This window comes from Pseudomonas sp. (assembly GCF_049653025.1).
GTDB lineage: Bacteria > Pseudomonadota > Gammaproteobacteria > Pseudomonadales > Pseudomonadaceae > Aquipseudomonas.
Genome location: NZ_JBASFM010000001.1, coordinates 1 through 57,017 on the forward strand (window position 1 = coordinate 1; position 57,017 = coordinate 57,017).

Here is a 57,017-nt window from a genome sequence, read left to right on the forward strand (position 1 = left end):
TGGTGGGTAGTTGCGGCCGAAATCCAGGGTGCCGGTATCGGTCGGGTAGATAACGTGCTGACCCCGGTTGCGGGCCGCGAACTCCCACTGTGCCTCTGAGGGCAGATCGACTGGCGCACCACTGAGCTCACCCAGCCATAGGCAGTAATCCTTGGCCTCCTGCCAATACCTAGTCGGGGCGGGTTTGTCCGGTGCGAAATACTCCTGCATTTGCTCGCTGTCGCGGTACTCGGCACTGGAGAGCGGCTTACCGTGAATAACTTGGAACAGGTCGAAATCGCCCTGACGGGTCTGGTAGCGCGATAGATGGAAGTTGCTCAGGCGCACGGGGTGCACCCCACTGTCTTCCATGTTCTCGGTAATAACGCAGAGCTGGTCGAGTGGCACACCGCACGGCCATTCACATAATTCGGTCAGCGCGCGATCGCACGGCCAACCGAAATCGCCCATGTCAAACTCGCCGCCCTCGATAAACACCATATCATCCAGCGAGCGCACCACGGTGCGCAGCACTGTGTCGTGCTGTTCGGCGGACAGATTGGGGTGGCGCTGGGTGATTGCCGCTGCGATCGCCTTGACCTTGGCAGGTGCTAGCTTGCTACTGCTGGGAAACGGTTCGGATTGGGCTTGGCAGCCCGTTAACGCCAATAAGAGAACAGCAAGTGGCACACGGAAAAGCATTGGACGATCCTTGTCTAAGCAACAGGAGCGCGAACTTAGCAGGCGAGGCGGCAAAACCCAATGGCGGCGAATTGCTGGCAGTCGTCCGCTCAGTACTGGCATCGCAGAATGCGGTGCCAGGTCTCATTTAACCGCTGCCAGCGGGCTGTGCAGGGCTGCGTGTGTTTTCAGCAGGCAACAACTCCGGTCGTTCTCGCTGCAGTTTGCTCTGCAGCATTTCCAGTTGCTCCAGCGCCGCGCGGGCTTCGTCGATTTCGTTGGCGTTGCGTTCGCCGGATTGGGCGGCTTGTTCGATGCGCTCGCGGATGGCGGGGATCTGCTGCACGCCGCTGGCGTAGGCCATGATCAGGTCGCGGCTGTGCTGGTCTTCGAAGGCTTTGTACTGGGCGGGGTCGGCGAGCTGGGCGGCGGAGGCGGGTTGGCGCGGCTTGAGTTGGCCCAGTGGCGGGCGGCGCGGGTCGCCTTGCTCGGCCATCAGCTGGATCAGCATCTGCGCTTCCTGGACATTCAGTGTCGGCGATTCAGGCTCATCCGCAGGTAACGGCTTGGCGACTGTAGGTGTTGCAGATGGCGGCACAACCGCTGCGGTTGCGGTGGCTGCAGGCACCTTGATCGGCGACCGACTGGGTTGCGCTACTGGTGCCACGGTCGTTGGCGTGGCAGCGGCCTGGCTACCCCACCACACACCGACCAGCCCCGCCGCACCTGCGCCGAGCAGTGCGCCGGCAAGCCAGCGCTTCATAGCCCTTCCACCTTGGCATCGGCCAGCAGAGCGTCGACGCGGGCCTGGAGCTCACGGGCCAGTTGCTCTTTGGCCACGGCCTGGTTGACCTCGTAACGCACGCTGGGGTCGCTAAGCGGCAGTTGCTTGTCTTCGCGCTGGCGCACCTGAACGATCTCGAAGGCACCGTCGATCAGCATCGGTTGCGACAGGCTACCGGCCTTCTGCAGCAGGGCGGTCTTGCGCAGGAAATCCAGCTGCGCATCCTGCGGGCGGATCAGGCCAAGATCGCCGGCCGGAGTACGGGTCTTGTCGTCGGCGAGGGAGTAACGCCGCACGGCATCATCGAAGTTCAGACCCTTTTGCAGTTCCGCATACACCCGGTCGGCGCGGGCCTGATCGGCCAGGCGAATATGCGCGGCCTGCACCTGGGCGACGTTCAGGTACTGCTTCAGATTTCGTTGGTAATAGGCATCTGCATCCGCATCGCTGACCTGCCGCGCGCGTTGGCGCAGGCTGTCGGTTTCGTGGTGGAAGTCGTTGTGCAGGCCGATCTGGTGCAGGTATTGGTGACGGATCAGTTTGTCGCGCACCAGTTGGCGCAGCCCGGCCTGCTCGCGGGCGTCGAAGCCCTTCTGCCCCAGCTGATACCAGAGGTAGTCGCGCAGCGCCTGCTGGCGCACTTGCTCGGCCATATACACCAGGTTGCCCTGTTGCAGCTCGACTTGCCCCTGCACGTTATCGCCCTGGTACAGCGTCAGCAGGTTCAGGCGCTGTTCGGCTTGGCCGGGGAACTGCCAGTGGATCAGCTGCACCTGGGCCGCCTCGGCCTGTTGCTCGGCGCTCAGCTGCAGGCTGTCGAGCACCACGCCCTGGGTGGGCGGTGCCAGCACCTGGCGCAGACGCTCGGCACTCAGCGGTTGCGGCTGACGCAGAAAGGGTCGCACGTCGCGGTCGAATTGCTTGCCGTAGACCTGTTCGATCAGGTTGGCCGCCTCGCGCTCGACTAGCGCATCGAGGTCGCGGCGGTATTTGTCGTTCAGCTCGTCTTCCACCTCGCGGGCCAGCAGGTGATTTTCCGCCAGCCCCGTGCGCAGCAGGCGCAAGTCAGTATTGAATTTGACCTGGGTCATGGCCTGTTCCAGCAGGCCGATGCTCTTACCGGGCAGGCGTTCGTTGTTTATTCGCAGGTCCTGGCTGCCCAGGGCCGACAGGCAAAAGCCCGTCAGCCCCAGCACCAGCCAACCGCGCTGGAGAGTCCCGCGCACCTTACAGGCCACCCTGGCCGTGGAAGGTGTTGGCACCCTTGGTCAGCACGCTGACGGTGAGGGCGATGGACTCCGGAATCAGCTCCTTGGCCACACGCAGGCGGGTGGCGTAGCTGGTGTCATACAGCGGTTCGGGGCGTTGATAGGCGACCTGGGCGGTCTGGGTCAGCAGATCACGGATCGGCTTCTGCGCGTCGTAGCTGCCAACTCGACTGGCCACAGCCGCCATGTTGTTCAGGCCTTCGCTGAAGTAGTGATCGTCCACCCAGCCTTCCCAGCCGGAATGGCCATTGCCCGAGGTGACCCAGGCGTGGTGCGGCTGCGCCACATCGCCGGTGGTGTGCAGCGAGTAGCCGATGGTTTGCAGCGAGGGTGCGGTCTTGAACTGGTCGAACCAGTACTTGGCCAGGTTATCGATGGGCTGGAAGGCCGCAGTCTGGAAGTCGCCGTAGTGCGCCTGCCAGTTGGAGCTGCTGCCCTGGCGGTAGTGCGCCTCGGTGCTGTCGAAGTCGCTCTTCTTCAGCTCGCGGTTGTACAGGTAGACCATGGCGTACCAGTCGACATCGCCGCTCCAGCTGCCATCGACCTTGCGGTAGCGGTAGTCGTAGCCGCCGTGGTCGTTACCGTGGTCGTCGCCCTGGCGGGCCATGTTGATGAAGTGCCAGTAGGAGGTGTAATTCACCAGCGAGGCCGCTGCGCCATACACCGGCGCGTGCTCGTAGCCGACCCACCAGCCGCCCAGGCGGGTGTCCTGGAAGTCGTCGACGTCATAGGCGGCCTGGCCGAGGATCTCGCCGGCGCGCGCTTCGCTGCCGGCTGCGCCGACGTAGAACTGGTAGGCACGTTTCATCTCGGGGGTGGCATGCGCCGAGTTGAGGAAGGCCAGGGCATCCTTGACGATATTCTTGTGCGTAGGTTGCGACCAGGCGCTGGCTTGACCGGCGGCAAAAGCCAGGCCTAGACCAACTGCCAGAGTGGTGAGGTTTTTCATGAGGAGGGCGCTCTTTTGTTGTTGGAGTTGCGCAGTATTAGCGGGCATTGATGGCAAAACTGTTGCAATGCCGCACGCCAACTTAAAGCAGAGTCGTTTAAGCCGCTCAACCCAACCAAGGTTTGGTGGTATAGACCAATTTCGCGGGGTTCGGGCTTTCCCGCGGTCTATTCCGCGCCGTTGTCATCCTCATGCAAGGCCCCGGTTTCGCCACTTTCCAGCACCACATAGGCGCTGGAGCAGAACAGCGAGTTAAGCCGTTTCATATCGCCGATCAGCTCCAGGTGCAGGGCGCTGGTCTCGATGCTCTGCACCACCTGATGATGCAGGCGGCCGACATGGGCGTGCGCCAGACGCCGTTCCTGGGCGCGGAAGCGACGTTTCTCACGCAGCAACTGGCGCGCACTTTCCTTGTCGCCGGAGAGAAACACCGACAGGCCCAGGCGCAGGTTGGCCAGTAGCTGGCCGTGCAGCGCAGTGAGTTCCTCCAGGCCGCTGTCGGAGAAGGAATGGCGTTGCGCGGTCTTCTGATCCTGCACCTTGCCAAGCATGCGTTCGACGATGTCGCCGGCCTGCTCCAGGTTCACCGCCAGCTCGATGATCTCCGCCCAGCGCCGGCTGTCGTGTTCGCTCAGCACCTCGCGCGGCACCTGAGCCAGATAGAGTTTGACCGCGCTATAGAGCGCATCGACATCGTCGTCGAGGCGGCGCAGCTCCTTGCTCAGGGCCGGCTGGTTGCCGCGCAGCACTTCTAGCAGGTGGCTGAGCATGGTTTCCACTAGGTCGCCGATGCGCAGGGTTTCGCGCACTGCATTGGCCAGCGCCAGGCTCGGTGTGGCCAATGCGGTGGGGTCGAGATGACGCGGGCGGGCCACGCCGTTTTCCTCGGCACGGTCAGCCAGCAACCAGTTGCAGAAGCGCGCCATCAGCCCGACCGTGGGCAGCATCAGCAGGCAGCGCAGGCTGTTGTAAAGCAGGTGAAAGCCGATCACCAGTTCTTCGGGCCGCCAGTTCAGGCTGTCCAGCCAGCGCACCAGCGGGTCGAGCAGCGGCATCACCAGCAGCAGGCCGATCAGCTTGTACAGCAGGCTGCCTAGGGCCACGCGACGGCCGGCTGGGCTTTGCAGGCTGCTGTTGAGAAAGGCCAGCACGCCGCTGCCGATATTCGCGCCAATCACCAGGCCGATGGCCACCGGCAGGCTGATCAGCCCGGCCCCGGTCAGCGTCGCCGTGAGCAGCACGGCGGCCAGGCTGGAATAGGAAATCAGCGCGAACAGTGCGCCGACCAGCGCGTCCAGCAGCAGGTCGCCGGTCAGCGAGGCGAACAGCACCTGGATGCCGCGGGTCTGGGTGATTGGCGTGGCGGCGGCGACGATCAGCTCCAGCGCCAGCAGCATCAGGCCCAAACCGATGCCGACGCGGCCGAGCTGGCCGGCGCGGGTCTGTTTGCGCGAGAGAAAGAAGATCACCCCGAGGAAGATCAGCAGCGGGCTCAGCCAGCTCAGGTCGAAAGTCAGCACCCGTGCCATCAGCGCGGTGCCAACGTCCGCACCAAGCATGATCGCCAGTGCTGGGGTCAGCGCCATCAGGCCCTGGGCGACGAACGAGGTAACCAGCAGCGCAGTGGCATTGCTGCTCTGCACCAGCGCGGTAACGCCGATGCCGGCAGCAAACGCCAGCGGTCGCTTGCTGACGTTGTGGCTAAGCACCTTGCGCAGGTGCGAACCGTAGACGCGCAGAATGCCGCTGCGCACGATATGGGTGCCCCAGATCAGCAAGGCGACGGCAGACAGAAGATTGAGCAGGGTGAGCATGCGGCTGCTCCCTGGCGCGCCAGCCCGGTTGCAGCATGACGCGTGGTTTTTACTTGTTATAAAGACGAATGCCCTGTGTTTAGCTTTAGCTGGGGTTGGCGCTCCGCGCCAGCGCGCGACACAGACTGTCGCGCAATCCCGCCAGGCTGCGTGAGCTGATAACCTTGCCCGCTACTGAACGGATGCGATCCCACCAATGCTTACGCTTTATCACGCCCCTGACCTGGAAACCCTTGGCGAGCTGGCCACCACGCTGCTCGCCCAGCCGCTGCGCGAGCCCTTTGCGCCGGCGCTGGTGGTGGTGCCGAGTCAGGGTATGGGGCGCTGGCTGACGTTGGAGCTGGCGCGCAAGCAGGGCATCGCCATGCAACTGGAGGTGCAGCTGCCGGCGAAGTTTGTCTGGGACCTGTCGCGCCTGTGTCTGGGCCAGCTGCCGGAGCAATCAGCCTTTAGCCCCAGCAGCCTGAGCTGGCGCTTGTATGACTGGCTGTGCGAGCCGGCCAATCTGGCCGAGGCACCGCGCCTGGCGCATTACCTCGACGGCGGCGATGAGCGGCGGAGGTTGTCGCTTGCTGTCAAGATCGCCGACGTATTCGACCAATACCTGCTGTATCGCGACGACTGGCTGGCCGCCTGGGAGCGCAACGAGCTGCTCGATCTCGGCCCGGACGAGGCCTGGCAAGCGCTGCTCTGGCGTGAACTGACCAAGGACGGCCACCCGCACCGCGCACGCCTGCTCGAAGACCTGCTGCGCCGTCTGTATGACGCCACGCCTATCGCTGGGCTGCCCGAGCGCCTGCTGGTGTTTGGCATCAGCAGCCTGCCGCCGCACCATATGCGCGTGCTGGAGGGCCTGGCGCGGCACACCGAAGTGATCATTTTTGCGCTCAACCCGTGCCGCGAGGCCTGGGGCGAGATTCGCGATATCCGTGAGCTGGCCAAGCAACCCGAACTCAGTCCGGACGATTGGTACCTGGATGTTGGCCACCCGCTGCTGGCCAGTCTCGGCAAGCAGGGCCGCGACTTTTTCGACAGCCTGTTCAGCCTGGCCTCGGTCGAAGGCGGCCAGGAAATCGGCCTGTATTCCGAGGATGACGACCTGCACGACGCCAGCCTGTTGCAGGCGCTGCAGAACGACATCCTGCGCCTGCGCACCCGTCAGCCGCAGGAGCGTTTGCCGCTGCGCGAGGACGACCGTTCGCTGGAGCTGCATATCGCCCACTCGCCGCTGCGTGAGGTGGAAATCCTGCATGACCAGCTGCTCGCGCGCTTTGCCGCCGAACCTGGGCTGACCCCGGACCAGGTGGTGGTGCTGACCCCGGATATCGAGCGTTACGCGCCCTATATCGAGGCGGTGTTTGCCCCCCGTGAAGGCGTTCCGCGAATTCCCTTTAGCCTGGCCGACCGCAGCCTGCGCGCGGAAATCCCGTTGATCGAGGCCTTCCTCAACCTGCTGGCGCTGCCGGAAAGCCGCTTTGCCGCCGAGGAAATCCTCGCCTGGCTGGAGCAGCCGGCCATCGCCTGCCGCGCCGGTATCGAAGGCGAAGACCTGCCGCTGCTGCGCGACTGGCTGCGTGACGCCGGGGTGCGCTGGGGCCGCGATGGCGCGCACCGCGAGCAACTGGGCCTGCCGGCGGATGCCGCGTTTACCTGGCGGCAAGGGCTGGATCGTCTGCTGCTGGGTTTCGCCGCACCGCCGCAGTTGGCCGGTCTGGGCGCGCCGCTACTGGGCGACAGCTGGCCGCTGGATGCCCTGGAAGGCGGCCGGGCGCAGCTGCTTGGCCGCCTAGCCGCGTTTGTCGAGCGCCTGGCTGTGCTGGCGCAACAGCTGCAACGCGCGCGCAGCCTCAGCGAGTGGGCCGAGAGCCTGCAGCAACTGATCGACAGCCTGTTCGATGAGCGCGAGGCCGGCGACACCCTGTTGCTGCTGTCCAAGGCCTGCGCCGCGCTCAAGGAACAGGGCGATGCGTCCGGGGTCGAGCGGCCGATCGAGCTGGCGCTGATTCGCCAGCAGCTGACTGCGGCGCTGGAGCAAGGCAGCGCCGCCTCGGGTTTTCTCACCGGCGCGGTGACCTTCTGCACCATGGTGCCGATGCGCAGCCTGCCGTTTCGCCTGGTCTGCCTGCTGGGGTTGGACGACGGCGCGCTGCCACGCCGTACCCCGGCTGCCGGCTTCGACCTGATCAGCCAGAAACCTCGACGTGGTGATCGTGCGCGACGCCTGGACGACCGCTACCTGCTGCTGGAAACCCTGCTCTCGGCGCGCAGTGGCCTGTACCTCAGCTACGTCGGCCGCGACCCGCGCAGCAACGCCGAACTACCGCCCTCGGTGCTGGTCAGCGAGCTGCTGGATGTGGTCGATCTCACCGCCGCCTGTGCTGCGGATGGCGAGAAAGCCAGCGCGCGGATTACCCAACAGCATCCGCTGCAACCCTTCGCCCCTGGCAACTTTGCCGGCGGCCAGCAGGCCGGTTTCGCCGCGCCCTGGTTCCGCGCCGCCCAGCGCCTGAGCCAGGCCGCCGAGTCGCCCGCGCCCTTTGCCAGCATGCTGGCTGAGCCGGATCAGGACTGGCTGACCCTGGAGCCCAGCCAGCTGATCCACTGCTTCAAACACCCGGCGCGCTACCTGCTGGAGCAGCGTCTCGGCCTGCGCCTGGCCGAGGGCGAGGAAGCCCTGGCCGGCGACGAGCCCTTTAGCGTCGAATGGACCAGCCAGCACGGCCTGCGCCAGTTGGCCCTGCAGGCCATCGAGCGCGGCTGGAGCGAGCGCCAGGAGCGCGCAGTGGCCGCTGCTTCCGGCTGGCTACCGGTGGGTGAGCTGGGCCAGGCGCACTGGGGGCAGATTCGCGGGCCGATCCGTGCCTTTGCCCCGACCCTGTTCGACGAGCGCCCGGATGACCCACCGCAGCCGCTGCTGGTGGATATCGAGCTGGCTGGCGTGCGCATTCACGGCTGGTTGGACGGGGTCAGCGCCAGCGGCCTGTTCGACTACCGTCTGCGTGACCTGGGAGCCTGGGAACTGGCGCCGTTCTGGCTGCGCCACCTGTTGCTCAACTGTGCCGCCACGCCCGGCATCAGTCGCGACAGCCGTTTGCTCTCGCCGAAAAGCGAATGGCGGTTGGGGCCGCTGGCGGGCGCCCTGCAGCTGCTCGAACCCTGGCTGCATGCCTACAAAAGCGCGCTGTGCGAGCCGCTGCCGGTATTGTCCAAATGCAGCTATGGCTTTGCCAAGAAATGGCGCAAGTCCGGGCGCAAGGAGCCGATTGATGCCGCGCGCAGCGAGGCGCGGGTCATGTGGCACGGCAACGACTACATGACCGGCGAAGGCCAGGACCCCTGGAACGCCTTGGCCTTCCGCGACCGCGAACCGCTGGACGAGCGCTTCGAAAGGCTGGCCGAGCAACTCTATGGCCCGGCCCTGGATGCCCTGCAAGACAATCAAGAGGACGAGGCATGAGCAGCGCCAGCCTGGATTTGTTGCAGGACAGCTTCACCGGCCGCTCGCTGATCGAAGCCAGCGCCGGCACCGGCAAGACCTGGACCCTGACCGCGCTGTACGCCCGCCTGCTGCTGGAAAAGCAGCTCAGTGTCAGCCAGATCCTGGTGGTGACCTTTACCACCGCGGCCACCGCCGAGCTGCGCGAGCGTATCCGCAAACGTCTGGCCGAGCTGTTGGCGGTGTACGAGCAAGGGCCGGGCGCGGACGAGCTGCTCAATCGCCTGCACGCCCAGTACCCGGACGCGGCCAGCCATAGGCGTCTGCTCCTGGCGGTGCACGGTTTCGACGAGGCGGCGATCTTCACTATCCACGGCTTCTGCCAGCGCGCCTTGCAGGATGCCGCGTTCGAGGCCGGTGGCGACTTCGACAACGAGCTGACCCACGACGACCGCGAGATTCTCGACGCCCTGCTCGCCGACCTCTGGCGGCATGAGTTAGCGGCTGCCGAGCCGGAGTGGGCGGCGTTTCTGGTGCAGCACAAGCTGACTCCACAGGGCCTGCGCCAGCGTCTGCGCAATTACCTGGGCAAACCCTATCTGCGTATCGAGCCGCAGCCGGGTACCAGCAGCGAGATGAGCGGCCTGCGCGCTGCCTGGCAGGAGGCGCAGCGCCTCTGGCAGAGAGAAAGTGCCGGCTGGCTGGCGCAGCTCAAGGCCTTCGAGGGTTTCAAGAGCAATATGTGCAACCCGGCCAAGCTGGGCGTCTGGCAGGCCGAGCTGGATGGCTATTTCAGCGATGCCGCGGCGCTGTTCAGCAAGACCGAGGCGCACCGCCGGCTGTCCCGCGAGGGGCTGTTGAAGGCCAGCAAGAAGGATCAAGCCGCCCCGGCCAACCCGCTGGCCGCCGCTCTGCAGGAGTTGTGTGACGCTCTGGACGCGGCACAGCCCGAGGCCGAGCAGCGCCTGATCGACCTGCAGGTGCGCCTGATCGGCCAGCTCAATCAGCAGTTGCCGCAACGCAAGGCGGCGCAGCGTCTGCTGGCCTTCGATGACCTGCTCAACAAGCTGCAGCAGGCACTCTATGGCGAGGGCGGCGAGCATCTGGCCGGCACCCTGCGTGCGCAGTACCCGGTGGCGCTGATCGACGAATTCCAGGACACCGATCCGGTGCAGTACCAGGTGTTTCACCGGATCTACGAGAGCCAGGGTGATCTGTGCTTTGTCGGCGATCCCAAGCAGGCCATCTATGCCTTCAGGGGCGCGGACCTGGCCACCTACCTCAAGGCCCGCGACGAAGCCGCGCGCCAATACAGCCTGGCCACCAACCACCGCTCGACGCCCGAACTGATCGCCGCGCTGAACCAGCTGTTCAAGCGGCCCATGCCGTTTGCCGAGAAAGGCCTGGACTATCCGCAGGTCGGTGCCAGTCAGCGCGCGCGGCCACAGCTGGTGCTGCCAAGCGTCGAGGCTGAGACGGACGCACCGCTGGCACTGGTCTGGCTGGATGACGAGCATCTCGGCAAGGGCGAAGCCGGGGCATTGGTGGCGCGCGATACGGCGCGGCGTATTGCCGCCGTGCTGGCTGCCAGCAGTCGGGGCGAAGCCTATTTCGAGCAGGCCGGTGAACGCACGCCGCTGAAAGGTGGCGATATCGCGGTGCTGGTCGCCAGCCACCGGCAGGCCAGCGAAGTGGCCGCAGAGCTGGCCGCCCGTGGTGTGCCCAGCGTGCGCCGCGGCAAGGAAAACGTCTGGCACAGCGAAGAGGCCAGCGAGCTGGCCGCCGTGCTGGCCGCCTATGCCGAGCCGGGCCGCGAGGGTGCGCTGCGCTATGCCCTGGCCAGCCGTTTGCTCGGGCGCAGCGCGGCGGACCTGGCGGCCTGTCAGGACAACGCCCAGGCCTGGGACGATGAGCGCGAAGCGGCCGAGCGCTACCACCAGCTGTGGCAGCAGCAAGGCTTTATGCGCGCCTTCCGCGCCTGGCTGGATGAGCAGAAAGTCGCCCAGCGTTTGCTGGCGCTGGTGGATGGCGAACGCCGCCTGACCAACCTGCTGCACCTGGCCGAACTGCTGCAAACCGAGAGCCTGCAACGTCCGGGGCTGGAGCAGTTGCTCAGCTGGTTCAACGCCCAGCGCAGCGCCGAAAGCCACGGTGAAGAGGCCCTGCTGCGCCTGGAAAGCGATGCCGAGCGGGTGCAGATCGTCACCATCCACACCTCCAAGGGCCTGGAATACCCGTTGGTGTTCTGCCCCTATCTGTGGGACGGCGCGTTGTTGCGCCAGAGTGAGGACATCACCTGCCACGCCGAGGACGGCACGCCGCTGCTCGATCTCGGCAGCGAGCAGTTCGACACACACCGCGAGCGCGCCCGGCATGAGCGCTTTGCCGAACGTCTGCGCCTGACCTACGTGGCCCTGACCCGCGCCCGTGACCGTCTGTGGCTGCACTGGGGCCCGGTGGACTGCAAGGCGAAGAAGGACGGCAGCTTGAGCGAGAGCGGCCTGCACAGCAGCGCCCTGGCCTGGCTGCTGCACGGCCGTGAGTTACCGGGCGACGATGCCCTGGCTGAACTCGCCGGCCATCTGCAAGGCCTCAGCCCCCATAGCCTGCGCGCTGAAATCGAACAGTTGGTTGGTCTTAGTCAGGGCCATATGGCCGTCCAGCCGCTGCGCGCGATAGAGGCCAGCGCGGCCGGCGAACAGCGCGCCCCGGCACCGCAGCAACTCGCCACCCTGCAACGCAGCCTGCACAGCGCCTGGCGCATCGGCAGCTTCTCCGGCCTGGCTGCCGGTATGCATATGGAGGTGCCGGATCGCGACGGCCTGGTCATGCCCGCTGCCAGCGAACCGGGCAGTGGCTTCTTCGCCTTCCCTCGTGGCGCCCGCGCGGGTACCTGCCTGCATGCGATTCTCGAAGACTGGGCGCGCGGCAAGGCAGCGCTGAATGAGCTGATCGAGCCAGGGCTGAGTGGTCACGGCATTAGCAGCGACTGGAGTACGGTGGCGCTGAGCCAGTTGCAGCAGGTCATCGACACCGATCTGGATGGCCAGGGCCTGACGTTGGCCGGCCTTAACCCGGCGCGGCGTTTGCCGGAACTGGGCTTTACCTTTCCACTGGCCGGACTGGATGTGCAGCGCCTGCGCGCGATCCTTAGCGACCCGATCCATGGCCTCGCCGCGCCGATGCGCGAAGCGGCGGCGCGCCTGGAATTCGACAGCCTTAAGGGCTTTCTCAAGGGCTTTATCGACCTGACCTTCGAGCACGACGGGCGCTGGTATATCGCCGACTACAAATCCAACTGGCTCGGCCCGGACGCCAGCTACTACGGTGGCGAACGCCTGCTGCAGGCCTTGGCCGCCGAGCATTACTACCTGCAATACCTGATCTACCTGGTGGCGCTGCGGCGCTTCCTCCGTCAGCGCCTCGCCGACTTCAGCAACGAGCAGCTCGGCGGTGCCTACTACCTGTTTCTACGCGGCATGCCGCAGGCCGGGGTGTATTTCTCGCGCCCGGCCGATAGCTTGCTGGATGCCTTGGATAGCCTGTTCGAGAAGGGCGTTTGATGATGCTTAACGATCTCCCGCTCGGCCCGCTGGAGCGCGCCCTGGTCGACAGCCTGCAGCGCCTTGAGGCGAATGCCGACCCGCTGGTGCTGGCCTCGGCGGCGCTGCTGTGCATGGCCCTGGACAAGGGCGATGTGTGCCTGCCGCTGGCGCGCCTGAGCGGACAGCGGCCCTGGCCCGAGCAGGATTTTCGCCTGCCGCCTTTGGGCGAATGGCAGGCCCAGCTCGAAGCTTCGGCGCTGGTCGGCGCGGACGGTGACTTTACCCCGCTGATTCTTCAGCACGGCCGCCTCTATCTGGCGCGCTACCAGGCTTACGAGCGCCAGCTGGCCGAGCAGTTATTGCTGCGTGCTGCCGATCTGCCCGTGGTTGATGAGACGCAACTGAGCGAGAGCTTGAGTCGGCTGTTTTCCTTCAATCAGCAGCAACCGGACTGGCAGCGCCTGGCCGCGGCGCAAGCGGTGCGGCGCAAGTTGGCGGTGATCTCCGGCGGCCCCGGCACGGGCAAGACCACCACCGTGGTGCGCCTGCTTGCCGCGCTGCTGGAGCAACCGGGTGGCGAGCGTCTGGCTATCGGCCTGGCCGCGCCCACCGGTAAAGCGGCGGCGCGGATGGCCGAGGCGATTCGTCATGCCAAGGCCAATCTGCCGGTCAGTGAGGCGGTCAAGGCGGCGCTGCCGGACGAGGCGCGCACCCTGCATCGTCTGCTTGGCAGTCGTGGCGACAGCCCACAGGTGCGGCATCACGCGGCCAACCCGCTGGCGCTGGACGTGCTGGTGGTGGACGAAGCCTCGATGGTCGACCTGGCGCTGATGGCCAAACTGGTCGATGCCCTGCCGGCCAGCGCGCGGCTGATCCTGCTCGGCGACAAGGACCAGCTGTGCGCCGTGGAAGCCGGCGCGGTGTTCGCCGAACTCTGCGAAGGTCGCGGCTTTGACGCTCAGGCCGCGGCGGACCTGCAGCGCATCACCGGCCAGCAGGTTGCCGTCGACACGCCGAGCTCCGCCCTCGGCGATGCGGTGGTGCTGCTGACCCATAGCCACCGCTTTGCCGGCGACAGCGGCATCGGCGAACTGGCGCGGCGGATCAATGGCGGCGATGTCGCCGGCACCCTCAATCTGCTCAAGGAAGACCGCAGCGACCTGGCCTGGAATTCCGCGCCGACCCCGGCCGATCTGCTGGAACGGTTGGATCGCGGTTACGCGCCCTTTATCGCCGCCGCAAGAAGTGGCGACGCGGCCGCGACCTTTGCCGCGTTCAACGCCTTCCGCGCCCTCACCGCTCAGCGCGAAGGTGCCTGGGGCGTGGCTGGGATCAACGAAGCGCTGGAAGCGCGGATCAAGCGCCGCAGCCAGGTCGCGAGCCGCGAGCGCTGGTACGTCGGCCGGCCGATCATGGTGCGGCAGAACGACTACGCCCTAGGCCTGTTTAACGGCGATATCGGCATCTGCCTGCACAGCGAACATGGTTTACGGGTGTTCTTCGAGGGTGAGGAAGGCTTCCGCCCCTTCGCCCCAGCGCGTTTACCTAGCCACGACAGCGCCTTCGCCATGACCGTGCACAAGAGCCAGGGTTCGGAGTTTTCCGAGGTGTTGCTGGCCTTACCGGAAAGCCCGAGCCCACTGCTGAGCCGCAGCCTGTTCTACACCGGCATCACCCGGGCCAAACACAAGGTGGAAATCTGGGGCCTGCTCGCGCGCCTGGGTGAAGCCGTCGCGACCCGCGCCGAACGCGCGGCGGGCTTGGCTGAGCGGCTGGCCAGTGTCCCTGATCCTGTACAGGCGCGGGCTCCACAAGCCAGCACTGGACAGCTGGGGTTATTTGATTAGTTATGCACCCAGTGCCGCCTACACTGGGAACCAGGATGACTGCTGCTCTGCGTCGCGCCGACCGGCGCTAAGGTCAAGAGTTGATGCCCGTGCGAACACTCACCTGCCTGCTGCTGAGCTTGGTGCTATGCACCAGCGCTCTGGCGGAGCCTTTGCGCTTGGTCACCGGCGACGATTACGCGCCCTTTACCGGCAAGGCGCTGCCCGCCGGCGGGATGCTGACGCAGGTGGTGCGGGCGGCCCTTGAGGCGGGTGGAGTCAGCAGCACGCTGGATTGGCAGCCGTGGAACCGGGGCTACCTGAAGACCCTGCGCGGCGATTACGATGCGACCTTCCCCTATGTCCGCAGCGCGCAACGCGAGTTGGAATACCTCTATTCCGAGCCGTTGTTTACCCCGCAGCAGCATATTTTCAGCCGCGCGGGCGAGGTGATTGAGGTCACCGATATCGCCAGTATGCTCGGCAAGCGCCTGTGTTTTCCCCTCGGCTGGCAGCCGCCGGTGGTGCTCCAGCAGTTGCTTGATCAGGGTCAGCTGACGCGCCACTCGCCGCTTGGGCTAAAGGAATGCGCGCAGCTGTTGCTGCTGGCGCGCGATGATTTCTTTATTTCCGATCGCCGCCTGGGTGAAGCCGCCTTGCAGTCGACCGGTGCACCGGCGAGCGCCTTTCGCCGCTCCAGCGATACCTTGAGCAGCAGCGCCCTGCACCTGATCGTGCCGCGTCAGCATCCGCGCGCGGCGGCGTTGATCGCGCAGTTCAATCAGGGCCTGGCTGCGCTGCAGGCCAGCGGCGAATACCAGCGTCTGATCGAGGGTTATCTGCAAGAGGGCGAGAGCGCCGCGCCCTGAGCTGGCGCACCTGCTGCTGCCACCTTGCCAGCTTGTGTATTCCGTCGGTTTTGATGGCCTGCCATCCCTGGCGGCCACCCTGCGGGCCGTCGCTGCGCGACGTTAAAAATAGCTCTCGGCTATTTTTTCAGCTTGGGGTTGGGGAAGAACTGCACCGCCTGCACCTTGGCGTCGCTGGCCTTGGGCTTCAGCGCGCTGACGTTGACCCGGGTGGGAATCTCCTTGGGCACCGAGTTGCCGCGTTCATCCAGGGTGTCGGCGTAGCCGCAGGCCACGCATTCGCGGTGCGGCACGTTGTCGACGTTCCACATCTGGATCTTGTCCATTTCGCTGCACGCCGGGCAGACCGCCCCGGCGATAAAGCGTTTTGCCGTGGTCTCGGTCATGCTGCCTCCGCGCTCAAACCCAGGTGGCGCAGCAGGGCGTCGATGCTTGGCTCGCGGCCGCGGAAGTCGACGAACAGCACCATCGGTGCCTGCGAACCGCCACGGGCGAGGATCGCCTCGCGGAAGGCGCGGCCGGTGTCGGCGTTGAACACGCCGTCTTCCTCGAACTTGGAGAAGGCATCGGCGCTGAGCACTTCCGCCCACTTGTAGCTGTAGTAACCCGCCGCGTAACCGCCGGCGAAGATATGCGCGAAGCTGTTGGGGAAGCGGTTGTAGGCTGGCGGGCGCATCACCGAAACTTCGGCGCGGATGCCTTCCAGCACCTCCAGCACGCTGCGGCCGTCGCCGTGGGTGGCATGCAACTCGAAGTCAAACAGGCTGAATTCAATCTGCCGCACCATCATCAGCCCGGACTGGAAGTTCTTCGCCGCCAGCATCTTGTCCAGCAGGTCCTGCGGCAGCGCCTCGCCACTCTCGTAGTGGGCGGAGATCAGCGCCAGGCCGTCCGGCTCCCAGCACCAGTTCTCCATAAACTGGCTCGGCAACTCGACCGCATCCCAGGCCACGCCGTTGATCCCGGACGCGCCGGCATGCTCGACGCGGGTCAGCAGGTGGTGCAGGCCGTGGCCGAATTCGTGGAACAGGGTGGTGACTTCATCGTGGGTCAGCAGCGCTGGCTTGCCGAGGGAGGCCGGGGTGAAGTTGCACACCAGGTTGGCCACCGGGCTGATCAGCGCTCCGTTAGCGTCGCGGCGCTTGTCGCGCGCGCCGTCCATCCAGGCCCCGCCGCGCTTGTTGGGGCGGGCGTAGAGGTCGAAGAAGAAGCGCCCGACGTGCGCGCCGTTCTCCTTGATTTCGAACAGCCGTACGTCTGGGTGCCAGCTGTCGAAACCGGACAACTCCTTGATCTGGATGCCGTAGAGCTTCTCGACGATGGCGAACAGGCCAGTCAGCACCTTGTCGATGGGGAAGTAGGCGCGGAGGATTTCCTGGGAAATGCTGTAGCGCTGCTCGCGCAGCTTCTCGCTGTAGTAGCCGACGTCCCAGCTCTGTAGATCGTCGCAGCCCTGTTCGGCGGCGAAGGCTTTCAGCTCGCTGAGGTCCTGGGCGGCGAACGGCTTGCCGCGCACGGCCAGGTCGCGCAGGAAGGTCAGCACCTGCTCAGTGGACTCGGCCATCTTGCTGGCCAGGCTCAGCTCGCTGTAGCTGGCGAAGCCGAGCAGGCCGGCCAGTTCCTTGCGCAGGTCGAGGATCTCGTTCATCACCGGGCCGTTGTCGTGCTGCCCGGCATTCGGCCCCTGGTCGGAGGCGCGGGTGCAGTAGGCGGCGTACAGCTCTTCGCGCAGGGAGCGGTCGTTGGCGTAGGTCATCACCGCGAAGTAGCTGGGGAATTCCAGGCTGATCAGCCAGCCATCCAGGCCTTTGGCCTCGGCGGCTTGCTTCATCTGCGCCTTGGCGGAGTCGGTCAGGCCATCCAGCGCCGTTTCGTCGCTGATGTGCTTAGTCCAGGCCTGGGTCGCGTCGAGCAGCTGGTTGGAGAATTTGCTGGTCAGCTCGGACAGCTTCATCTGGATCTCGCCGTAGCGCTGCTGTTGCGCCTCCGGCAGGTCGATACCAGACAGGCGGAAGTCACGCAGGGCGTGTTCGAGGATGGTCTGCTGCGCCACCTCGAAGCCGCTGGCCTCGGGGCTGCTGGCCAGCGCCTCGTAGGCCTCGAACAGCGGCTTGTTCTGGCCCAGCTCGGTCCAGTATTCGGACAGCTTGGGCAGGCAGGCCTCGTAGGCGCTGCGCAGTTCGGCGTTGTTGCACACCGCATTCAGGTGGCTGACCGGGCTCCAGGCCTGACCGAGGCGCGCGCCCAGCTCGTCGAGGGCCAGCACCAGGCCGTTCCAGCTCGGCTTGCCCGGTTGCGCCAGCAGTGCTGCGACGGCGGCGCGGCTGTCGGCGAGAATCTGGCTGATGGCCGGCTCTACATGCTCGGGCTTGATCAGGCTGTAGGGCGGCAGGTCGAAATTTTGCAGGAGAGGGTTGCTGGCGGACACGGCAAGGCACCTTTGATACGCGAAGTCATGAACAGGTTATGGGGTCGCAGGCGACGTTTCACAACCGCAATGCCCTGCATGTTAATTACAATCGGGGCAATCCGCAGCTCAAGAGGTTTCTATCGTGGCGATTCGTACTTACCAAGGCACCACGCCCAGCCTGGGCGCGCGGGTGTTTGTCGACCGTTCGTCCGTGGTCATCGGTGATGTTGAGCTGGGCGAGGACAGCTCGGTGTGGCCCTTCGCCCTGATCCGCGGCGATATGCACCGCATCCGCATCGGCGCGCGCAGCAGCGTGCAGGACGGCAGCGTGTTGCACATTACCCACGCCGGGCCATTCAACCCGGAGGGTTACCCGCTGATCATCGGCGACGACGTGACCATCGGCCACAAGGTCACCCTGCACGGTTGCACCCTGGGCAACCGCATCCTGGTCGGCATGGGCAGCATCGTGATGGACGGCGCGGTGGTAGAGGACGAGGTGATCATCGGTGCCGGCAGCCTGGTGCCGCCGGGCAAGGTGCTGCAAAGCGGCTACCTCTATGTCGGCAGCCCGGTAAAGCAGGCGCGGGCGCTGACGGACAAGGAGCGCGCCTTCTTCAGCTACAGCGCCGGCAACTACGTAAAGCTCAAGGATCAGCACCTGGTCGAGGGCTACGATCAGCCGGAATAGCTGCCGCGATCGGCGTCACGCCCCGGGCAGCGTCCGCTATGGCCTGCCCGCGCAGAAGGCTATGCTGGCGCGACGACCCACCCAGCCGTAGAAAAGGACTTCCCGCCGATGCACGCCAATCCCTTCGCCATACCCGCCCCGCCCGTTCAGGCGACGGCCCCCGCGGCCGCCTCTACCTTGCCGTACGCCTTTATGGGCCTGGCCGTACTGGTCAGCCTGGTTGGCTTGCTGGTCAATCTGGTCAGTGTCTGGCTGCAGCCGGATGCGCAGATGCTCGACAGCTACCTGGAATACCTGCCGCGCATCCTGACCTCACGGCTTGAATACACCCTGCTGGCTGCGGCGGCCGTGCTGCTGCTGAGCCGCAGTTATCTGGAGCGCCATGCGATTGCCGGCTTCACTCGCCCACCACGACAGCTGCTGGTTGGGTATTTCGTCATGGCGCTGGTGCTGTCGCTGGGGGTGCGTTTTATCGCGGGGCCGCTGCTGTCGCATCTGCTCTCCTGGGCCTACGAATGGTTTGAGTCAGCGGCGCTGGCTCAGGTGCTGGTCAGTGAGCCGATCAACCTGCTGCTGTTCGCCTTCGATACCCTGCTGCCGCTGTGGCTGTGCCTGCATCTGCTGCGCAACAGCAGCGTGCCGGGCAACGCCAGCAGGGTCAGCCGTCAGGAGCCGGCGCTGGCCTTCGCCCTGTGTTTCGCGGCGCTGTATTTAAAGCTGCTGGGCCTGGCGGGCCTGCTGCCTGGGTATCTGCTGTCGTCGTACGGCGACGACTGGGGCTACCGCCTGCTTGAGCTTAGCGGCCTGCTGTATGCCGCTCTGGTCTTCGCCGCAGCCCGGAGCGGCTTGCCGACGCAGTTGGCCCGGCACAACCCGGGCCGGCTGTTCCTCGCCAGCCTACTGTGCCTGCTGCTCTGGTTGCTGGCCTTGGCCCTGGTGGCGGTCGCCCTGCTGCTCTACGTATTGAGCGGCAGCGAGCTGTTCCATGAGGCGTTGCTGGGCCTGCTCGGTCTGGGCTTGCTGGCCCTGCTCTGGCCGCTGACCCGCCTGAGCCTGCGCTGGGTCTACAAGCCACAAGCGGCGTGAAACGACAGCGATAGCGCCGCCAACTAGGTAAAGCGCAAGGGCCTGCACCAGGCCCTCAGTCGCGCCTACCACTGCGCCGGTTCGTCGCTCAGCTGCAACCACGGCGGCCACCAACCGACCAGCTGCCGTTATGCTGGGCAACCTTTTCCGCTGCGACGCCTGCCATGCACTACCAGAACATCCTGTTTGACCTCGACGGCACCCTCACCGATCCGCGCGAGGGCATCACCCGCTCGGTGCAGTACGCCCTGGCCAAACTGGGTATCGATGAGCCTGATCTGCAGGCGCTGGAACACTTTATCGGCCCGCCGCTGCTGCAGTGCTTTATGCACACCTATCAGTTCGACGAAGCCACGGCCTGGCAGGCGGTCAACCACTACCGCGAGCGTTTTCGCGAGGTTGGGCTGTATGAGAATCAGCTGTTTGAGGGTGTTCACGAGTTGCTGCAGCTGCTGCAGAACCAGCAGCGCACGCTGTATATCGCCACCAGCAAGCCGACCGTGTTTGCCGAGCAAATTGCCCGGCATTTCGATTTCGCCCGGCACTTCAAGGTGATCTACGGCAGCGAACTGGACGGCACCCGCACCGACAAGGTCGAGCTGATCGCCCATCTGCTGCAGCAGGAACAGCTGGCGCTGGACAGCACCTTGATGATCGGCGATCGCAAACACGACCTGATCGGCGCGCGGCGCAATGGCCTGCACGCGGCTGCGGTGGGCTATGGCTTCGGCAGCTTTGCCGAATTACAGGCCGAGACGCCGACCTACCACTTCCACAGCCTGGCCGAGCTGCACCAGGCGTTTTTAGGATAAGCCGTAGGATGGGTTAGCCGTAGGCGTAACCCATCGGCTGGCAGCATGGGTATCGCTACGCTCAACCCATCCTACGTTTAGCCATTTTTCTGGTAGATGATCTTCTTACGGCCGCCCTCGCAGCTGCCGACCACCATATTGGGGTCCGTGGCTTCCTCGGCGGGCACGATTTCCAGGGTGTAGCTGGCAACGCCGGCTGCCTGGATCTTCACTTCGATTTCCGCGCGCAGCTCTTCGCAGGGCTTGGGCGCAGCCAGTGCGCTGGTGCTGAGCAGGCCTACCAGCACGGCCAGGGTCCATTTATGCATTGCCTGACTCCTTTTGCGTGAACGGGAAACACAGGATTTTGACTGGATTTTAGCGGCGCAAGTTCTGCGCTTGGGCTGACAACTGTTGCAAGGCCTGCTCGCGCTCGGCCGATGGCAGCTGCGCCAGGGCCTCGACGCGCGGATAGAACTGCGTCCAGACGCCGCCCGCCTGGGCAAACAGCGCGGCAAAGGCCGGCACCCATTGATCATAGAGGCCAAAGGGCAGCAGCTTGGCGTTGTTCAGCGGCGCGTTGATCCAGCCATCGTAGTGCCCGACACCGCCCCATTCGCGCTCGCGCAGCTCGGCATAGTGCTGACGCAGGCGGGCGAACTCGGCCTGCTTGCCGGCGCGCATCTGCTCGGCCGGCAGGCCGCTGCGGTAGAGCTGTTCGAGGCGCGCGCGGCTGGCCAATACCAGTGCGGAAAACTGCGCGCGTTGCTGCTCACCTTGCGGGTCCTGCGCCGGCAGGTTTTGTTCGGTGCGCCATTGGCGCAGGCCTTGCTGCTCGACAAAGCTGGCGAAGGATTCGTTGAACGCGGTGTCGTCCGCCACATACAGCTGCTGGTGCGCCAACTCATGGAAGATCACCGCGACCAGGCGCTCATCACTCCAGCGCAGCATGGTGTTGAGAATCGGGTCATCGAACCAACCGAGGGTGGAGTACGCCTCGATGCCCGCCTGGTAGGTGTCCAGCCCCTGTTGCTTGAGCAAAGCCGCCGCGCCGCGCGCCCGGCCCTGGCTGTAGAAACCGCGATAGGCCACGCAACCGGCGATGGGGAAGCAGTGCAGCTCGGGCGTCAGGGAAAACTCCGGGGTGGCGAACACATTCCACACCACGTAGGGCCGCTGGATATCGGCATACAGGCGGTAGCTGCCATTGTCAGGCAGCCCCAGCTCGGCGCTGGCGAAATCCCGCGCCTGCTGAGCCAGCGCCAGGCGCTGCTTGAGTTCGGGGTCGACAGCCGGGTCAGCCAGCAACTGGGCAATCGGCTGGCGCGCCTGCAGCAACTGCGCCTGGCCCACGGCCAGGTGGCCGTAATAATCCAGGGTGCTGCAGCCTTGCAGGCCGAACAGCGCCAGCAGGGCTGCCACAGGGGTGAGTAAACGCTGGAGTCGTGTATTCATGGCCGCCACGCTAGCGCATTGCCGCTGCTGCCTCCAGTGCGTGATCGGCGTAGGCTAACGGGCAGTCCCCGACGTGGAGAGCCCTATGATGCGCAAATTGATTCTGCTGGCTGCGGCGCTATTCGCCGCGGGCTGCGCCTCACCGCTGCCGCCGCACGACCCAGGGCAGGCCTGGGTCGAACTGCGCAGTGATCCCGGCAGCCTGCTGATGGCCGACCGGCTCGATGACCAGCGCCTGAACGATGGTCGCTACTTTCAGCTGTCGCCCGGTGCCCATGAGCTGCAGGTACGCTTTCAGTACGAGATCAATGGTGGCGGCGGGATGGATGGGATGAGCGAGCCACTCCAGATCACCTGCCAGATGCGCCTGCGCTACGCCAACTTCGCGGCCGGCCAGCGCTACCGCGTGGAAGCGCGGCCGCTGGTGATGAAGGCGCAGTCCTGGCTGTACGACGAGCAACGCAATGTGCTGGCGCGGGGGCAGGTGTTGCGCTGCGGCACGTTCTGACTGGGTCGCCTGCTAGCCGCGCAACTGGGCGAGCAGTTCGAAAGCGTGCAGGCGGTCGGCGAAGTCATACAAGTCGCAGGTGAAAATCAGCTCATCGGCACCGGTCTGCTCCAGCAGCACGTCCAGGCGTGCGCGGATTTTCGCCGGGCCGCCGATCATCGCCATGCCGAGGAAGCTGCTGACCGAGTCTTTCTCATGCGGCAGCCACAGCCCTTGCATGCTGTGCACGGGCGGCTTCTGCACCAGGCTGTGGCCGCGGATCAGGGCGAGAATGCGCTGGTAGGCTGAGGTCGCCAGGTAGTCCGCCTGCTCGTCAGTGTCGGCGGCAATCAGCGGTACGCCGAGCATCACATAAGGCTTATCGAGCACCGCCGAGGGCTTGAAGTGATTGCGGTAGACGCGAATCGCCTCATGCATATAGCGCGGCGCGAAGTGCGAGGCGAAGGCGTAAGGCAGGCCCTTTTCGCCAGCCAGTTGGGCGCTGAACAGGCTTGAGCCGAGCAGCCAGATCGGCACGTTGGTACCGCTGCCGGGCATGGCGATCACCCGCTGATCCGGCGTGCGTGGGCCGAGGTAGCGCTGCAATTCTTCGACATCCCTGGGGAAATCATCGGCGTTGCCAATCCTATCGCGGCGCAGCGCCTGCGCGGTGAAATGGTCGGCTCCCGGGGCGCGGCCCAGGCCCAGCTCGATGCGGCCGGGATAGAGCGTGGCCAGGGTGCCGAACTGCTCGGCAATCACCAGTGGCGCGTGGTTGGGCAGCATCACCCCGCCCGAACCCAGGCGAATCGTTGAGGTTCCGGCGGCCAGATAACCGAGCAGCACGGCGGTGGCCGAGCTGGCGATGCCATCCATATTGTGGTGTTCGGCCACCCAGAAGCGTTCGAAGCCGAGGCGTTCGACATGCTGCGCCAGCGCCAGCGAGTTGTGCAGCGCCTGGGCAGCGTTACCGTCGTCACGCACCGGGGCGAGGTCGAGGGTGGAAAAGGGCGTAGTGGCCAGTCGAGTCATGGGACCTCCTGAGGTTCGTCTCTCCTATGTGGGGCCGTACCGGCGAAAGGCAATCCTGGCCAGGTAAACAATTGTCGCCACGCCCCCATGAAAAAGCCGGCACGCGGCCGGCTTGTTCATTGCTGCGCCATCAGCCGCGCTGGTAGACGATCTCCTTGGAGCCCGCCGCGCAGCTGCCAACTACGGTCTTGTCGGTCGCGCTGCCCTTGTCGACCACCTCCAGGCTGTAGGTGGCGACACCCTTTTCCTTGAGCTTGGCGTCGATTTCCGCCTTCAACTCATCGCAGGGTTTGGCGGCCGCCAGGGCCGAACCGGCCAGGGCAGACAGGGCAACAGCCAGTATCAGTCGTTTCATCGTTACGCTCCTTCGTATCTGTGCAGGGGTTGATATGCAACAACGCTCGCGGCTCAACTGTCGCTGAGGCGGAAGCCGACCTTCAAGGTGACCTGAAAGTGGCCGACCTTGCCCGCCACGATATGCCCGCGGGTTTCCGTCACTTCGAACCATTCCAGGTTGCGTATGGATTTGGCCGCCTCGGCCAGGGCGTTGTTGATCGCCTCCTCGATACTGGTCTTCGAGGAACCGACGATTTCGATTTTCTTGTACGTATGGTGATCGGACATGAGCGTTCTCCACGGGTTGATAGTTCAACGCTAGTCGAGTCACCGCGGTTCTGCTCGGCCGGTCGCTTAGTGCGCCAGTTCTTTGCGCAACCACTGCGCCAGGCGCTCGGCGCGGCTGTCGCGGCTGCGTATGGGTACCCACAAGGCCAAGCGTGCCGGCGTTTCGACGAAGCCCCAGGGTGCGACCAGGCGGCCGGCGGCCAGGTCGTCGGCCACCAGTTGCTGCGGCGCGATGGCCACGCCGAGGCCGGCGGCGGCGGCTTCCAGCAGGTAATACAGGTGTTCGAAGCCCTGGCCGTAGCGCAGGCCGTGGCTATCCAGGGCATTGCCGGCGGCCCAGCTTGGCCAGGCCTGTGGTCGCGAACTGGTGTGCAGCAACGGCTCGCCGAGCAAGGCGGCGGGCGGGGCCTGGTGCAGCTCGGCGAAGCGCGCGCAGCGCGGACTTAGTACCGGGCCGATGCGCTCCACGGTCAATTCATAGACTTGCATATCCGCCGGCCAGGGCGGTTCGGCGAAGCACAGGGTGGCGTCCACCCCGGCGCGGCGCGGGTCCAGCTCGCCTTCGCTGGCCGAGAGTTGCAGGCGCAGTTCCGGCAACTCGCGGTTGAGCCGGTCCAGGCGCGGGATAAACCAACGTGCCAGCAGGCTGCCGGGGCAGGCCAGAACAAACGGCGCTTCCGCCTGGCCTTGCTGCAATTCGGCGCAGACCAGGCGCAGGCGCTCGAAGGCCTCGCTGCTGACATCGCGCAGGCGCATACCGGAATCTGTGAGTTTAAGGCCGCGGCCGTCCTTGCTGAACAACGCCAACCCGAGGTGTTCTTCCAACGCCCTGATCTGCCGGCTGACCGCGCCATGGGTGACGTGCAGCTCATCGGAGGCCAGGCTGACGCTGTGCAGGCGCGCGGCAGCCTCGAAAGCGCGCAAGGCGTTAAGCGGTGGAAGCTGCTGACTCATCTGTGAGTTTTCCTGACAGGTTGCGGCGATCTTATCGCTTTTGCCGCGCGGCCCACAGCCTTATCCTGTGCCCATTGTCGGTAAAGCCAGCGCTTACCGGCCCGACTTCACAGGAGAACAGCATGACTTCTTTGCGCAACGGCCCTGACGCCACTGGCCTGTTCGGTTCGTTCGGCGGCCAATATGTCGCCGAAACCCTGATGCCGCTGATCCACGACCTGGCCGCCGAATACGAGAAGGCCAAGGTCGATCCGGAGTTTCTTAAGGAGCTGGCCTACTTCCAGCGCGATTTCGTCGGCCGGCCGAGCCCGCTGTATTTCGCCGAGCGGCTGACCGAGCATTGCGACGGCGCGAAGATCTACTTCAAGCGCGAAGAGCTCAATCACACCGGCGCGCACAAGATCAACAACTGCATCGGCCAGGCCCTGCTGGCGCGGCGCATGGGCAAGAAGCGCATCATCGCCGAGACCGGCGCGGGCATGCACGGCGTGGCCACCGCCACCGTGGCGGCGCGCTTCGGCATGGAGTGCGTGATCTTTATGGGCACCACCGACATCGATCGCCAGCAGGCCAACGTGTTCCGCATGAAGCTGCTGGGTGCCACCGTGATCCCGGTGGTCGCCGGCACCGGCACCCTGAAAGATGCGATGAACGAAGCGTTGCGCGACTGGGTGACCAACGTCGACAACACCTTCTACATGATCGGCACCGTGGCCGGCCCGCACCCGTACCCGGCGATGGTGCGCGACTTCCAGGCGGTGATCGGCAAGGAAACCCGCGAACAGATTCTCGCCCAGGAAGGCCGTCTGCCCGACAGCCTGGTGGCCTGCATCGGTGGTGGCTCCAACGCCATCGGCCTGTTCCACCCCTTCCTCGATGACAAAGATGTGCAGATCGTCGGCGTTGAAGCCGCCGGTTACGGCATCGAAACCGGCAAGCACGCCGCCAGCCTGAATGGCGGCGTACCGGGCGTGTTGCACGGCAACCGCACCTTCCTGCTGCAGGACGACGATGGCCAGATTATCGACGCCCACTCGATTTCCGCCGGCCTGGATTACCCCGGCATCGGCCCGGAACACGCCTGGTTGCACGACGTCGGCCGGGTTGAATACACCTCGGTGACCGACGACGAAGCCCTCGCCGCGTTCCATACCTGCTGCCGCCTGGAGGGCATCATCCCGGCCCTGGAAAGCGCCCACGCCCTGGCCGAAGCCTTCAAGCGCGCGCCGACCCTGCCTAAAGACCACCTGATGGTGATCAACCTGTCCGGCCGTGGCGACAAAGACATGCAGACCGTTATGCACCACATGGAAAACCCTTCGCAGGAGAAACACTGATGAGCCGCCTGCAGACCCGCTTTGCCGAGTTGAAACAACAGAACCGCGCCGCCCTGGTGACCTTCGTCACTGCTGGCGACCCGGGCTATGACGCCTCCCTGGCGATTCTCAAGGGCCTGCCGAAAGCCGGTGCCGATGTGATCGAGCTGGGCATGCCGTTTACCGACCCGATGGCCGACGGCCCGGCCATCCAGCTGGCGAATATTCGCGCCCTGGAAGGCAAGCAGGATCTGGCCAAGACCCTGCAGATGGTCCGCGCCTTCCGCGAAGACGACCAGAGCACGCCGCTGGTGCTGATGGGTTACTTCAACCCGATCCACAAGTACGGCGTGCCGCGCTTTATCGCCGAGGCCAAGGAATCCGGGGTCGACGGTTTGATCGTTGTCGACCTGCCGCCGGAACATAACGCCGACCTGTGCGACCCAGCGCAGGCTGCGGGCCTGGACTTTATCCGCCTGACCACGCCAACCACCGACGACAAGCGCTTGCCCAAGGTACTGAACGGCAGCTCCGGCTTCGTCTATTACGTCTCGGTAGCTGGGGTGACCGGTGCCGGTGCCGCCACCCTGGAGCACGTCGAGCAAGCTGTCGCCCGTCTGCGCCGCCACACCGATTTGCCGATCAGCATCGGCTTTGGCATCCGCACTCCGGAACATGCCGCAACCATCGCCCGTCTGGCCGATGGCGTGGTGGTCGGCTCGGCATTGATCGACCAGATCGCCGCAGCCAAGACTGCCGAACAGGCGGTGGATGGCGTGCTGAGTCTGTGCAGCCAGCTAGCTGAAGGTGTGCGCGGCGCACGCTAGCTGTCTCAGCATTTCTCAGGGCGTTACAGTGCAGCCCTGAGAAGCTTGCGAGCTGGCCGCCGCCTGGCGTCCAATAGCGCGTCCCTTGCCCCGAGAGTCGTCATGCCGCGTCCGCCCACCGCCCGCAAGCCCCGCGCCAGTAGCCAGAGCCGCATCGCCGGGATTCTTGCTGCCGCTCGCGAGTTACTGGCCGAGCAGGGCGTGGCCAGCCTGTCGATCTACAGCGTGGCCGAGCGCGCGCAGATTCCGCCGTCGTCGGTGTATCACTTCTTCGCCAGCGTACCGGCGCTGCTGGAAGGGCTGACGGCGGATATCCACAGCGCGTTTCGCGCCTGTTTGCAGGAGCCGATCGAGCATGACCAGTTGCGTGACTGGCGTGATCTGTCGCGTTTAGTGGAGCAGCGCATGCTGGCGATCTATGCCGCCGATGCCGCTGCGCGCCAGCTGATTCTGGCGCAGCACGGCCTGGCGGAAGTGACTCAGGCGGATCGCCAGCACGACATCGAGCTGGGCCAGTTGATGCAGCAGTTGTTCGATCGGCACTTTCCGTTGCCGCAGCTGCCGGATGATGTCGATGTGTTTGCCCTGGCCATGGAGCTGGGTGACCGCGTTTATGCGCGCTCGGTACAGCTCCACGGCGAAATCACCCAGCGTATGGCCGAGGAAGGTATGCGGGTGTTCGATGCCTATCTCAGTCTCTATCTGCCACCCCATCTACCAAAAAGGGCGCTATAAGCGCCCTTTTTAATCGCCGCCACCGTCCGATCAGAGCGCCTTTTCAAATACCTGCGAGTTGCGCTGGTAGTTGTACAGCGAGGCGCGGGCGGCGGGCAGGCGGTCGACGCTGCTGGGCTCGAAGCCGCGCTCGCGGAACCAGTGGGCGGTGCGCGTGGTGAGCACGAACAGGGTTTTCAGACCCTGCTCACGGGCGCGCTCCTCGATGCGTTCGAGCAACTCGTCGCCGCGCCCGCCATGCCGGTACGCCGGGTTGACCGCCAGGCACGCCAGCTCGCCGAAGTCCGAGTCGGCAATCTGGTACAGCGCGGCGCAGGCGATGATCAGCCCTTCGCGCTCGACGATGCTGAACTGCTCGATCTCGCGCTCCAGTACTTCCCGTGAGCGGCGCACCAGAATGCCTTGGTCTTCCAGCGGGGTGATCAGCTCCATCAGCCCGCCGACATCCTCGATGGTCGCCTCGCGCAGCGACTCGAACTGCTCCTGGGCCACCAGGGTGCCGTTGCCGGTGCGGGTGAACAACTCGCTGAGCAGCGCGCCGTCTTCGGCATAACTGACAATATGACTGCGGCGTACCCCGGCCTTGCAGGCTTCGGCGGCGGCGTCGAGCAGTTCGCCCTGGTAGCTGCTGCCCAGGCGTTGCAGGTGCGCGGGCACCTGTTGCGGGCGCAGTTCGCGCACCAGCTTGCCGGCCTCGTCGAGCAGGCCGCATTCGGCGCCGAACAGCAGCAGCTTGTCGGCGTCCAGATCGATGGCGGCGCGGGTGGCGACGTCTTCGCAGGCCAGGTTGAAGATCTCCCCGGTCGGCGAATAGCCCAGCGGTGACAGCAGCACGATGCTGCGCTCATCCAGCAGGCGGTTGATGCCCTTGCGGTCGATGCGCCGCACTTCGCCGGTGTGGTGGAAGTCGACGCCATCGACCACGCCGATCGGCCGCGCGGTGACAAAGTTGCCGCCACTCACGCGCAGGCGCGAGCCCTGCATCGGCGAGCGCGCCATATCCATCGATAATCTGGCCTCTATAGCGATGCGCAGCTGGCCGACGGCGTCGATCACGCATTCCAGGGTCGGCCCGTCGGTGATTCGCAGGTTGTGCTGGTAGCGCGGGGTCAGGCCGCGTTCGGCTAAGCGAGTTTCAATCTGCGGGCGCGAGCCGTGTACCAGCACCAGGCGTACGCCGAGGCTGTGCAGCAGCACCAGGTCGTGAACGATATTGCCGAAATTCGGGTGGGCGACGCCCTCGCCCGGCAGCATCACCACAAAGGTGCAGTCGCGGTGAGCATTGATATAGGGGGAGGCGTGACGCAGCCAATTTACGTAGTCGTGCATTGCTTGAAGAACCTGTGTCGAGAACAGAACGCATGGAAACGGCGCAAGCGCCGGGCGGCAGCCGAGAGCAGCGGATTTATCGTCGCAGTTGGGGCAGCTTCACGCGCTCTCTCCTCCAGCTCATTCAGGTCGGTATTCAGGCTGCCGGGTGTAGGCAGTAATGGCTAATCAGGCCGCGCAGTATCTCGATGGTCGGCTGCAGGCGCGCCATCTCCAGGTATTCCCCCGGCTGGTGCGCGCAGTCGATATCGCCTGGGCCGAGTACCAGGGTTTCACAACCAAGCTGCTGAAGATAAGGCGCTTCGGTGCCAAATGCCACCGCAGCGGCCGTATGCCCGGTCAGGCGTTCGGCAACCCGCACCAGCTCGGCGTCGGCGCGTTGTTCAAAGGGCGGCACGCTGGGGAACAGCGGGGCGAAGTCGATCTTGACCTGATGCAGTTCGGCCAGCGGTTGCAGCTTCTGTCGGATCGCCGCGCGCAGCATCTCCGGGGCCATGCCCGGCAGCGGGCGCAGGTCGAACTCCAGCGAGCACTGGCCGCAGATGCGGTTGGGGTTGTCGCCGCCGTGGATGCAGCCGAAGTTCAGGGTCGGCTGCGGCACGCTGAACTGTGGGTTGTTGAACTCGCGCTGCCACTGCGCGCGCAGGCCGCGCAGCTCCAGCATCACGTCCTGCATGGCTTCCAGGGCGCTGTGGCCGAGGCTGGGGTCGGAGGAGTGACCGCTCTGGCCGAGGATGTCGATGCGCTCCATCATCACGCCCTTGTGCAGGCGGATCGGCTTCAGTCCGGTCGGTTCGCCGATCACTGCGGCGCGGCCCAGCGGCCGGCCCGCTTCGGCCAGGGCGCGGGCCCCGGACATCGAGCTTTCCTCATCACAGGTGGCGAGAATCAGCAGCGGTTGCTGGAAGCGCTGCTCTAACAGGGGTTGCACCGCCTCGATGACCAGGGCGAAGAAACCCTTCATGTCGCAACTGCCCAGGCCGACCCAGCGACCGTCGACTTCTGTCAGCTTGAGCGGGTCGGTTTGCCACAGCGCCGCATCGAACGGCACGGTGTCGCTGTGCCCGGCCAGTACCAGGCCGCCGGGGCCGCTGCCATAGCTGGCGAGCAGGTTGAATTTGCCACGGGATATTTCCTGCACCTCGCAGCTGAAGCCGAGGTCGGTGAGCCAGGTCGACAGTAAATCGATCACCGCGCGGTTGGACTGATCCCAGTGTGCCTGGGTGCAACTCACCGAGGGCGCGGCGATCAGCGCGGCAAATTGCTCTTTGAAAGAAGGCAGGGTCATCGACAGTCTCCACGGCAGTTCGGCCATCATAGGCACCTGGCTGGGTGAATAGAAGGCGGCCGGTTGGTCGTCGAATCCAGCGCGCGTCGCCACCCTGCTTCTGGCATAATCCGCGCCCCCAATCTCAAACAGTCACAAAACCGCCATGTTTGAACTCTTTAACGGACTCGATGCATGGGTTGCTGTGAGCCTGGTGCTCGCCCTGGCCTTTGTTCTGACCTTCGAATTTATCAACGGTTTCCATGACACCGCCAACGCGGTTGCCACGGTGATCTACACCAAGGCCATGCCGCCGCATCTGGCCGTGATCTTCTCCGGTATCTTCAACTTCCTCGGCGTCCTGCTGGGCGGTGTGGGCGTGGCGTATGCCATCGTGCACCTGCTGCCGGTCGAGTTGTTGATCAATTCCAACACCGCTTATGGCCTGGTCATGGTGTTTTCCATGCTCAGCGCGGCCATCGCCTGGAACCTCGGTACCTGGTACCTGGGGATTCCGGCGTCGAGCTCGCACACCCTGATCGGTTCGATCCTCGGCGTCGGCCTGGCCCACGCATTGATCTCCGACATCGCCCTGAGCGAAGGGGTGAACTGGCAGAAGGCGATCGACATCGGCCTGTCTCTGCTGCTTTCTCCGCTTGCCGGTTTTGCCGTGGCGGCGCTGCTGCTGCTGGCGCTCAAGCGCATGTGGGGCGGCTCGAAAATGCATGAGACGCCCGAGAGCCGCAAGGAGATCAAGGGCAAGAACAAGCCACCGTTCTGGAACCGCGTGGTGTTGATCGCTTCGGCCATGGGCGTGAGCTTCGTGCATGGCTCCAACGACGGCCAGAAGGGTATCGGCCTGATCATGCTGGTGCTGATCGGTATCGTGCCGGCGCAGTTCGTGCTTGACCTGAACAGCACCACCTACCAGATCGAGCGTACCCGCGACGCCGCCATTCACCTCAGCCAGTTCTACGAGCGCAACCACGACTCGCTGAGCGAATACCTGGCTCTGGGCAAGAATGGCACCACCGAGCTGCCGGCAAAATTCCGCTGCGACGCCAAGCTCACCGAGCCGACCATCGCCGCGCTGCTGAAGACCCTCGAAGGCGTCACCGACTACGCGCAGATGTCCGAAGAGCAGCGTACCCAGGCGCGCCGCTACCTGCTGTGCCTGGATGACACGGCGAAGAAGGTCGGCAAGCTGGATAACCTGCCCAAGCGTGAAGTGGCCGATCTGGCCAAGCTGCGCAAGGACCTCACCGCCACCACCGAATATGCACCGTTCTGGGTAATCCTCGCGGTCGCCCTGGCGCTGGGTATCGGCACCATGGTCGGCTGGAAGCGCGTGGTGTTGACCGTTGGCGAGAAGATCGGCAAGCAGGGCATGACCTACGCCCAGGGCATGAGTGCGCAGATCACCGCGTCCATCGCCATCGGCCTGGCCAACGTCTACAGCCTGCCGGTATCGACTACCCATGTGTTGTCGTCCGGCGTGGCCGGCACCATGGTCGCGAACAAGAGTGGCCTGCAGTTCAGTACCGTACGCAATATCCTGACCGCCTGGGTGCTGACCCTGCCGATCACCATCTCGCTGTCTGCCGGCCTGTTCTGGCTGGGCGTGAAGTTGTTCGTCTAAGCTCGAGCGCAGTGCGTCAGACAAAGCCGCCTTCGGGCGGCTTTGTGCATCAGAACAGCCCTTATTCCTTTCGTCCAAGAGTCGACCATGGTCAAAGAAACCGAAATCAAGCTGCGCGTAAGCCGCGAGACCCTGGCCGCCCTGCGTGAGCATCCGCTGCTGAAGAAGCGCAACAAGACCGGTTGGCAGCGCCATGAGCTGTTCAACCAGTACTTCGACACGCCCGAGCGTGATTTGGCCGAGGCCAAGGTCGCCCTGCGCGTGCGGCGTGACGGTGAGCAGTTTATCCAGACCCTAAAGACCCGTGGCCAGAGCGTCGCCGGCCTGTCCGAGCGCAACGAGTGGGACTGGCCGCTGGCCAAGGCCAAGCTGGACATCAAGAAGCTCTCCGCCGAATGCTGGCCGGTCAGCCTGGCCGAGCTGGACAAGAAGCAGCTGGCGGCGATCTTCAGCACCGACTTCGTCCGCGAGAAGGCCGATATCGCCTGGGGCCGCGGCAAGGCCAAGGTGGTGATCGAAGCCGCTCTGGACCTGGGCAAGGTGGTGGCCGGTGAAGGCGAAGAGGAAATCTGCGAGCTGGAGCTGGAACTGCGCGAAGGCGACCCGGCCGCGCTGCTGGAACTGGCCGCCGAGCTGGCTGCCGACCTGGCGCTGATGCCCTGCGATATCAGCAAGGCCGAGCGCGGCTACCGCCTGTTCGACGCCGGCAGCTACAGCCTGAACCTGCCAGCTCCGCAGCTGACTGGCGAAACCAGCCTGGATGACAGCGTCGCGGCGCTTGGCTGGCACCTGCTGGGTGCCAGCCAGCGCCTGGCCGAACAGTACCGCTTCAATGGTCACTGGCGCTTGCTGGTCGAGTGGCTTGAGCAGCTGATCGGCTTGCGCGCTCTGCTCGGCAGCCTCGGCCAGGCCGCGCCGCGTGCCAGCAGCCATGCCTTGCGTGAACTGTTGGATGCCTTGCTTCTGGAGTGGCGCCCACGGGTGCAGGCGGGTCATCTCGACGAGCAGGCGCGCAAGAGTGCGCCGGCGCAGTTTGCTGCCGAGCTGGAGGCCACGCGCTGGGGCTTGTTTTCGCTGAGCACGTCGCGCTGGTTGCTGGCGCGCAGCTGGACTGTCGAGCGCAATAACCGCGGCAATCGCCAAGGTGCCGCGCCGTTGGGCAACTGGCTGCCGACGCTGATCGCCGAGGAAGGTGCCGACCTGCAGCTGCGTCGTTATGTGCAGCAGCCGGAAGACCTCGCCGAGCAGATGCCGCGCATCGAGCGCCTGTTGGTCTGGCTGCGCCTGGCCCGTGACGTGTTGGAAGCGCCGGAAGTCGACCGCCTGTACGGTGAGCTGAACAAGCTCGCGGAACTGGCCCAGCAGGTCATCGAGCCCGAGGTGCTGGAGGCGCGCAAGGCGCAGCTGCTGACCATCGGTTCGTTGAAAGCCTGGCGTCAGCTGGTCAAGTAAACCCAAGCTACGTTCTGTAGGAGGCGCTTTAGCGGCGAGCTTTTATCGCGGCTAAAGCCCCTCCCACATATTCGCCTTTATCACTCAACTGCCATCCCGAAAGCGCGCCCAGACCTCGTCGCGGATGGCCCCGTGCTTGTCCGACAGGGTTTCCAGGGCGTGCAGGCGGCGCTTGGTGTCGCGGTCCGGGTACAGGCCGGGCTGGTTGCGCAGGGCCTCGCCGAGGAATTCCTTGGAGTCGGCGTTGCCGCTGGGATACAGGGTCTCGGCGGTGATCAAGGCGGCGACCTTGGGTTGCATCAGGTAGTTGATAAACCGGTGGGCCAGGTCGGGGCGCTTGGCGCTGCTGGGGATCACCAGGTTGTCGATAAACAGCACCGAGCCTTCGTCCGGCACCACAAAGCGCACTGGCTGCCCGGCGTCCGCCGCGGCCAGCGCATCGCCAACCCAGGCCATGGCCACACAGAGCTTGCCCTGGCTGAGGTCCTCGATATAACGCTCGCTGTCGATATAACGCAGATTCGGGCGCAGGCCGTCGAGTACCTGGCTGGTACGCTTGATCCGGCTCGGCGAGCTGCGTGCCAGGCTGTGGCCCTGGTAGTTGAGCAGCAGGCTCAGGGTTTCATCGCGGGCATCCAGTACGCTGATGCCGCAACTGGCCAGGCGCGTGCTCTGTTCGGCGTCGAACAGCAGGCTCCAGCTGTCCGGTAGCGGGCCACCAAATGCAGCCTCCGCTTGCGGCGTATTGATCGCCAGGCCGACTGCGCCCCACAGGTACGGCAGGGCGTGGCGGTTGCCCGGGTCGAGGGCGACCAGGGTGCTGAGCAGCTGTTTGTCCAGGTGCTTGCGGTTGGGCAGCAGGCTGAAGTCCACCGGATGCAGGCCGCCGCTCTTGATCAGGGCCGGTAGGGTGTCGTGCGAGGGCACGGCGACATCGATGGCTTCGCCGCTGGCCAGCGCGTCCTTCAGTTCCTCGGCGGTACTGAAGGTGTGGTATTCGACGCGAATACCGGTCTCGGCCTCGAAGTCCTTGAGTACCTGCGGGGCGATATAGTCGTTCCAGTTGTAGACGCGAATCACCTCCTCGGCACTGGCCAGCAGCGGCGTGAGGGCAAGCAGCAGTGTGGCAAACAGGCGAGGCATGGAGATCTCCCGATAGAGGTTGAGGTCGCGTCAGCAGGAATGCGTGGCGCAGGTTGCCCGTCATCGCGCCAGGGCGTGAATCGAGGGCAGGGGCTGCGCAACGCGCGGGATAAAAATGGCCAGCTATAAAAACGCCGGCTCGAAGGCCGGCGTTGGGTGTTGCATCAAACCGTGTGCAGGTACCAGTTGTATTCGAGGTCGGAGATCGAGTTCTCGAACTCGGCCAACTCGCTTTCCTTGCAGGCGACGAAGATATCGATGTATTTCGGGTCGATATAGCGCGCCAGGATTTCACTGTCGTCCAGCTCGCGCAGGGCATCGCGCAGGTTGTTCGGCAGGCTCTGCTCGTTCTGTTCGTAGGAGTTGCCTTCCACCGGTGCACTTGGCTCGATCTTGTTGGTCAGGCCATGGTGCACGCCTGCCAGTACGGCCGACATCAGCAGGTAGGGGTTGGCGTCCGCGCCGGCGACACGGTGCTCGATGCGCACGGCATCGGCGGTGTCATTCGGTACGCGCAGGGCTACGGTGCGGTTGTCGATGCCCCAGCACGGTGAGTTCGGCACATAGAACTGTGCGCCGAAACGGCGGTAGGAGTTGACGTTCGGGCAGAGGAAGGCCATCGATGCGGACATGGTTTCCAGTACGCCGCCGATGGCATGGCGCAGCGAATCATTCTGCTCCGGGTCCTCGCAGGCGAAGATGTTGTTGCCCTGCTTGTCGAGAATCGAGATATGCACATGCAGACCGTTACCCGCCTGGTTGGGGTACGGCTTGGCCATGAAGGTGGTGTCCATCTCATGGTCGTAGGCGATGTTCTTCACCAGGCGCTTGAGCAGCAGCGCGTGGTCGCAGGCCTTGATCGGGTCGGCGACGTGGTGCAGGTTGACCTCGAACTGCGCCGGGGCGCTTTCCTTGACGATGGCATCGGCCGGGATGCCCTGCTCCTTGGCACCTTCGAGGATGTCTTGCAGGCATTCGGCGTACTCGTCGAGGTCGTCGATCAGGTACACCTGGGTCGATTGCGGGCGTTTGCCCGACAGCGGTGACAGTGGCGGCTGCGGGCGGCCATTCACGTTGGCCTGGTCAATCAGGTAGAACTCGAGTTCAAACGCCGCGCAGATGGTAAGGCCCAGTTCGTCGAACTTCGCCACCACCTGCCGCAACACTTCCCGAGGATCGGCGAAGAATGGCTCGCCTTCCATTTCATGCATGGTCATCAGCAGCTGCGCAGTCGGGCGCTTCTGCCAGGGCTCATTGCTCAGGGTGTTGGGGATGGGAAAGCAGACACGGTCGGCATCGCCGATATCCAGGCCAAGACCGGTGCTTTCCACCGTCGAACCGTTGATATCCAGGGCAAACAGGGAGGCCGGCAGGTTGATGCCGCGCTCATAAACCTTATGCAGGCTCGCACGCTCGATGCGCTTGCCGCGCACCACACCATTCATATCTGCAATCAGAAGGTCGACGAACAGGACCTCAGGATGTTCCTTAAGGAACGCGTTCGCTTCATTAAGCTGAACGGCACGCGGGGGTACCGACATGATGCAACACCTTTTTTGTTAAAAATATCAATCATGCAACTGCACGGGTGTGAGTCAATCTTAAACACCAGATACTGTCAAGAGAGGCCCATTCTGCCCTAAAAAAGGGCTGCGTGGCCAATTTTAGGGCGTTACAGGGCAGTTGATCCCTGCTCTAGCCCTTGCCTGCTGGGGCGCTCAGTAGGGTGTGTTTAATTTTTTACATAACTATTGTGTAAAAAAATGAACAAGGCTAAGCTCGGTCGAAACCCATAACAGCAATAAAACGGGTGTCTCATGTCGCGCCAGCCGATTATCGGCGTTAGTGCCTGCACCAAGCAGATCGGGCACAACATCTATCACACCGCAGGTGATAAATACCTGCAGGCCATCGTTACCGTGGTCGGCGGCATGCCGGTGATCATTCCGGCGTTGGGCGAGCAGATCGACCAGCAATACCTGCTGCAGCATATCGACGGTCTGGTGTTTCCAGGCTCACCGTCGAATGTCGAGCCCCATCATTACAGCGGCCCTGCCAGCGATGCCGGCACCCTGCATGATGCGGCCCGCGACAGCACCACACTACCTCTGATTAAAGCAGCTATTGCTCAGGGCATTCCGGTGCTCGGGATCTGTCGCGGCTTCCAGGAAATGAACGTGGCCTTTGGCGGTGCCCTGCACCAGAAGGTGCATGAGGTCGACGGCTACATGGATCACCGTGAGCCCGAAGACACCCCCATAGAAAAGCAGTATGGCCCGCGTCACGCGCTGCATGTGCAGCCGGGCGGGTTGCTCGCCAGCATCGGCTTGCCGGACGAGTTTCTGATTAATTCCATTCATGGCCAGGGCGTACAGCGTCTGGCGCCGGGCCTTCGCGTAGAAGCACTGGCGCCTGACGGGTTGATCGAAGCCTTCTCCGTCGAAGGTGCCAAAAGCTTCGCATTGGGGGTGCAATGGCACCCCGAATGGCAGGTACGATCCAACCCGAATTATCTCGCCATCTTCCAGGCCTTTGGTGAGGCTTGCAGGAAGAAGGCGGGGCAACGCTGAGTAGGTGAGGCAACCGGCAGGCGGTGAAACCCCAATGTTTCGCTAGGCTTTAACCGGTCCGCAGAAGCCGCTCTACAACCCTGAGGTCTCTATGAGCACCAAACTAGACCAGCTTTCGAGCTGGCTTAAAGAACGCAAAATCACCGAAGTTGAATGCATGATCAGCGATCTTACCGGCATTGCCCGCGGTAAGATTTCGCCGACCAACAAGTTCCTCGACGAAAAGGGCATGCGCCTCCCCGAGAGTGTGCTGCTGCAGACCGTGACTGGCGACTACGTCGAGGATGACATCTATTACGAGTTGCTCGACGAGGCGGACATCGACATGTTCTGCCGTCCGGATGAGAACGCCGTGTTCCTAGTGCCGTGGGCCATCGAGCCGACTGCGATGGTGATCCACGACACCTTCGACAAGCAGGGCAACCCGATCGAGTTGTCGCCGCGCAACATCCTCAAGAACATCCTCAAGCTGTACGCCGACAAGGGCTGGAAGCCGATCGTCGCGCCGGAAATGGAGTTCTACCTGACCAAGCGCAACAGTGACCCGGACTTCCCGCTGGTCGCGCCGATGGGCCGCTCAGGTCGCCCGGAAGTCGGTCGTCAGTCGTTCTCCATCGACGCCGCCAACGAATTCGACCCGCTGTTCGAGGACGTCTATGACTGGTGCGAGCTGCAGGAGCTGGACCTCGACACACTGATCCACGAAGACGGCCCGGCGCAGATGGAAATCAACTTCCGTCACGGCGATGCCCTGCACCTGGCCGACCAGATCACCGTGTTCAAGCGCACCATGCGTGAAGCCGCGCTCAAGCACGACGTGGCCGCCACCTTTATGGCCAAGCCGATCACCGATCAGCCGGGCAGCGCGATGCACATTCACCAGAGTGTGGTGGACATCAAGACCGGCAAGAACCTGTTCTCCAACGAAGACGGCAGCATGAGCGAGCTGTTCATGCAGCACATCGGTGGCCTGCAGAAGTACATCCCCGAGCTGCTGCCGCTGTTCGCGCCGAACGTCAACTCGTTCCGCCGCTTCCTGCCGGATACCTCGGCACCGGTGAACGTCGAGTGGGGCGAAGAGAACCGCACCGTGGGCCTGCGCGTACCGGAAGCCACGCCGCAGAACCGCCGCGTGGAAAACCGCCTGGCCGGTGCCGACGCCAACCCTTACCTGGTACTGGCCGCCTCGCTGCTGTGCGGCTACATGGGCATGGTCGGCGACCTCAAGCCGAGCGCGCCGGTCAAGGGCCGTGGCTATGAGCGCCGCAACCTGGCCCTGCCGGTGACCATCGAGAGCGCCCTGGAGCGCATGGAAGCCTGCAAGGACGCCGAGAAGTACCTGGGCGACAAGTTCGTGCGTGGCTACGTCGCGGTTAAACGCGCCGAGCACGAGAACTACAAGCGCGTGATCAGTTCCTGGGAACGTGAGTTCCTGCTGTTGTCGGTGTAACAAATCGCTGGCCGGCGCGGGTGATCCCTGCGCCAGCCAGCCCTCAGAATTTAATCGGGACGCCACGCGCGGCCCGCGTAATCAAGGTGTTGTTATGAAGCCAGTGACCAACCCGAAAACCCGCGAGTGGCAGGCCATGAGCCGCGATCACCACCTCGCGCCGTTCAGCGATTTCAAGCAGCTGGCGGAAAACGGCCCACGCATCATCACAAAGGCGGATGGCGTGTACCTGTGGGACAGCGAAGGCAACAAGATCCTCGACGCCATGGCGGGGCTCTGGTGTGTTGCCATCGGTTATGGTCGCAAAGAACTGGCAGACGCCGCCGCCAAGCAGATGCAAGAACTGCCGTACTACAACATGTTCTTCCAGACCGCCACGCCACCGGCGCTGGAGCTGGCCAAGGCGATTGCCGAACTGGCCCCGGCTGGCATGAACCATGTGTTCTTCACCGGCTCCGGCTCCGAAGGCAACGACACCATGCTGCGGATGGTGCGCCATTACTGGGCGATCAAAGGTCAGCCGAGCAAGAAGGTGATCATCAGCCGGATCAACGGCTACCACGGCTCCACCGTGGCGGGCGCGAGCCTGGGCGGCATGAAGTACATGCATGAGCAGGGTGACCTGCCGATCCCGGGCATCGTGCACATCCCGCAGCCGTACTGGTTCGGCGAAGGCGGCGAGATGAGCCCTGAGGAATTTGGTATCTGGGCCGCCGATCAGCTGGAAAAGAAGATCCTCGAAGTCGGCGAAGACAACGTCGCGGCCTTTATCGCCGAGCCGATCCAGGGCGCAGGCGGCGTGATCATTCCGCCGGCCAGCTACTGGCCGCGCATCCGCGAAATCCTCGGCAAATACGATATTTTGTTTGTGGCCGATGAAGTGATCTGCGGTTTCGGCCGTACCGGCGAATGGTTCGGCAGCGATTTCTACGGCAACGCCCCGGACATGATGACCATCGCCAAGGGCCTGACCAGTGGCTATATCCCCATGGGCGGCCTGATCGTGCGCGATGAGGTGGTCGAGGTGCTCAACCAGGGCGGCGACTTCAACCACGGCTTTACTTATTCCGGGCACCCGGTGGCTGCCGCGGTGGCCCTGGAAAACCTGCGCATTCTGCGTGAAGAAAAGATTGTTGAGCGGGTCAAGGCAGAAACGGCACCGTACTTGCAAAAGCGTCTGCGTGAGCTGGCCGATCACCCGCTGGTGGGTGAGGTACGTGGCGTCGGCATGCTCGGTGCAATCGAGCTGGTGCAGGACAAGGCCAGCCGTAAGCGTTTCTCCGGGGATGTGGGTGTTGGCATGGTGTGCCGCAAGCACTGCTTTAATAACGGTCTGATCATGCGCGCCGTGGGCGACACCATGATCATTTCGCCACCGCTGGTGATCAGTCAGGCGGAGATCGACGAACTGCTGGAAAAAATCCGCAAGTGCCTCGATCTGACGGCAGAAGAGGTTCTTGGGTAAGGCGCAATAGCCTTTGTTTTCAGGCGGTTACGTCTGAATGTTGTCAACAGTGCGGTGACCTTGCCAGACTGCGCCAATGCGTGGGTCAGGCTCACCGGAAGGTGACGCAGATGGCTGCGCATCTTTCGGATAACGACTACAACAACAGGAGCTGTACGCATGAAAAAATTCGGCAAAACCCTTCTCGCGTTGTCCCTGGCCGGGGCCGTAGTAAGTGCCGCACACGCGGACGACAAGGTCCTGCACGTTTACAACTGGTCGGACTACATCGCAGAAGACACCCTGGACAACTTCCAGAAAGAAACCGGCATCAAAGTCGTCTATGACGTCTTCGACAGCAACGAAACCCTGGAAGCCAAGCTGCTGGCCGGCAGCTCCGGTTATGACATCGTCGTACCGTCCAACCCATTCCTGGCCAAGCAGATCAAAGCCGGCGTGTTCCAGAAGCTGGACAAGTCCAAGCTGCCGAACTGGAAGAACCTTGACACCAACCTGCTCAAGGCCCTGGACCCGAGCGATCCGGGTAGCCAGTACTCGATTCCCTACATGTGGGGCACCATCGGTATCGGTTACAACGTCGACAAGGTCAAGGCCGCGCTGGGCGCCGACGCCCCGGTCAATTCCTGGGACCTGGTGTTCAAGCCGGAAAACATCGCCAAGCTGAAAGACTGCGGCGTGTCCTTCCTCGATTCGCCGACCGAAATCCTCCCGGCCGCCCTCAACTACCTGGGCTTCAAGCCGGACAGCACCGATGCCGGCGAGCTGAAGAAAGCCGAAGAGCTGTTCCTCTCAATCCGCAAGTCGACCTCCTACTTCCACAGCTCCAAGTACATCGGCGACCTGGCCAACGGCAACATCTGCGTGGCCATCGGCTACTCGGGCGACCTGTACCAGTCCAAGTCGCGAGCTGAAGAAGCCAAGAACGGCGTGAACATCTCTTACAGCATCCCGAAAGAAGGGGCTGGCAGCTTCTTCGACATGATGGCCATCCCGGCCGATGCGAAGAACGTCGAAGCCGCACACGTGTTCCTCAACTACCTGATGAAGCCAGAAGTCATGGCCAACATCACCAACTTCGTCCAGTTCCCTAACGGTAACGCCGCGGCCACGCCGCTGGTTGACGAAGTGCTGCGTACCGATCCAGGCATCTACCCGGATGCCGCGACCATGGCCAAGATCTACACCTTCCCGGACCTGCCGGCCAACGCGCAGCGCGCGATGACCCGCAGCTGGACCAAGATCAAGTCGGGTCGTTAATGCCATAGCAATAACCGGCTGCGGTGGGTTCGCCCGCCGCAGCTACCTACAACAATAAGGAATCTTTATGCGTCGTACTCCTCTTCTGGCGGGTTTGCTGGCCGCCGCCATCAGTGTTAGCGCCGTGCAAGCCGCTGAACCGGTGGTCAAGGTCTACAACTGGTCCGACTATATCGGCGAAACCACCCTGGCCGATTTCCAGAAGGCTACGGGCATCAAAGCCCTCTACGACGTCTTCGACTCCAACGAGACCCTGGAAGGCAAACTGCTGGCGGGCCGTTCCGGCTACGACCTGGTGGTGCCGTCCAACCATTTCCTCGGCAAGCAGATCAAGGCGGGCGCGTTCCAGAAGCTCGACCGCAGTCAGCTGCCGAACTGGCAGAACCTTGACCCACTGCTGCTCAAACAGCTGGAGATCAACGATCCCGGAAACCAGTATTCGGTGCCGTACCTGTGGGGCACCAACGGCATTGGCTACAACGTGGCCAAGGTCAAGGCCGTGCTCGGCGTCGACAAGATCGACTCCTGGGCGATGGTCTTCGAGCCGGAAAACATGCAGAAGCTCGCCAGTTGTGGCGTCAGCTTCCTCGACTCGGCCGACGAGATGATCCCGGCCATGCTCAACTACCTGGGCCTCGACCCGAACAGCACCAACCCGGCGGATTACGCCAAGGCCGAAGCCAAGCTGCTGGCCGTGCGCCCGTACGTGACCTACTTCCACAGCTCCAAGTACATCGGTGACCTGGCCAACGGCGATATCTGCGTCGCAGTCGGCTTCTCCGGTGACATCCTGCAGGCCGGCGATCGCGCCGAAGAGGCCGGCAAGGGCATCGAAATCGGCTATGCCATCCCCAAAGAGGGCGGCAACCTGTGGTTCGACATGCTCGCCATCCCGGTGGATGCCGGCAACCCCAAAGAGGCTCACGCCTTTATCAATTATCTGCTGGAGCCGGCGGCGATTGCCGGGGTCAGTGATTACGTCGGCTATGCCAACCCCAATACCAAGGCGGGCGAGCTGATGGACCAGGACGTGCGCAATAACGAGTCGGTGTATCCGCCACAAGCGGTGCTGGACAAGTTGTTCATTTCGGCGGAGATGCCGGTGAAAGTACAACGCTTGATGACCCGGAGCTGGACCAAGGTCAAGTCGGGCCAATAATTTCAAACGCCCGGCCAGCGTGGCCGGGCGCTACTTTTGCGGGAGTTTGGTAATGGCAGTTGCTTCCAGTGCCTATAAAAAGGTTCTCGAGGGTGATCAGCAACCGAAAGAGGTGCTGGTCAAGATCGAGCGTGTGACCAAGAAGTTCGACGAAACCATCGCGGTTGATGATGTCTCCCTGACCATCAACAAAGGCGAAATCTTCGCCCTGCTCGGTGGCTCCGGCTCCGGCAAATCGACCCTGCTGCGTATGCTCGCCGGCTTCGAGCGGCCGACCGAGGGCCGCATCATTCTCGATGGCGTCGACATCACCGACCTGCCGCCGTACGAGCGGCCGATCAACATGATGTTCCAGTCCTACGCGCTGTTCCCGCACATGACGGTGGCGCAGAACATTGCCTTCGGCCTCAAGCAGGATGGCCTGCCGAAAGCCGAGATCGACGCCCGCGTCGAGGAAATGCTCAAGCTGGTGCACATGACCCAGTACGCCAAGCGCAAGCCGCACCAGCTCTCCGGTGGCCAGCGTCAGCGCGTGGCCCTGGCCCGCTCGCTGGCCAAGCGACCGAAGCTGCTGCTGCTCGACGAGCCGATGGGTGCGCTGGACAAGAAGCTGCGTTCGCAGATGCAGCTGGAACTGGTACAGATCATCGAACGCGTCGGCGTGACCTGCGTGATGGTGACCCACGACCAGGAAGAGGCCATGACCATGGCCCAGCGCATCGCCATCATGCACCTCGGCTGGATCGCCCAGATCGGCAGCCCGGTGGACATCTATGAGACCCCGACCAGCCGCCTGGTCTGCGAGTTCATCGGCAACGTCAACCTGTTCGACGGCCAGGTGGTCGAGGACATGGAAGGCCATGCGCTGATCGCCAGCCCTGACCTGGAACGCAATATCTACGTCGGCCACGGCGTCAGCACCTCGGTGCAGGACAAGAGCATCACCTACGCCATTCGCCCGGAAAAACTGCTGGTCACCACCGAGCAGCCGACCTGCGAGCACAACTGGTCGCGCGGCACGGTGCACGACATCGCCTACCTCGGCGGCCACTCGGTGTTCCACGTGCTGCTGCCGAGCGGCAAGATCGTCCAGTCCTTCGTGGCCAACGCCGAACGGCGTGGCGCACGGCCGACCTGGGACGACGAAGTGTTCGTCTGGTGGGAGGACGATAGCGGGGTGGCATTGCGCTCATGAACATAATCCAAAGCATCAGCCGCCGTATGCCCAGAGGCCGGCACCTGGTCATCGGGGTGCCCTTTCTCTGGCTGTTCCTGTTCTTTATGCTGCCGTTCTTCATCGTTCTGAAGATCAGCTTCGCCGAAGCCGACGTGGCCATTCCACCGTACACCGACGTGTACACCTGGGTGGAAAACAAGCTCACGCTGGTGCTCAACCTGGGTAACTACATCTTCCTCGGTGAGGATGCGCTGTACCTGGCCGCCTACCTCGGCTCGTTGAAGATGGCCGCGGTCAGCACCGCGCTCTGCCTGGTCATCGGCTTCCCGATGGCCTATGCCATTGCCCGTGCCGACAAGGACAAGCAGATGGTGTTGTTGCTGCTGATCATGATGCCGACCTGGACGGCGATCCTGATCCGCGTGTATGCCTGGATGGGCATCCTCAGCAACAACGGCCTGCTCAATGCCTTCCTGATGTGGCTGGGGGTGATCAGCGAGCCGCTGCAGATCCTCAACACCAACCTGGCGGTGTACATCGGTATCGTCTATTCGTACCTGCCGTTTATGGTGATGCCGCTGTTCGCCAACCTGGTCAAGCATGACCAGAGCCTGCTGGAAGCTGCGGCGGACCTGGGCTCGAGCACGTTCAACAGCTTCTGGAAAATCACCGTGCCACTGGCCAAGAACGGCATCATCGCCGGCTGCATGCTGGTGTTTATCCCGGTGGTCGGTGAGTTCGTGATTCCTGAACTGCTTGGCGGTCCGGAGACCCTGATGATCGGCAAGGTGCTGTGGCAGGAGTTCTTCAACAACCGCGACTGGCCGGTAGCCTCCGCCCTGGCCGTGGTGATGCTGGCGATCCTGATCATTCCGATCATCCTGTTTAACCGCAGCCAAGCCAAAGAGATGGAGGGCCGGCCATGAAGCGTTTCAGTTTCTCCAACTTTATGTTGTGGGCCGGTCTGGCGTTTATCTACCTGCCGATGCTGATCCTGGTGATCTACTCGTTCAACGCCTCGCGCCTGGTTACGGTGTGGGGCGGCTGGTCGGTGAAGTGGTACGTCGGCCTGCTCGACAACACCCAGCTGATGAACTCGGTGATGCGCTCGCTGGAAATCGCCTGCTACACCGCGATTGCCGCCGTCGCGCTGGGTACCACGGCCGCCTTCGTGCTGACCCGTGTCACCCGCTTCAAGGGCCGCACGTTGTTCGGCGGCCTGGTCACCGCACCGTTGGTGATGCCCGAGGTGATCACCGGTCTGTCGCTGCTGCTGCTGTTCGTGGCCATGGCCCAGCTGATTGGCTGGCCTGCCGAGCGCGGCATCCTGACCATCTGGATCGCCCACACCACCTTCTGTTCCGCCTATGTGGCGGTGGTGGTGTCGTCGCGTCTGCGTGAGCTGGACCTGTCGATCGAAGAAGCGGCCATGGACCTCGGTGCCAAGCCGTGGAAGGTGTTCTTCCTGATCACCATTCCGATGATCGCGCCGTCACTGGCGGCCGGCGGCATGATGTCCTTTGCCCTGTCGCTGGACGACCTGGTACTGGCCAGCTTCGTCTCCGGTCCGGGTTCGACCACCCTGCCGATGGAAGTCTTCTCCGCCGTGCGTCTGGGCGTGAAGCCGGAAATCAACGCAGTCGCCAGCCTGATCCTGTTGGCGGTGTCGCTCGCCACCTTCCTGGTCTGGTTCTTCGCCCATCGTGCCGAAGAGAAGCGCAAGAAGGCCCTGCAGCAGGCCATGGACGAAACCACCGGTGCCGCCCTGCTGAACGGCCCGGACAGCCGCCGCGACCCGTCGCAGGTGCATGCCACGGCTTGATCAGCGGTTGAGTAATGAACAGGGTCACTGCGGTGGCCCTTTTTTTTGCCTGAACAAACGTCAGTCATGCATCGTTGCCGTCTTTGTGGGTTCGGCCGTGGTCGATAAAGAAGCTGACCACCCCGAACAGGACGATAAGGCTGACCAGCAGCCACCCGGCTGTTGTATTGCTCATGCGTGTTTCATCTCCCATCCGTCGTTTTGGCGCGGCGCGTTGCCCGCGCAATCTGCGGTATTCAGCCGGCCTGGCTCAGGCTTGAGGTTTGCGGTGCCATGCGCTTAAGGGCGAGTATCACCAGGCCGCCGGTCAGGCCCATCGCCACCAGGAAGGCGGGATAAGCCAGCCACCAGGGAATGCCGCTGGTCATCATGCTGAATTCGGACATGCCACCAATGCTGGCAATCAGGTTGAGCGGCAGAAACACCACATTGATCAAGGTCAGCTTGCGCAGCAGGCCGTTCGTGCTGTTGTTCATCAGGTTGCCGCGTGCATCGATCAAGCCGGCGAACACTGTCGAGTAGATTTCCGCCTGCTTGTAGCACTGGTTGTTTTCGATGATCAGGTCGTCGATCAAGGCAATCGCATCGGCGCTGAAGTGCTGTTTCTCGGCGTGGTTGCGCAGGCGCGTCAACACCGCCCCGTTGCTGTGAATCGCGTTGATGTAATAGATCAGGCTCTCGCTGAGGTTGAACATCTGTACCAGATGCTGGTTCTCCATCGAGGCGTTGAATTTCTGTTGCAGCTCACGGGCCACCAACTTGATCACCTTGAGGTGCCCGAGGTAGTGATGGATGTTGTTGAACAGCAGATCGAGCAGCACATCCAGCGGTGAATGCAGCGGCTGCCGTGCGCCCACACCACTCAATTGCGCCGCGTCGGTGGAGATCACCAGCAGCCGTTCCTGGCAGAACAGCAGGCCGCAAGACGACACCTCAAAGGTGAAACTGGCCTGGCCGCAATAGTTTTCCGGGCGCTTCCAGATCAGGAACAGATTGTCCGGGTGAAACTCGATGCGCGAGACCTCATCCGGGTCCAGCGCGGAGGCCAGCGCGTGCTCGTCGAGCTTGAAATCGTCGAGCAGCAGATCACGCTCGGCGGCATCTGGGTTGCAGAACAGCATCACCTCGGCATCGAGGCGCCCGACCTGCTGCAGCGCGCCGTGGGCGAGTTGGAAGCTCTTGATCACCGTGCTCTCCTCAGCGCTGTGCCACCCAAGCCCGGCGCATTTACCAGGCCTGGCCGCGGCGTTTCAGTTCGAGGCGGCGAATGAACTCTTCGAGCACCAGCGCGTACAGGTCGTCCTGCAGGTAGGCGTCCTCGATGCCGGCATCCATGTTGGGGTTGTCGTTCACCTCGATCACCACCACCTTGTCGCCGGCCTGCTTGAGGTCGACGCCGTAGAGCCCGTCGCCAATCAGGTTGGCGGTCTTCACGGCCAGTTCGACCACGGCGCGCGGTGCTTCGTGTACCGCCAGGGTGCGGCACTCGCCGTTGATGTCCTGGCCCTTGGCCTTGTGGTTGTAAATCTGCCAATGACCCTTGGACATAAAGTACTGGCAGGCGAAGATCGGCTTGCGGTTGAGGATGCCGATGCGCCAGTCGTACTCGGTGTAGAAGAACTCCTGGGCGAGCAGCAGCACCGAGTGCTCGAACAGTTCAGCGGTGGCCTTGAGCAGCTCTTCATGGCTTTCCACCTTGATCACCCCGCGGGAGAAACAGCCGTCGGGGATTTTCAACACCAGTGGAAAACCCAGGCGGGCGGCCACCTGTTCAAGTTCCTGGGGGCGATCCTTGTACAGAATCTCGGTCGCCGGCATGCCCAGCTGGTGGCTCTTGAGCAGGTCGGTCAGGTACACCTTGTTGGTGCAGCGCAGGATCGAGGCCGGGTCGTCCATTACCACCAGGCCTTCGCTCTCGGCCTTCTTGGCAAAGCGGTAGGTGTGGTTGTCGAGGCTGGTGGTTTCGCGAATCAGCAGGGCGTCGTATTCGGCGATGCGCGAGTAGTCCTTCTTCTCGATCAACTCGACATCGATCCCCAGGCCCTTGCCGACGCGGATAAAACTCTCCAGTGCCTTGGCATTGGAGGGTGGCAGCGCTTCGTCCGGGTCATGCAGGATGGCCAGGTCATAACGTGCCAACCGCCGTGAGCGCGGCAGCCGCCAGATCTTGCGACTGAAACTGTCCAGTGAGTTGGCGAACTGGTCTTCCTGATCTTCACGTAACTTGTGCAGTGCACCGGATTTAATCCCTTCGATATGCCAGCCATTATTATTGCGGAACTCCACCAGCAATATCGGGCAGGGAAATACTTCGAACAGTTGCCGGGCTAAATCCTGTAATGGTTCGAGATGAGTCTTGCCGAAATAAAGACTAAGCGTAAAACCTTCGGTCTTACTGTAAGGGTGATTGTTCAGCGCCTTTTCCAGGGTTTTATCCAGGTCATCCAGCGCCAAGCCGTAGAGGGCTTTACGGGTCAGCTCGCTGATGGTGCGTACCGATGGAATCACCCGGTGGCCGCGCGCCTCAGCCAGTAGCGAGCAGTAATAACCATGGCCCAGGTACTTGTAGCTGCGGCACAGGTTGATCACCTGAATACGTTTGCCGGCCTCGCTCTCACGCGACTGTTCCAAATACTCCTGTGCACTCATTACATCTTCGCTGGGCAAGTAAGAGGACCAATCTTCCTTGCGCTCGACAATAATAATGAGCTGGCTGGAACTTCGAGTTGTCTCGGTTAAATAAGTAGGCTTAGATAGAGCCGGTGCCGACCGTTGCTCTACTGCTTCACGCAAACTAGCTTGTGCCGCTGACATGTGAATGAGTTCCGTGGGAGTACAAGTCCCTTTCTATTAAGCACGTGCTTTTAGAAAAGTCTCGTTTCGTTACGCAACTTTTACGGCGGCTATATGAACTTGGTATTTCGCACCGCTACACCGGACGATCTTTTGCCCCTGCTGGAGTTGGAACACCACTGTTTCAGCCATGACCGGCTGTCGCCGCGCAGCTTCCACTGGATGATCAGTCGCGCCCACGCCCGTCTGATCGTGGCCCAGGGCGCGGAGCAGTTGCTGGGATACGCCCTGGTGCTGTTCCATCGCGGCACCTCCCTGGCGCGCCTTTACTCCCTGGCGATTGCCCCGCAGGCGCGTGGCCTCGGTGTGGGCCAACAGCTGCTGGAACAGGCCGAAAGCGCTGCCCTTGAGCACGATTGCGCCTACCTGCGCCTGGAAGTACGCCCGGACAACCTGGCGGCCATTCGCCTGTATGAACGCAATGGCTACCGGCGTTTCGCCGTGGTCAGCGACTACTACGAAGATCATGCCGATGCATTGCGCCTGGAAAAGCGCATTCGTCAGCACCCGCAGCGCGGCAGCCGCAGGGTGCCGTATTACCAGCAGACCACCGACTTTACCTGCGGCCCGGCCTGTCTGTTGATGGCCATGAGCGCGCTGCAACCGCAGCGTAAAGCCGAACGTCGGGAAGAAGTGCAGATCTGGCGCGAAGCCACCACCGTGTTTATGACCGCCGGCCATGGCGGCTGCAGCCCGCAGGGGCTGGCCCTGGCGGCCTGGCGCAGAGGCTTTCGGGTGTGTTTGCACGTCAGCATCGCCGGGCCGTTGTTTCTCAATGGCGTGCGCAGCGAACATAAACGGCAGTTGATGCGCCTGGTCCACGAAGAGTTCTGTGCGCTACTGCAGCAGAGCGATGTGCAGCAGGTACGCAGCAACCCGTTGAACGTGCCGCTGTTACTGGAGCAGGGTGGCCAGCCGCTGGTGCTGATCAGCAGCTACCGCCTGACCCGCTCGAAAGCCCCGCATTGGGTGATCGTCACCGACTGCGATGACGATTTCGTCTACCTGCATGACCCGGACATCGACCACAGCCAGCACCGCCAGGCGCTCGACTGCCAGCACCTGCCGGTGAGCCATGCAGATTTCGACAAGATGTGCTGCTTTGGCAGCAACAAGCTGCGCGCATCGGTGGTGCTGTACAACCGTTAACCGAGCAGCGCTGCGCAGTGGCGGTACGGGCGCAGGCTGAGGCGCTGCATGGGCATTGCCTCAGGCCTGGCCGCGCTCGCGACGATAGGCGGCGAACAGCTCGCTGACCAGCACGCCCTCAATGCGCATCCCCTCCAGGTTGGCATCCTCGACGCAGACATCGGCCAGGCAGACATTGCACAGGCGCGCACCGCTAAGCGCCACATCGGTAAAGCTGGTGCCACGTAGATTGACCCCGACAAAGCGTGACTCGCTCAGGTCGACATCGCTGAATGACGAATGCGCCAGCTGGGCATCGTGATGGTTCAGGCTGTTGTTTGGCATGCTGTAGCGCCTTGGTCGGGTTGGGGCCGCCGACCGCTGTTGCGGCCGGTTGCCAGGCAGGCTTAGTCGATATGCCCGGAGTCTTTCATCTTCTTGTTTTCGATGTATTCATTTCTGACCAGGGTAACGCCCAGCACGACCACGAAGAGAATCACCAGCGTCACGATCAGCTTGGTAAACACTTCAGCCGTCAGCGGCTCAAACCACAGTTGCGCCAGCGATAACAACGAACCCAGGATAAACAGCGCCAGGCAGATGATCGAACCGGTCTTCATACTTCTCTCGCAAGAATCACCACGTAGGCCTCACGCTTCCACAGCAGCAACATACGGCGGATGTCCTTCTCCATGGTGGTTACCCGCCAGCCTTGCTTGGCGTTCATATTCAGAAACTCACTGAACTTCACCGGGTTGACTTTGGAGCCGCCCAACAGCAGCGAACCCAGCATGCCTTCCTGATAAATCACGACTTTGTATTCCATGTGTTGCTCCTTGGTGGGTGGGTTGGACCATTTGGTGCTTATGTACGTAGTGCTGGCCTTTATTGGCTGTCGAAAGAGGTTTGCGGTGCTTAACGATTAATCTAAGGGCGGGCTTTAGCCCGTCCCTGTGAGCGACTTGTTAGGTATGGGCGGCACCATGGCGCAATGCTTCAATGTCCCCGGCCACGATTAGCGCTAGATGCTGGGTGATCTTTTCAATTGGCCAATCCCACCATGCCAGGGACTCCAAGGTGGCGACCGTCTCAGGCGCAAAGCGCTGTTTGATCGCGGTGGCCGGGTTGCCGCCAACGATCGTGTACGCGGGAACGTCTGAGACCACGACTGAGCGCGAGGAGACAATGGCTCCGTTGCCGATGGTGACACCGGGCATGATCAGCGCCTCATAACCGATCCACACATCATTGCCGATCACCGTGTCGCCTTTATAAGGCAAATCGCCGGGCTTGGGCATAACCTTTTCCCAGCCATTGCCGAAGATCTGAAACGGATAAGTCGATAGTCCTGAAAGCTTATGATTGGCCCCGTTCATGATGAACTTAACACCCCGTGCGATAGCACAGAACTTGCCAATGATCAGTTTGTCGCCGATGAACGGGAAGTGATAAAGAACATTGCGCTCGAAGTTTTCCGAGTCTTCCGGATCATCGTAGTAGCTGTAGTCGCCGACGAGAATGTTAGGATTCTTGATGGTGTTTTTTATGAAACATATCTGTGTAAAGCCATCCATAGGGTGCGTGTTCTTTGGGTCAGGTCCCTGCATAACGATCTCCCATGGCTAACGATAGGTAAGAGGCCGGCTTTAGCCGGTCCTGAGCGAGCGACTTGAACCGCCTGTTAGGCGCAATGTCGGACGAGGCTCAGTTGTTTAATATTCTAATTAAAACATCGGCAACCGTAGCAATGCCAACCACGGCGGCCACAGCAAATGATGCCCAAGTGGCTAAGCGCTGCGAGTTCTGCAAGGCAAAAATCCTGCCTTCAGTTTCGCGCTTATCCAGGTCATGGTATTCCCGAAACAAACGTTCAGCTTCGTGCCTTGCCAAATGCAGTCGATGCTCTTCGGCCGCTCTTGCATCGGGGTCAGCATAACCTGAGCCGGGTTGGAATAGTTCAGCGGCAATTTTCGTGGCGCACTCACTTGCGGATAACCACCGTTCGCGAGCGTCTTTGACGTCATTGTTGCTGTGCTGTGGTTTTTTCATGCGTTGAATTTCCCACGAAAGTGGCTGGGCTTATAAACCGTTGCGTGATGCATTTTATGGAGTGGCGTTTGGCTAAAGTGGCGAGGCAGCCCACAATTACGGCGCGTAGCGACAGCATTGTCAGGGGCTTTTCGCTACGCCGTCTAATCTCATGCCTTGTCTTGGCGTAAAAGGACTTCCATTCTGGCCAGCAAACATAAAAGGTATGGAAACTGTCTTTAAACCTATGTTTTTGCGGACTACGAAATGTAAGTGAGGGCCTGTTGAATACCCCGACGAGCCAGACCGGGCGAGAATGTCTCCAGCGATAACCTTGTCTCCAGGCTGGACGTTGGCGCTGCCCATGAGTATGTGCGCATATACGGCATATGTACCGTCCGCATGTAAGATTTTTATATAGTTTGCTTTATCAAGAAAGTATTCGGTTCTACCGCTCATGTGGTAGTCATCCTTTGTCCAGATGACCGTGCCATCCCTGGCTGCGCTTATGTGAGTACCAACTGGCATCGAAATATCGACAGCATAGTTATTTTGTTCATCTGTATGGGAAAACGCACCGTTAAACGATTGAGTTATCTCGTGCATCATTTTCGATGACATGGGGAACCTATACGGATAGTCAGTTTCCCGGGTCGCTGGGTCGCCCAGTTGCCAGCCGTAACGATATGCTGGAATCACAGTTTGGCTTTTGTAGAGTATTTCTTGTTTCGCACTGGGTGCGACATAGGTATGCGAGCCGGATTCAAAAGCTGAAGAGAGCACTTTAAATTCAATGGGTGCATGATAGGGGTTGTACGCTACCAAATAATTCCAGCCATCGTGGCTTTTCGTATACACCATGGGTTTCTGAGTCGATTTTTTGTGCTCTTTATATTCTAAGCTTTCTGCTTCTTGTATTCCTGCAGGCCGCTTGTCACTAAAAGCCCACTTGCCATTGTTATCCTTATGTTTATAAATTTCTTGGCCGAATGAGTTGCAGGTGAATAGTGTCACAAGCAAAAAACTGGCAATGCACAGCTCGCTTATTTTCACCGAAAGTTTTCCCTAACGTTTGGTTAATGGGCGGACTTTAGCCGGGCCCTAGTGAGCAAGGTAAACGACTTGAGGCAGTTGTTAGCAGTTACCCAATACTTTGTCGAGGAGCTCATACCCTGATCTCTCGGTATATCCCAAGCTATGGTAGAACTTACGAGCGGAATTGTTGCTGCGCGATAATTGAAGCGAAATATTTGTACGCCCCCGCCGTATGAATTCAGATTCGGCATTTTTAAGAAGTTCTGCGCCAATACCACTTCCACGTTGTGAAGACGATACGAAGAATTCGTCGACTTCTGCTGTAAGACCCAAGTGCTCAAGGCTAAATACATGGACTGCAAGCAGATAACCAACCACTACCCCATCCACAATTGCAATCCAGCCAGCCCCAAGATCTGGGTTTGAGAGTAAGCGAGTTAACTGTGTCGCGACGCGCTCTTGTTCAAATCCGCTAATACCCTCGAAGCTCCAATAATCGGCTACGAGTGAAAGAAGTGTTGCTACATCACTCGGCGTTGCCTGTTGTATGCGTGTCATGGTCGTAACTCAGATTGCTAACTATTAATTAGGTGCGTGGCCAGATATGCACATTATTTCCATTGTTAGGAATAAGCGTCAAAATCTAGCTATCGTGTATCCATATATGATCATTGCGAGTGAATGATCCGTTCTTGCAGGCCAAGTTGTACCGCTGCCTCGTAGGCCGGTAACCAAACTTTATTCTCGGGATGACATTTCCCACTGGCCGGTTTTACCGCCAGTTGCAGGTCTTTTTCGTGGAAGTGGATGCGCACGGCAAAGATCACCGCTTGTTGTTCAAGCAGTTTGGCGCGCGGTTTAGCTGGTTTACTTTTATACCGCTCGGCGTCGCTGATGCGCGGCGTGAGGCTTTCTACAACATCCATATCGTGCCCCGTCAGTGGCAGTGTCCTGCTGGCAGTCTGCCTGTGTCCGACGGATGGCTCAAGCCTTGGCGCGGGCGAGGGGCGTTGCACCCCTCGCGCGGTTTGCGGTCTAGTCGGCCGGGGTGTTCAGGCTCTGCAGCAGCCGGTAATAAAACCCGCTGGCATTGGCCAACGTCTCGATGGCCACACGCTCATTGGTGCCGTGCATGCGTGGCAGGTCGTCGCGTTCCATCAGCAGTGGGCTAAAACGGAAGATGTTGTCGGTCAGCGGTTCGTAGTAGCGCGAGTCGGTACCTCCGACGGTGAGGTTGGGGCTGACCAGGGTGTTGCTGAAGCTCTGCCGGATCACTTCGGCGAACTGTTTGTAGGCTGCGCCGTTGACGTCGGAAACCGCCGAGGGCTCGCGGCCGGCGGGCATGACTTTGACCTGAATCTGCTCGTCCGCCACGGCGCTGCGCACGTGTTCGGTCACGCTGGCGATGCTGTCGCGTGGGTGGATACGCAGGTTAAGGGTGGCGCGGGCGGTGGGTGGCAGCACGTTTTCCTTGATGCCGGCGCGCAGCAGGGTGGGTGACAGCGAGGTTTGCAGCTGCGCGGCACCGGCTGGGGAGGCGGCTAGTTGTTGTTCCACCAGCGGGCCGAATAGCCAGAGGTTGGCGAAGATCAATCGATAGCCGAAGGATTGCGCCGGGGTGAAGCTGGCCAGCAGATCGCCGGTAGGGCCATCAAAACCGCGCTGGAAGGGTGCATCGCCCACCCGTTGCAAGGCTTGGCTCAGGCGACCGATGGCGGTCTCATCGAAGGCCGGCGGCTGCGAGGAGTGACCGCCCTGGGCGTTGGCTTGCAGGGTCAGGCTGACGTAGCCCTTCTCCGCGATGCCGACCACGGCCACATCCTGGCTGACGCCGGGGATCTGCCCGCGCACGACAAAGCCGCCTTCATCGCTGACCCAGGCCAGGCGTTTGCCCTGTGCCTGCAACTGCGCGGCAATGCGCCGGTTGCCCTGGTGGCCGCCGATTTCTTCATCGTGCCCAAAGGCCAGCAGCACATCGCGTTGCGGCTGGAATCCCTGGGCGATCAGGGTTTCCACCGCTTCGAGAATCGCCACCATCGAGCCCTTGCTGTCGATGGCACCGCGGCCCCAGACAAAGCCATCGGCAATCGCCCCGGAGAACGGCGGATGGCTCCACAGCGCTTCGGTGCCTGGTGCAACGGGCACCACATCCTGGTGCGCCATCAGCAGGGCAGCGGGCAACTGGCTGTCCTTGCCCGGCCAGCGCAGCAGGATGCTCGGGCTGCCGGTGGCCAGCTGCTCGGTAGTCGCAGTCAGGTGCGGGTAGCGTTGCGCGAGCCAGGCACGCAGGCCTGCAAACGCCGCGTCACTGGCGGCCTGTTGACTGGCCGGTGTGCCGACCTGATGCGACAGGGTTGGCAGGCGAATCGCGGCGGCCAAACTCTCAGCTGCACGTTGGCCATCCAGCCCTTCTGGCAGGCTAACCGGCGCGCTGTTGATGGCGGCCGCCGGTAGCAGCAGAGTGCGGCCGACGACTACGGCAATCAGGCCGAGCAGGGCGATCGATGCGACCACTAACAGGCGTTTCATGGCAGGCTCCTGGGCGCTTAAGGACGAAGAATCAGCTGGCTACGGCTATTGGCTTTGATCGCCTCGGCGTCCAGGTGCATCGGCACATACTCGCCGCGCATATAGCGCTCGGCCTGGTCCTGATAATGCGCATCGAACAGCACGCCGCTCTGGCCCACCGGGTTGATGCCCAGGGCTGTGCTGGCGTCGGCCAGATCGATCAGGCGGCGGGTCGAGGGGCCGTAAACCACTGACCAGGGCGCAGGGCCGACCGGTTGCGACAGGTTGTTCGGCGTTTCGTGGCCGCCCGGTGCGGCGAATGGGCCGACGTTGAATAGTTTATCCAGCGGCTTCTGCTGGCCCAGCGGGTGGCTGTGGGTCAGGGTGTGGGCGCTGCCCCAGGTCCATTGAGTGGCGTCGGCACCCAAGGTGCTGCGCAAGTGGGCGAGGCTGGCCTGCCAGGCGGCCTTGACGGTAGCGGCGCGGCTTTCCACGGCATCGCTGCCGCGCGTGTCCCACCACGGCGAGTTGGCATCGGCGGCCAGGCGCGGCAGGGCGCTGTCGAGCACGCGGGTTTGCAGCAGGTTGGTGAAGAAGGCATCGCCCAGCTCGTCGGCCATGGCGGCGCGCGTCAGTTGATAAACCAGCTGGTTGAACAGCGTGGCGGCAGTGGCGTCGAGCGTGTGCTGGCCATCCCAGCTCAGCAGTTGCTCGACCAGGGCTTTCTCTTCGGCATCACTGGCGGCGGCGCGCAGGTCGGTGGCCAGCGGTGCGAGCAGGCGCGGCGGGTAGCCGGTGCCGGGCTCCAGTTGCAGAGCCTGGCTGTTGCTCAGATCCCACTTCACCCTGTTGTCGCTAAGGCGATCATCCAGGCGCTGGCCACGGTCGGCCAGGTTGTAGTAGCCGGGAATCTGCATGCCGGTCGGCGACACGGTTTGGTAGTTGGCCGAGACGATATAGCCGCGCGCCGGGTTCTCTTCCTGCGGGTTGGCGCTAAACGGGTAGTAGCCGTCCTTTTCCGCCTCGCCGCTGGCCCCATCGAGGATAAAGCTCGGGTTGACCCCGGCCGGGCGGCGCGGCAGTTTCGCCGCCGCCCACCAGCCGATATCACCCGTGGCATTGGCCCACACCACGTTTAGCCCCGGTGCCTCGATATGTTCGGCGGCGGCGCGGGCCTTATCCAGACTGGTGGCGCGGTTGAGCTGGTAGAAGCCGTCGAGGATCGGATTCTCGGTTTCGAGAAACGCCCACCACATGGCAATCGGCGTGCTGCCAACGGTTTCGCCCAGGGCGCTGTTGATGATCGGGCCGTGGGGCGAGCGGCGGATGGTCAGGCTGACCGGCGCGGCGTCTTTGACCCTGATCTGCTCTTGGCGGCTTTGCAGCTCGACCCACTGGCCGCGGTACCAGACCTGGTTGGGGTTGTCCGGGTTGGTTTTCTCGGCGATCAGGTCGAGATCGTCGTTCTGGAACATGGTGATGCTCCAGGCGAAGTCGCGGTTATGCCCCAGCGACGCCACCGGGTTGAGCGCCTGGTGATGGCCGTACAGGCTGAAACCGGGGTAGCTGAGGTTGGCTTCGTACCACACCGACGGCACAGCGAAGCGGATATGCGGGTCGCCGGCCAGCAGCGGTTTGCCGCTGGCGGTGCGACTGCCGGATACCGCCCAGGCGTTGCTGCCCTCGAACTGCGGCAGGCCGGCATCCAGCAGCGCGGCGTGGCTCAGCTCGGCGATGGCATTGAGGTCCTGCCAGTCGCCGGCGGCGAGGTTCTGCCCGACCACGCCCTGCGGGTGCCAGTCGAGGTCGAAGGCCTTGAGGTAGTCGGCACCCAGTTGGTCGCGAATATGCGTCAGCACCGGCTCGGTACGAAACGCCGCGGCGAAGCTGTAGGCCATATAGCCGGCGACGCTGAGGGTGTCGGCCGCGGTGAAGGGGCGTTTGTCGATGCCCAGTACGTCGAACTCCAGCGGTGCCGGACGGCTGGCCTGGTACTGATTGATGCCATCCAGATAAGCCTGCAGCGCCTGGCTCGCTGGGGTGTTCATGTCCATCTTGGCGGCGTAGCGGTCGGCGTGCTCGCGAATGCCCAGGGTGCGGAACAGGCGGTCGGTGTCGACCAGCTTGCTGCCGAGAATCTCCGCCAGCTCGCCTCGGGCCAAGCGCCGGAGGATTT

At 62.9% G+C, this 57,017-nt stretch carries 51 protein-coding genes (1 of these 51 running past the window's edge); 22 read left to right on the plus strand and 29 right to left on the minus strand.

The window, feature by feature from the left end; translation table 11 throughout:
- The 5 genes from WBK23_RS00005 to WBK23_RS00025 form a co-directional block, all read right to left on the minus strand.
- Positions 1–681: formylglycine-generating enzyme family protein (locus WBK23_RS00005; protein ID WP_424481961.1), on the minus strand; the 681-nt coding region annotated here is incomplete at its 3' end.
- Between the two features lie 127 nt (positions 682–808).
- On the minus strand, positions 809–1,423 hold the full coding sequence (locus WBK23_RS00010; protein ID WP_424481962.1) for a hypothetical protein: 615 nt from the start codon (positions 1,421–1,423) through the stop codon (positions 809–811).
- Positions 1,420–2,670, minus strand: a complete 1,251-nt coding sequence (locus WBK23_RS00015) for a peptidylprolyl isomerase (RefSeq protein ID WP_424481963.1) — start codon at positions 2,668–2,670, stop codon at positions 1,420–1,422. The genes WBK23_RS00010 and WBK23_RS00015 overlap by 4 nt, the downstream gene beginning before the upstream one ends.
- A gap of 1 nt (position 2,671) precedes the next feature.
- Positions 2,672–3,661, minus strand: coding sequence for a hypothetical protein (locus WBK23_RS00020; RefSeq protein ID WP_424481964.1), 990 nt, complete (start codon positions 3,659–3,661; stop codon positions 2,672–2,674).
- Positions 3,662–3,828: 167 nt separating this feature from the next.
- A complete protein-coding gene (locus WBK23_RS00025) occupies positions 3,829–5,475 on the minus strand; it encodes a Na/Pi cotransporter family protein (protein WP_424481965.1) in 1,647 nt (548 codons plus the stop codon).
- A gap of 196 nt (positions 5,476–5,671) precedes the next feature.
- On the opposite strand from WBK23_RS00025, the gene recC reads away from it, so the two are divergent.
- The 4 genes from recC (at position 5,672) to WBK23_RS00045 (ending at position 15,151) form a co-directional block, all read left to right on the plus strand.
- Positions 5,672–8,932: an exodeoxyribonuclease V subunit gamma gene (gene recC, locus WBK23_RS00030; protein ID WP_424481966.1), complete on the plus strand. Its 3,261-nt coding sequence runs from the start codon at positions 5,672–5,674 to the stop codon at positions 8,930–8,932.
- Positions 8,929–12,474 carry an exodeoxyribonuclease V subunit beta gene (recB, locus tag WBK23_RS00035; RefSeq protein WP_424481967.1) on the plus strand — a complete coding sequence of 1,182 codons (3,546 nt, stop codon included), beginning with the start codon at positions 8,929–8,931 and terminating at the stop codon, positions 12,472–12,474. Before recC ends, recB begins: the two co-directional genes overlap by 4 nt.
- Positions 12,474–14,303: an exodeoxyribonuclease V subunit alpha gene (gene recD, locus WBK23_RS00040; RefSeq protein ID WP_424481968.1), complete on the plus strand. Its 1,830-nt coding sequence runs from the start codon at positions 12,474–12,476 to the stop codon at positions 14,301–14,303. Before recB ends, recD begins: the two co-directional genes overlap by 1 nt.
- An 89-nt stretch (positions 14,304–14,392) precedes the next feature.
- Positions 14,393–15,151 carry a substrate-binding periplasmic protein gene (locus WBK23_RS00045; protein ID WP_424481969.1) on the plus strand — a complete coding sequence of 253 codons (759 nt, stop codon included), beginning with the start codon at positions 14,393–14,395 and terminating at the stop codon, positions 15,149–15,151.
- A 119-nt stretch (positions 15,152–15,270) separates the two neighbouring features.
- Here WBK23_RS00045 and WBK23_RS00050 read toward each other — a convergent pair whose 3' ends face one another.
- Entirely contained in the window at positions 15,271–15,537 is a 267-nt protein-coding gene (locus WBK23_RS00050) for a YheV family putative zinc ribbon protein (protein WP_424481970.1), read from the minus strand.
- Positions 15,534–17,579 carry an oligopeptidase A gene (gene prlC, locus WBK23_RS00055; RefSeq protein ID WP_424481971.1) on the minus strand — a complete coding sequence of 682 codons (2,046 nt, stop codon included), beginning with the start codon at positions 17,577–17,579 and terminating at the stop codon, positions 15,534–15,536. Before prlC ends, WBK23_RS00050 begins: the two co-directional genes overlap by 4 nt.
- 124 nt (positions 17,580–17,703) lie before the next feature.
- Here prlC and WBK23_RS00060 point away from each other — a divergent pair, with 124 nt between their 5' ends.
- The 3 genes from WBK23_RS00060 to WBK23_RS00070 all read left to right on the plus strand — a co-directional run bounded on the left by WBK23_RS00060 (position 17,704) and on the right by WBK23_RS00070 (position 20,150).
- Positions 17,704–18,252, plus strand: a complete 549-nt coding sequence (locus tag WBK23_RS00060) for a gamma carbonic anhydrase family protein (RefSeq protein ID WP_424481972.1) — start codon at positions 17,704–17,706, stop codon at positions 18,250–18,252.
- 108 nt (positions 18,253–18,360) lie between these two features.
- On the plus strand, positions 18,361–19,338 hold the full coding sequence (locus tag WBK23_RS00065) for a hypothetical protein (RefSeq protein ID WP_424481973.1): 978 nt from the start codon (positions 18,361–18,363) through the stop codon (positions 19,336–19,338).
- Between the two features lie 164 nt (positions 19,339–19,502).
- Complete coding sequence (locus tag WBK23_RS00070; protein ID WP_424481974.1) at positions 19,503–20,150, plus strand: HAD family hydrolase; 648 nt, start codon at positions 19,503–19,505, stop codon at positions 20,148–20,150.
- Positions 20,151–20,227: 77 nt separating this feature from the next.
- Here WBK23_RS00070 and WBK23_RS00075 read toward each other — a convergent pair whose 3' ends face one another.
- Together WBK23_RS00075 and WBK23_RS00080 are read right to left on the minus strand one after the other, a co-directional pair.
- The gene (locus tag WBK23_RS00075; RefSeq protein ID WP_424481975.1) at positions 20,228–20,458 is read right to left on the minus strand and encodes a DUF1161 domain-containing protein; all 231 of its coding nucleotides are present in this window, start codon (positions 20,456–20,458) and stop codon (positions 20,228–20,230) included.
- 49 nt (positions 20,459–20,507) lie between these two features.
- On the minus strand, positions 20,508–21,584 hold the full coding sequence (locus WBK23_RS00080; protein ID WP_424481976.1) for an aminopeptidase: 1,077 nt from the start codon (positions 21,582–21,584) through the stop codon (positions 20,508–20,510).
- A gap of 88 nt (positions 21,585–21,672) precedes the next feature.
- On the opposite strand from WBK23_RS00080, the gene WBK23_RS00085 reads away from it, so the two are divergent.
- On the plus strand, positions 21,673–22,092 hold the full coding sequence (locus WBK23_RS00085; RefSeq protein WP_424482018.1) for a hypothetical protein: 420 nt from the start codon (positions 21,673–21,675) through the stop codon (positions 22,090–22,092).
- Between the two features lie 12 nt (positions 22,093–22,104).
- Here WBK23_RS00085 and WBK23_RS00090 read toward each other — a convergent pair whose 3' ends face one another.
- From WBK23_RS00090 to WBK23_RS00105, 4 genes are all read right to left on the minus strand, one after another.
- On the minus strand, positions 22,105–23,103 hold the full coding sequence (locus WBK23_RS00090) for an LLM class flavin-dependent oxidoreductase (RefSeq protein WP_424481977.1): 999 nt from the start codon (positions 23,101–23,103) through the stop codon (positions 22,105–22,107).
- A 130-nt stretch (positions 23,104–23,233) separates the two neighbouring features.
- Positions 23,234–23,458 (minus strand): DUF1161 domain-containing protein, encoded by a 225-nt coding sequence (locus WBK23_RS00095; RefSeq protein ID WP_424481978.1) that lies wholly within the window; start codon positions 23,456–23,458, stop codon positions 23,234–23,236.
- A 53-nt stretch (positions 23,459–23,511) separates the two neighbouring features.
- Positions 23,512–23,727: a dodecin gene (locus WBK23_RS00100; RefSeq protein ID WP_424481979.1), complete on the minus strand. Its 216-nt coding sequence runs from the start codon at positions 23,725–23,727 to the stop codon at positions 23,512–23,514.
- 66 nt (positions 23,728–23,793) lie between these two features.
- Positions 23,794–24,681, minus strand: coding sequence for a LysR family transcriptional regulator (locus WBK23_RS00105; RefSeq protein WP_424481980.1), 888 nt, complete (start codon positions 24,679–24,681; stop codon positions 23,794–23,796).
- Between the two features lie 122 nt (positions 24,682–24,803).
- On the opposite strand from WBK23_RS00105, the gene trpB reads away from it, so the two are divergent.
- From trpB to WBK23_RS00120, 3 genes are all read left to right on the plus strand, one after another.
- Positions 24,804–26,018, plus strand: a complete 1,215-nt coding sequence (trpB, locus tag WBK23_RS00110; RefSeq protein WP_424481981.1) for a tryptophan synthase subunit beta — start codon at positions 24,804–24,806, stop codon at positions 26,016–26,018.
- On the plus strand, positions 26,018–26,824 hold the full coding sequence (gene trpA / locus WBK23_RS00115) for a tryptophan synthase subunit alpha (RefSeq protein WP_424481982.1): 807 nt from the start codon (positions 26,018–26,020) through the stop codon (positions 26,822–26,824). The genes trpB and trpA overlap by 1 nt, the downstream gene beginning before the upstream one ends.
- A gap of 102 nt (positions 26,825–26,926) precedes the next feature.
- Positions 26,927–27,559, plus strand: a complete 633-nt coding sequence (locus WBK23_RS00120) for a TetR/AcrR family transcriptional regulator (protein ID WP_424481983.1) — start codon at positions 26,927–26,929, stop codon at positions 27,557–27,559.
- 30 nt (positions 27,560–27,589) lie between these two features.
- Here WBK23_RS00120 and argA read toward each other — a convergent pair whose 3' ends face one another.
- A complete protein-coding gene (gene argA / locus WBK23_RS00125) occupies positions 27,590–28,888 on the minus strand; it encodes an amino-acid N-acetyltransferase (RefSeq protein ID WP_424481984.1) in 1,299 nt (432 codons plus the stop codon).
- Between the two features lie 136 nt (positions 28,889–29,024).
- Positions 29,025–30,176, minus strand: coding sequence for an acetylornithine deacetylase (argE, locus tag WBK23_RS00130; protein WP_424481985.1), 1,152 nt, complete (start codon positions 30,174–30,176; stop codon positions 29,025–29,027).
- A 145-nt stretch (positions 30,177–30,321) separates the two neighbouring features.
- On the opposite strand from argE, the gene WBK23_RS00135 reads away from it, so the two are divergent.
- Together WBK23_RS00135 and WBK23_RS00140 are read left to right on the plus strand one after the other, a co-directional pair.
- On the plus strand, positions 30,322–31,794 hold the full coding sequence (locus WBK23_RS00135; protein ID WP_424481986.1) for an inorganic phosphate transporter: 1,473 nt from the start codon (positions 30,322–30,324) through the stop codon (positions 31,792–31,794).
- An 87-nt stretch (positions 31,795–31,881) separates the two neighbouring features.
- Positions 31,882–33,246 carry an inorganic triphosphatase gene (locus WBK23_RS00140; protein ID WP_424481987.1) on the plus strand — a complete coding sequence of 455 codons (1,365 nt, stop codon included), beginning with the start codon at positions 31,882–31,884 and terminating at the stop codon, positions 33,244–33,246.
- Between the two features lie 84 nt (positions 33,247–33,330).
- On the opposite strand, the gene WBK23_RS00145 is transcribed toward WBK23_RS00140, so the two are convergent.
- The gene (locus WBK23_RS00145; RefSeq protein ID WP_424481988.1) at positions 33,331–34,389 is read right to left on the minus strand and encodes a polyamine ABC transporter substrate-binding protein; all 1,059 of its coding nucleotides are present in this window, start codon (positions 34,387–34,389) and stop codon (positions 33,331–33,333) included.
- A 164-nt stretch (positions 34,390–34,553) separates the two neighbouring features.
- A complete protein-coding gene (locus tag WBK23_RS00150) occupies positions 34,554–35,930 on the minus strand; it encodes a glutamine synthetase family protein (protein WP_424481989.1) in 1,377 nt (458 codons plus the stop codon).
- A gap of 276 nt (positions 35,931–36,206) precedes the next feature.
- Here WBK23_RS00150 and WBK23_RS00155 point away from each other — a divergent pair, with 276 nt between their 5' ends.
- From WBK23_RS00155 to WBK23_RS00190, 8 genes are all read left to right on the plus strand, one after another.
- Positions 36,207–36,959: a gamma-glutamyl-gamma-aminobutyrate hydrolase family protein gene (locus WBK23_RS00155; RefSeq protein ID WP_424481990.1), complete on the plus strand. Its 753-nt coding sequence runs from the start codon at positions 36,207–36,209 to the stop codon at positions 36,957–36,959.
- A gap of 91 nt (positions 36,960–37,050) precedes the next feature.
- A complete protein-coding gene (locus tag WBK23_RS00160; RefSeq protein ID WP_424481991.1) occupies positions 37,051–38,409 on the plus strand; it encodes a glutamine synthetase family protein in 1,359 nt (452 codons plus the stop codon).
- A 94-nt stretch (positions 38,410–38,503) separates the two neighbouring features.
- Complete coding sequence (locus tag WBK23_RS00165; RefSeq protein ID WP_424481992.1) at positions 38,504–39,874, plus strand: aspartate aminotransferase family protein; 1,371 nt, start codon at positions 38,504–38,506, stop codon at positions 39,872–39,874.
- A gap of 159 nt (positions 39,875–40,033) precedes the next feature.
- Positions 40,034–41,131 carry an extracellular solute-binding protein gene (locus WBK23_RS00170; RefSeq protein WP_424481993.1) on the plus strand — a complete coding sequence of 366 codons (1,098 nt, stop codon included), beginning with the start codon at positions 40,034–40,036 and terminating at the stop codon, positions 41,129–41,131.
- Between the two features lie 67 nt (positions 41,132–41,198).
- The gene (locus WBK23_RS00175) at positions 41,199–42,290 is read left to right on the plus strand and encodes a polyamine ABC transporter substrate-binding protein (RefSeq protein ID WP_424481994.1); all 1,092 of its coding nucleotides are present in this window, start codon (positions 41,199–41,201) and stop codon (positions 42,288–42,290) included.
- 52 nt (positions 42,291–42,342) lie between these two features.
- Positions 42,343–43,485, plus strand: coding sequence for a polyamine ABC transporter ATP-binding protein (gene potA, locus WBK23_RS00180; protein ID WP_424481995.1), 1,143 nt, complete (start codon positions 42,343–42,345; stop codon positions 43,483–43,485).
- 26 nt (positions 43,486–43,511) lie between these two features.
- Positions 43,512–44,393 (plus strand): ABC transporter permease subunit, encoded by an 882-nt coding sequence (locus WBK23_RS00185; protein WP_424482019.1) that lies wholly within the window; start codon positions 43,512–43,514, stop codon positions 44,391–44,393.
- On the plus strand, positions 44,390–45,289 hold the full coding sequence (locus tag WBK23_RS00190; protein ID WP_424481996.1) for an ABC transporter permease subunit: 900 nt from the start codon (positions 44,390–44,392) through the stop codon (positions 45,287–45,289). The genes WBK23_RS00185 and WBK23_RS00190 overlap by 4 nt, the downstream gene beginning before the upstream one ends.
- Before the next feature lie 236 nt (positions 45,290–45,525).
- Here WBK23_RS00190 and WBK23_RS00195 read toward each other — a convergent pair whose 3' ends face one another.
- Positions 45,526–46,476: a magnesium transporter CorA family protein gene (locus WBK23_RS00195; RefSeq protein ID WP_424481997.1), complete on the minus strand. Its 951-nt coding sequence runs from the start codon at positions 46,474–46,476 to the stop codon at positions 45,526–45,528.
- A gap of 40 nt (positions 46,477–46,516) precedes the next feature.
- Complete coding sequence (locus WBK23_RS00200) at positions 46,517–48,103, minus strand: RimK family protein (protein ID WP_424481998.1); 1,587 nt, start codon at positions 48,101–48,103, stop codon at positions 46,517–46,519.
- Positions 48,104–48,196: 93 nt separating this feature from the next.
- Between WBK23_RS00200 and WBK23_RS00205 the strand changes: the two genes are divergently transcribed.
- Complete coding sequence (locus WBK23_RS00205) at positions 48,197–49,291, plus strand: GNAT family N-acetyltransferase/peptidase C39 family protein (RefSeq protein ID WP_424481999.1); 1,095 nt, start codon at positions 48,197–48,199, stop codon at positions 49,289–49,291.
- Between the two features lie 60 nt (positions 49,292–49,351).
- On the opposite strand, the gene WBK23_RS00210 is transcribed toward WBK23_RS00205, so the two are convergent.
- From WBK23_RS00210 to WBK23_RS00255, 10 genes are all read right to left on the minus strand, one after another.
- Positions 49,352–49,615 carry a pentapeptide repeat-containing protein gene (locus WBK23_RS00210; RefSeq protein WP_424482000.1) on the minus strand — a complete coding sequence of 88 codons (264 nt, stop codon included), beginning with the start codon at positions 49,613–49,615 and terminating at the stop codon, positions 49,352–49,354.
- 62 nt (positions 49,616–49,677) lie between these two features.
- Positions 49,678–49,890: a hypothetical protein gene (locus WBK23_RS00215; protein WP_424482001.1), complete on the minus strand. Its 213-nt coding sequence runs from the start codon at positions 49,888–49,890 to the stop codon at positions 49,678–49,680.
- A complete protein-coding gene (locus WBK23_RS00220) occupies positions 49,887–50,096 on the minus strand; it encodes a DUF4177 domain-containing protein (RefSeq protein WP_424482002.1) in 210 nt (69 codons plus the stop codon). The genes WBK23_RS00215 and WBK23_RS00220 overlap by 4 nt, the downstream gene beginning before the upstream one ends.
- A gap of 139 nt (positions 50,097–50,235) precedes the next feature.
- The gene (locus tag WBK23_RS00225; protein ID WP_424482003.1) at positions 50,236–50,877 is read right to left on the minus strand and encodes a Vat family streptogramin A O-acetyltransferase; all 642 of its coding nucleotides are present in this window, start codon (positions 50,875–50,877) and stop codon (positions 50,236–50,238) included.
- A 97-nt stretch (positions 50,878–50,974) separates the two neighbouring features.
- Positions 50,975–51,319, minus strand: a complete 345-nt coding sequence (locus WBK23_RS00230) for a hypothetical protein (protein ID WP_424482004.1) — start codon at positions 51,317–51,319, stop codon at positions 50,975–50,977.
- Positions 51,320–51,439: 120 nt separating this feature from the next.
- Positions 51,440–52,351 (minus strand): M23 family metallopeptidase, encoded by a 912-nt coding sequence (locus WBK23_RS00235; protein ID WP_424482005.1) that lies wholly within the window; start codon positions 52,349–52,351, stop codon positions 51,440–51,442.
- A gap of 81 nt (positions 52,352–52,432) precedes the next feature.
- Positions 52,433–52,891, minus strand: a complete 459-nt coding sequence (locus WBK23_RS00240; protein WP_424482006.1) for an N-acetyltransferase family protein — start codon at positions 52,889–52,891, stop codon at positions 52,433–52,435.
- Positions 52,892–53,001: 110 nt separating this feature from the next.
- Positions 53,002–53,259, minus strand: a complete 258-nt coding sequence (locus WBK23_RS00245) for a hypothetical protein (protein WP_424482007.1) — start codon at positions 53,257–53,259, stop codon at positions 53,002–53,004.
- A gap of 109 nt (positions 53,260–53,368) precedes the next feature.
- Positions 53,369–54,862 carry a M20 family peptidase gene (locus WBK23_RS00250; protein WP_424482008.1) on the minus strand — a complete coding sequence of 498 codons (1,494 nt, stop codon included), beginning with the start codon at positions 54,860–54,862 and terminating at the stop codon, positions 53,369–53,371.
- Positions 54,863–54,879: 17 nt separating this feature from the next.
- On the minus strand, positions 54,880–57,017 hold the 3' portion of the coding sequence (locus WBK23_RS00255) for a penicillin acylase family protein (RefSeq protein WP_424482009.1). The gene runs 238 nt beyond the window's last position; 2,138 of the gene's 2,376 nt are visible here — the last part of the coding sequence; its start codon lies off the right edge, out of view — the gene reads right to left on this strand; its stop codon occupies positions 54,880–54,882.

Coding starts and splice junctions, on each gene's coding strand:
- WBK23_RS00135 (WP_424481986.1), top strand. CDS start 30,322: ATGTTTGAACTCTTTAACGGACTCGATGCATGGGTTGCTGTGAGCCTG.
- WBK23_RS00175 (WP_424481994.1), top strand. CDS start 41,199: ATGCGTCGTACTCCTCTTCTGGCGGGTTTGCTGGCCGCCGCCATCAGT.
- WBK23_RS00160 (WP_424481991.1), top strand. CDS start 37,051: ATGAGCACCAAACTAGACCAGCTTTCGAGCTGGCTTAAAGAACGCAAA.
- WBK23_RS00120 (WP_424481983.1), top strand. CDS start 26,927: ATGCCGCGTCCGCCCACCGCCCGCAAGCCCCGCGCCAGTAGCCAGAGC.
- WBK23_RS00155 (WP_424481990.1), top strand. CDS start 36,207: ATGTCGCGCCAGCCGATTATCGGCGTTAGTGCCTGCACCAAGCAGATC.
- recC (WP_424481966.1), top strand. CDS start 5,672: ATGCTTACGCTTTATCACGCCCCTGACCTGGAAACCCTTGGCGAGCTG.
- WBK23_RS00245 (WP_424482007.1), bottom strand. CDS start 53,259: ATGGATGTTGTAGAAAGCCTCACGCCGCGCATCAGCGACGCCGAGCGG.
- WBK23_RS00095 (WP_424481978.1), bottom strand. CDS start 23,458: ATGAAACGACTGATACTGGCTGTTGCCCTGTCTGCCCTGGCCGGTTCG.
- WBK23_RS00215 (WP_424482001.1), bottom strand. CDS start 49,890: ATGAAGACCGGTTCGATCATCTGCCTGGCGCTGTTTATCCTGGGTTCG.
- WBK23_RS00185 (WP_424482019.1), top strand. CDS start 43,512: ATGCCCAGAGGCCGGCACCTGGTCATCGGGGTGCCCTTTCTCTGGCTG.
- WBK23_RS00225 (WP_424482003.1), bottom strand. CDS start 50,877: ATGCAGGGACCTGACCCAAAGAACACGCACCCTATGGATGGCTTTACA.
- WBK23_RS00190 (WP_424481996.1), top strand. CDS start 44,390: ATGAAGCGTTTCAGTTTCTCCAACTTTATGTTGTGGGCCGGTCTGGCG.
- WBK23_RS00070 (WP_424481974.1), top strand. CDS start 19,503: ATGCACTACCAGAACATCCTGTTTGACCTCGACGGCACCCTCACCGAT.
- WBK23_RS00220 (WP_424482002.1), bottom strand. CDS start 50,096: ATGGAATACAAAGTCGTGATTTATCAGGAAGGCATGCTGGGTTCGCTG.
- WBK23_RS00145 (WP_424481988.1), bottom strand. CDS start 34,389: ATGCCTCGCCTGTTTGCCACACTGCTGCTTGCCCTCACGCCGCTGCTG.
- WBK23_RS00085 (WP_424482018.1), top strand. CDS start 21,673: ATGCGCAAATTGATTCTGCTGGCTGCGGCGCTATTCGCCGCGGGCTGC.
- WBK23_RS00025 (WP_424481965.1), bottom strand. CDS start 5,475: ATGCTCACCCTGCTCAATCTTCTGTCTGCCGTCGCCTTGCTGATCTGG.
- WBK23_RS00165 (WP_424481992.1), top strand. CDS start 38,504: ATGAAGCCAGTGACCAACCCGAAAACCCGCGAGTGGCAGGCCATGAGC.
- argA (WP_424481984.1), bottom strand. CDS start 28,888: ATGCACGACTACGTAAATTGGCTGCGTCACGCCTCCCCCTATATCAAT.
- WBK23_RS00010 (WP_424481962.1), bottom strand. CDS start 1,423: ATGAAGCGCTGGCTTGCCGGCGCACTGCTCGGCGCAGGTGCGGCGGGG.
- WBK23_RS00250 (WP_424482008.1), bottom strand. CDS start 54,862: ATGAAACGCCTGTTAGTGGTCGCATCGATCGCCCTGCTCGGCCTGATT.
- WBK23_RS00100 (WP_424481979.1), bottom strand. CDS start 23,727: ATGTCCGATCACCATACGTACAAGAAAATCGAAATCGTCGGTTCCTCG.
- WBK23_RS00090 (WP_424481977.1), bottom strand. CDS start 23,103: ATGACTCGACTGGCCACTACGCCCTTTTCCACCCTCGACCTCGCCCCG.
- WBK23_RS00170 (WP_424481993.1), top strand. CDS start 40,034: ATGAAAAAATTCGGCAAAACCCTTCTCGCGTTGTCCCTGGCCGGGGCC.
- WBK23_RS00105 (WP_424481980.1), bottom strand. CDS start 24,681: ATGAGTCAGCAGCTTCCACCGCTTAACGCCTTGCGCGCTTTCGAGGCT.
- trpB (WP_424481981.1), top strand. CDS start 24,804: ATGACTTCTTTGCGCAACGGCCCTGACGCCACTGGCCTGTTCGGTTCG.
- WBK23_RS00050 (WP_424481970.1), bottom strand. CDS start 15,537: ATGACCGAGACCACGGCAAAACGCTTTATCGCCGGGGCGGTCTGCCCG.
- WBK23_RS00150 (WP_424481989.1), bottom strand. CDS start 35,930: ATGTCGGTACCCCCGCGTGCCGTTCAGCTTAATGAAGCGAACGCGTTC.
- trpA (WP_424481982.1), top strand. CDS start 26,018: ATGAGCCGCCTGCAGACCCGCTTTGCCGAGTTGAAACAACAGAACCGC.
- WBK23_RS00140 (WP_424481987.1), top strand. CDS start 31,882: ATGGTCAAAGAAACCGAAATCAAGCTGCGCGTAAGCCGCGAGACCCTG.
- recB (WP_424481967.1), top strand. CDS start 8,929: ATGAGCAGCGCCAGCCTGGATTTGTTGCAGGACAGCTTCACCGGCCGC.
- WBK23_RS00240 (WP_424482006.1), bottom strand. CDS start 52,891: ATGACACGCATACAACAGGCAACGCCGAGTGATGTAGCAACACTTCTT.
- recD (WP_424481968.1), top strand. CDS start 12,474: ATGATGCTTAACGATCTCCCGCTCGGCCCGCTGGAGCGCGCCCTGGTC.
- WBK23_RS00200 (WP_424481998.1), bottom strand. CDS start 48,103: ATGTCAGCGGCACAAGCTAGTTTGCGTGAAGCAGTAGAGCAACGGTCG.
- potA (WP_424481995.1), top strand. CDS start 42,343: ATGGCAGTTGCTTCCAGTGCCTATAAAAAGGTTCTCGAGGGTGATCAG.
- WBK23_RS00020 (WP_424481964.1), bottom strand. CDS start 3,661: ATGAAAAACCTCACCACTCTGGCAGTTGGTCTAGGCCTGGCTTTTGCC.
- WBK23_RS00205 (WP_424481999.1), top strand. CDS start 48,197: ATGAACTTGGTATTTCGCACCGCTACACCGGACGATCTTTTGCCCCTG.
- WBK23_RS00080 (WP_424481976.1), bottom strand. CDS start 21,584: ATGAATACACGACTCCAGCGTTTACTCACCCCTGTGGCAGCCCTGCTG.
- WBK23_RS00075 (WP_424481975.1), bottom strand. CDS start 20,458: ATGCATAAATGGACCCTGGCCGTGCTGGTAGGCCTGCTCAGCACCAGC.
- WBK23_RS00210 (WP_424482000.1), bottom strand. CDS start 49,615: ATGCCAAACAACAGCCTGAACCATCACGATGCCCAGCTGGCGCATTCG.
- argE (WP_424481985.1), bottom strand. CDS start 30,176: ATGACCCTGCCTTCTTTCAAAGAGCAATTTGCCGCGCTGATCGCCGCG.
- WBK23_RS00065 (WP_424481973.1), top strand. CDS start 18,361: ATGCACGCCAATCCCTTCGCCATACCCGCCCCGCCCGTTCAGGCGACG.
- WBK23_RS00230 (WP_424482004.1), bottom strand. CDS start 51,319: ATGAAAAAACCACAGCACAGCAACAATGACGTCAAAGACGCTCGCGAA.